The 57321-nt window shown below is 54.1% G+C and carries 58 protein-coding genes and 1 other RNA gene (2 of these 59 only partly in view); 22 read left to right on the forward strand and 37 right to left on the reverse strand.

Annotated elements, in window-relative coordinates:
* From dnaJ to grpE, 3 genes are all read right to left on the reverse strand, one after another.
* A protein-coding gene (dnaJ, locus tag HCU74_RS16965; RefSeq protein ID WP_168451598.1) for a molecular chaperone DnaJ crosses the window boundary here: on the reverse strand, nt 1-734 show its 5' portion. The gene continues 391 nt to the left of window position 1, outside the view; only the first 734 of its 1125 coding nucleotides appear in the window; it begins with the start codon at nt 732-734; the stop codon falls past the left edge of the window.
* Nucleotides 735-906: 172 nt separating this feature from the next.
* Nucleotides 907-2835 carry a molecular chaperone DnaK gene (gene dnaK, locus HCU74_RS16970; RefSeq protein ID WP_168451599.1) on the reverse strand — a complete coding sequence of 643 codons (1929 nt, stop codon included), beginning with the start codon at nt 2833-2835 and terminating at the stop codon, nt 907-909.
* 133 nt (nt 2836-2968) lie between these two features.
* Nucleotides 2969-3571, reverse strand: coding sequence for a nucleotide exchange factor GrpE (gene grpE, locus HCU74_RS16975; RefSeq protein ID WP_168451600.1), 603 nt, complete (start codon nt 3569-3571; stop codon nt 2969-2971).
* 208 nt (nt 3572-3779) lie between these two features.
* Here grpE and recN point away from each other — a divergent pair, with 208 nt between their 5' ends.
* Nucleotides 3780-5447, forward strand: coding sequence for a DNA repair protein RecN (gene recN / locus HCU74_RS16980; protein WP_168451601.1), 1668 nt, complete (start codon nt 3780-3782; stop codon nt 5445-5447).
* A gap of 105 nt (nt 5448-5552) precedes the next feature.
* Here recN and fur read toward each other — a convergent pair whose 3' ends face one another.
* Nucleotides 5553-5969 carry a ferric iron uptake transcriptional regulator gene (gene fur / locus HCU74_RS16985; protein WP_168451602.1) on the reverse strand — a complete coding sequence of 139 codons (417 nt, stop codon included), beginning with the start codon at nt 5967-5969 and terminating at the stop codon, nt 5553-5555.
* A gap of 75 nt (nt 5970-6044) precedes the next feature.
* Here fur and HCU74_RS16990 point away from each other — a divergent pair, with 75 nt between their 5' ends.
* Nucleotides 6045-6422, forward strand: a complete 378-nt coding sequence (locus tag HCU74_RS16990) for an outer membrane protein assembly factor BamE (RefSeq protein ID WP_168451603.1) — start codon at nt 6045-6047, stop codon at nt 6420-6422.
* An 88-nt stretch (nt 6423-6510) separates the two neighbouring features.
* Here HCU74_RS16990 and HCU74_RS16995 read toward each other — a convergent pair whose 3' ends face one another.
* The 3 genes from HCU74_RS16995 to HCU74_RS17005 are packed head-to-tail and all read right to left on the reverse strand — an operon-like array spanning nt 6511 to nt 8708.
* Complete coding sequence (locus HCU74_RS16995) at nt 6511-6822, reverse strand: RnfH family protein (RefSeq protein WP_246864672.1); 312 nt, start codon at nt 6820-6822, stop codon at nt 6511-6513.
* Nucleotides 6823-6864: 42 nt separating this feature from the next.
* The gene (locus HCU74_RS17000; RefSeq protein WP_168451605.1) at nt 6865-7302 is read right to left on the reverse strand and encodes a type II toxin-antitoxin system RatA family toxin; all 438 of its coding nucleotides are present in this window, start codon (nt 7300-7302) and stop codon (nt 6865-6867) included.
* A gap of 35 nt (nt 7303-7337) precedes the next feature.
* Nucleotides 7338-8708: an SLC5/6 family protein gene (locus HCU74_RS17005; RefSeq protein WP_168451606.1), complete on the reverse strand. Its 1371-nt coding sequence runs from the start codon at nt 8706-8708 to the stop codon at nt 7338-7340.
* Nucleotides 8709-8793: 85 nt separating this feature from the next.
* Between HCU74_RS17005 and smpB the strand changes: the two genes are divergently transcribed.
* Genes smpB through HCU74_RS17020 form a run of 3 tightly spaced genes read left to right on the forward strand, consistent with a single transcriptional unit; the run spans nt 8794 to nt 10441 of the window.
* A complete protein-coding gene (gene smpB / locus HCU74_RS17010; protein ID WP_168451607.1) occupies nt 8794-9273 on the forward strand; it encodes an SsrA-binding protein SmpB in 480 nt (159 codons plus the stop codon).
* 19 nt (nt 9274-9292) lie between these two features.
* On the forward strand, nt 9293-9790 hold the full coding sequence (locus tag HCU74_RS17015) for a SixA phosphatase family protein (protein WP_168451608.1): 498 nt from the start codon (nt 9293-9295) through the stop codon (nt 9788-9790).
* Between the two features lie 24 nt (nt 9791-9814).
* Nucleotides 9815-10441 carry a class I SAM-dependent methyltransferase gene (locus HCU74_RS17020; protein WP_168451609.1) on the forward strand — a complete coding sequence of 209 codons (627 nt, stop codon included), beginning with the start codon at nt 9815-9817 and terminating at the stop codon, nt 10439-10441.
* Here HCU74_RS17020 and ppk1 read toward each other — a convergent pair.
* The gene (gene ppk1, locus HCU74_RS17025; RefSeq protein WP_168451610.1) at nt 10438-12573 is read right to left on the reverse strand and encodes a polyphosphate kinase 1; all 2136 of its coding nucleotides are present in this window, start codon (nt 12571-12573) and stop codon (nt 10438-10440) included. The two genes, HCU74_RS17020 and ppk1, sit on opposite strands and share 4 nt — an antisense overlap.
* A gap of 151 nt (nt 12574-12724) precedes the next feature.
* Here ppk1 and HCU74_RS17030 point away from each other — a divergent pair, with 151 nt between their 5' ends.
* From HCU74_RS17030 to HCU74_RS17050, 5 genes are all read left to right on the forward strand, one after another.
* On the forward strand, nt 12725-14218 hold the full coding sequence (locus HCU74_RS17030) for a Ppx/GppA phosphatase family protein (protein ID WP_168451611.1): 1494 nt from the start codon (nt 12725-12727) through the stop codon (nt 14216-14218).
* Nucleotides 14219-14289: 71 nt separating this feature from the next.
* Nucleotides 14290-14648, forward strand: a transfer-messenger RNA (tmRNA) gene (ssrA, locus tag HCU74_RS17035).
* 92 nt (nt 14649-14740) lie between these two features.
* The gene (locus HCU74_RS17040) at nt 14741-16336 is read left to right on the forward strand and encodes a replication endonuclease (RefSeq protein ID WP_168451612.1); all 1596 of its coding nucleotides are present in this window, start codon (nt 14741-14743) and stop codon (nt 16334-16336) included.
* Nucleotides 16337-16395: 59 nt separating this feature from the next.
* Nucleotides 16396-16650: a hypothetical protein gene (locus HCU74_RS17045; RefSeq protein ID WP_168451613.1), complete on the forward strand. Its 255-nt coding sequence runs from the start codon at nt 16396-16398 to the stop codon at nt 16648-16650.
* Nucleotides 16640-16942: a hypothetical protein gene (locus HCU74_RS17050; protein WP_168451614.1), complete on the forward strand. Its 303-nt coding sequence runs from the start codon at nt 16640-16642 to the stop codon at nt 16940-16942. Before HCU74_RS17045 ends, HCU74_RS17050 begins: the two co-directional genes overlap by 11 nt.
* Nucleotides 16943-16952: 10 nt before the next feature.
* Here HCU74_RS17050 and brnA read toward each other — a convergent pair whose 3' ends face one another.
* Nucleotides 16953-17192 (reverse strand): type II toxin-antitoxin system BrnA family antitoxin, encoded by a 240-nt coding sequence (gene brnA, locus HCU74_RS17055; RefSeq protein ID WP_168451615.1) that lies wholly within the window; start codon nt 17190-17192, stop codon nt 16953-16955.
* Entirely contained in the window at nt 17189-18196 is a 1008-nt protein-coding gene (locus tag HCU74_RS17060) for a hypothetical protein (RefSeq protein WP_168451616.1), read from the reverse strand. Before HCU74_RS17060 ends, brnA begins: the two co-directional genes overlap by 4 nt.
* 136 nt (nt 18197-18332) lie before the next feature.
* Between HCU74_RS17060 and HCU74_RS17065 the strand changes: the two genes are divergently transcribed.
* From HCU74_RS17065 to HCU74_RS17090, 6 genes are all read left to right on the forward strand, one after another.
* Entirely contained in the window at nt 18333-18515 is a 183-nt protein-coding gene (locus HCU74_RS17065; protein WP_168451617.1) for an excisionase, read from the forward strand.
* Entirely contained in the window at nt 18491-19573 is a 1083-nt protein-coding gene (locus HCU74_RS17070) for a site-specific integrase (protein WP_168451618.1), read from the forward strand. The genes HCU74_RS17065 and HCU74_RS17070 overlap by 25 nt, the downstream gene beginning before the upstream one ends.
* Nucleotides 19563-21074 carry a GapS1 family protein gene (gapS1, locus tag HCU74_RS17075; protein ID WP_428480346.1) on the forward strand — a complete coding sequence of 504 codons (1512 nt, stop codon included), beginning with the start codon at nt 19563-19565 and terminating at the stop codon, nt 21072-21074. The genes HCU74_RS17070 and gapS1 overlap by 11 nt, the downstream gene beginning before the upstream one ends.
* A gap of 278 nt (nt 21075-21352) precedes the next feature.
* Complete coding sequence (locus tag HCU74_RS17080; protein ID WP_168451620.1) at nt 21353-22306, forward strand: ABC-three component system protein; 954 nt, start codon at nt 21353-21355, stop codon at nt 22304-22306.
* A gap of 34 nt (nt 22307-22340) precedes the next feature.
* Nucleotides 22341-22535: an ABC-three component system middle component 8 gene (locus tag HCU74_RS20340; protein ID WP_345889708.1), complete on the forward strand. Its 195-nt coding sequence runs from the start codon at nt 22341-22343 to the stop codon at nt 22533-22535.
* Complete coding sequence (locus HCU74_RS17090) at nt 22532-24328, forward strand: DUF2326 domain-containing protein (protein ID WP_168451622.1); 1797 nt, start codon at nt 22532-22534, stop codon at nt 24326-24328. The genes HCU74_RS20340 and HCU74_RS17090 overlap by 4 nt, the downstream gene beginning before the upstream one ends.
* A 12-nt stretch (nt 24329-24340) precedes the next feature.
* Here the strand turns inward: HCU74_RS17090 and HCU74_RS20065 are convergent, their stop codons facing one another.
* Nucleotides 24341-24946, reverse strand: a complete 606-nt coding sequence (locus HCU74_RS20065; RefSeq protein WP_345889705.1) for a tyrosine-type recombinase/integrase — start codon at nt 24944-24946, stop codon at nt 24341-24343.
* Entirely contained in the window at nt 24906-25280 is a 375-nt protein-coding gene (locus HCU74_RS20070; RefSeq protein WP_246864674.1) for a phage integrase, read from the reverse strand. Before HCU74_RS20070 ends, HCU74_RS20065 begins: the two co-directional genes overlap by 41 nt.
* Before the next feature lie 17 nt (nt 25281-25297).
* Between HCU74_RS20070 and hsdR the strand changes: the two genes are divergently transcribed.
* Both hsdR and HCU74_RS17105 read left to right on the forward strand, forming a co-directional pair.
* Complete coding sequence (hsdR, locus tag HCU74_RS17100) at nt 25298-26917, forward strand: type I restriction-modification system endonuclease (RefSeq protein ID WP_345889709.1); 1620 nt, start codon at nt 25298-25300, stop codon at nt 26915-26917.
* Nucleotides 26918-27073: 156 nt separating this feature from the next.
* The gene (locus HCU74_RS17105; protein ID WP_168451623.1) at nt 27074-28135 is read left to right on the forward strand and encodes a Fic family protein; all 1062 of its coding nucleotides are present in this window, start codon (nt 27074-27076) and stop codon (nt 28133-28135) included.
* Between the two features lie 220 nt (nt 28136-28355).
* Here the strand turns inward: HCU74_RS17105 and HCU74_RS17110 are convergent, their stop codons facing one another.
* The 15 genes from HCU74_RS17110 to rfbB all read right to left on the reverse strand — a co-directional run bounded on the left by HCU74_RS17110 (nt 28356) and on the right by rfbB (nt 44812).
* Entirely contained in the window at nt 28356-30485 is a 2130-nt protein-coding gene (locus HCU74_RS17110; RefSeq protein WP_168451624.1) for a PQQ-dependent dehydrogenase, methanol/ethanol family, read from the reverse strand.
* 56 nt (nt 30486-30541) lie between these two features.
* The gene (locus HCU74_RS17115) at nt 30542-31978 is read right to left on the reverse strand and encodes a coniferyl aldehyde dehydrogenase (protein WP_168451625.1); all 1437 of its coding nucleotides are present in this window, start codon (nt 31976-31978) and stop codon (nt 30542-30544) included.
* Nucleotides 31979-32118: 140 nt separating this feature from the next.
* Complete coding sequence (locus HCU74_RS17120; protein ID WP_168451626.1) at nt 32119-32967, reverse strand: universal stress protein; 849 nt, start codon at nt 32965-32967, stop codon at nt 32119-32121.
* A 132-nt stretch (nt 32968-33099) separates the two neighbouring features.
* Nucleotides 33100-33582 carry an acyltransferase gene (locus HCU74_RS20210; protein WP_168451627.1) on the reverse strand — a complete coding sequence of 161 codons (483 nt, stop codon included), beginning with the start codon at nt 33580-33582 and terminating at the stop codon, nt 33100-33102.
* Nucleotides 33583-33637: 55 nt separating this feature from the next.
* Nucleotides 33638-35128, reverse strand: coding sequence for a SulP family inorganic anion transporter (locus tag HCU74_RS17130; protein WP_168451628.1), 1491 nt, complete (start codon nt 35126-35128; stop codon nt 33638-33640).
* Between the two features lie 240 nt (nt 35129-35368).
* Complete coding sequence (locus HCU74_RS17135) at nt 35369-36472, reverse strand: aminotransferase class I/II-fold pyridoxal phosphate-dependent enzyme (RefSeq protein WP_168451629.1); 1104 nt, start codon at nt 36470-36472, stop codon at nt 35369-35371.
* A 78-nt stretch (nt 36473-36550) separates the two neighbouring features.
* Entirely contained in the window at nt 36551-36985 is a 435-nt protein-coding gene (locus HCU74_RS17140; protein ID WP_168451630.1) for a sugar 3,4-ketoisomerase, read from the reverse strand.
* Nucleotides 36986-36987: 2 nt separating this feature from the next.
* Complete coding sequence (locus HCU74_RS17145) at nt 36988-37965, reverse strand: glycosyltransferase (protein WP_168451631.1); 978 nt, start codon at nt 37963-37965, stop codon at nt 36988-36990.
* Between the two features lie 41 nt (nt 37966-38006).
* On the reverse strand, nt 38007-38945 hold the full coding sequence (locus HCU74_RS17150; protein WP_168451632.1) for a glycosyltransferase family 2 protein: 939 nt from the start codon (nt 38943-38945) through the stop codon (nt 38007-38009).
* 406 nt (nt 38946-39351) lie between these two features.
* Nucleotides 39352-40389 carry a hypothetical protein gene (locus tag HCU74_RS17155; protein WP_168451633.1) on the reverse strand — a complete coding sequence of 346 codons (1038 nt, stop codon included), beginning with the start codon at nt 40387-40389 and terminating at the stop codon, nt 39352-39354.
* Nucleotides 40390-40455: 66 nt separating this feature from the next.
* Complete coding sequence (locus HCU74_RS17160) at nt 40456-41247, reverse strand: glycosyltransferase family 2 protein (protein WP_168451634.1); 792 nt, start codon at nt 41245-41247, stop codon at nt 40456-40458.
* Between the two features lie 15 nt (nt 41248-41262).
* Nucleotides 41263-42135 (reverse strand): dTDP-4-dehydrorhamnose reductase, encoded by an 873-nt coding sequence (gene rfbD, locus HCU74_RS17165; RefSeq protein WP_168451635.1) that lies wholly within the window; start codon nt 42133-42135, stop codon nt 41263-41265.
* Nucleotides 42132-42701, reverse strand: coding sequence for a dTDP-4-dehydrorhamnose 3,5-epimerase (gene rfbC / locus HCU74_RS17170; protein ID WP_168451636.1), 570 nt, complete (start codon nt 42699-42701; stop codon nt 42132-42134). Before rfbC ends, rfbD begins: the two co-directional genes overlap by 4 nt.
* 100 nt (nt 42702-42801) lie before the next feature.
* A complete protein-coding gene (gene rfbA, locus HCU74_RS17175; RefSeq protein ID WP_168451637.1) occupies nt 42802-43683 on the reverse strand; it encodes a glucose-1-phosphate thymidylyltransferase RfbA in 882 nt (293 codons plus the stop codon).
* Between the two features lie 49 nt (nt 43684-43732).
* Nucleotides 43733-44812: a dTDP-glucose 4,6-dehydratase gene (gene rfbB / locus HCU74_RS17180; protein ID WP_168451638.1), complete on the reverse strand. Its 1080-nt coding sequence runs from the start codon at nt 44810-44812 to the stop codon at nt 43733-43735.
* Between the two features lie 395 nt (nt 44813-45207).
* Between rfbB and HCU74_RS17185 the strand changes: the two genes are divergently transcribed.
* Nucleotides 45208-46347: a glycosyltransferase family 4 protein gene (locus HCU74_RS17185; RefSeq protein ID WP_168451639.1), complete on the forward strand. Its 1140-nt coding sequence runs from the start codon at nt 45208-45210 to the stop codon at nt 46345-46347.
* Between the two features lie 16 nt (nt 46348-46363).
* On the opposite strand, the gene HCU74_RS17190 is transcribed toward HCU74_RS17185, so the two are convergent.
* From HCU74_RS17190 to HCU74_RS17215, 6 genes are all read right to left on the reverse strand, one after another.
* On the reverse strand, nt 46364-47185 hold the full coding sequence (locus HCU74_RS17190; RefSeq protein WP_168451640.1) for a glycosyltransferase family 25 protein: 822 nt from the start codon (nt 47183-47185) through the stop codon (nt 46364-46366).
* An 81-nt stretch (nt 47186-47266) separates the two neighbouring features.
* A complete protein-coding gene (locus HCU74_RS17195) occupies nt 47267-47965 on the reverse strand; it encodes a YrbL family protein (protein WP_168451641.1) in 699 nt (232 codons plus the stop codon).
* Nucleotides 47962-49005, reverse strand: a complete 1044-nt coding sequence (locus tag HCU74_RS17200) for a glycosyltransferase family protein (protein WP_168451642.1) — start codon at nt 49003-49005, stop codon at nt 47962-47964. The genes HCU74_RS17195 and HCU74_RS17200 overlap by 4 nt, the downstream gene beginning before the upstream one ends.
* A gap of 49 nt (nt 49006-49054) precedes the next feature.
* A complete protein-coding gene (locus tag HCU74_RS17205; RefSeq protein ID WP_168451643.1) occupies nt 49055-50197 on the reverse strand; it encodes a glycosyltransferase family 4 protein in 1143 nt (380 codons plus the stop codon).
* Nucleotides 50190-51146 carry a mitochondrial fission ELM1 family protein gene (locus HCU74_RS17210; protein ID WP_168451644.1) on the reverse strand — a complete coding sequence of 319 codons (957 nt, stop codon included), beginning with the start codon at nt 51144-51146 and terminating at the stop codon, nt 50190-50192. Before HCU74_RS17210 ends, HCU74_RS17205 begins: the two co-directional genes overlap by 8 nt.
* Nucleotides 51147-51154: 8 nt before the next feature.
* On the reverse strand, nt 51155-52042 hold the full coding sequence (locus HCU74_RS17215) for an LpxL/LpxP family acyltransferase (protein WP_168451645.1): 888 nt from the start codon (nt 52040-52042) through the stop codon (nt 51155-51157).
* 185 nt (nt 52043-52227) lie between these two features.
* Here HCU74_RS17215 and HCU74_RS17220 point away from each other — a divergent pair, with 185 nt between their 5' ends.
* Both HCU74_RS17220 and rpsT read left to right on the forward strand, forming a co-directional pair.
* The gene (locus tag HCU74_RS17220; protein ID WP_210425347.1) at nt 52228-52602 is read left to right on the forward strand and encodes a diacylglycerol kinase; all 375 of its coding nucleotides are present in this window, start codon (nt 52228-52230) and stop codon (nt 52600-52602) included.
* Nucleotides 52603-52716: 114 nt separating this feature from the next.
* Nucleotides 52717-52989, forward strand: a complete 273-nt coding sequence (gene rpsT / locus HCU74_RS17225; protein ID WP_168451646.1) for a 30S ribosomal protein S20 — start codon at nt 52717-52719, stop codon at nt 52987-52989.
* Between the two features lie 103 nt (nt 52990-53092).
* Here the strand turns inward: rpsT and proB are convergent, their stop codons facing one another.
* From proB to rplU, 4 genes are all read right to left on the reverse strand, one after another.
* A complete protein-coding gene (gene proB, locus HCU74_RS17230; RefSeq protein ID WP_168451647.1) occupies nt 53093-54220 on the reverse strand; it encodes a glutamate 5-kinase in 1128 nt (375 codons plus the stop codon).
* A 57-nt stretch (nt 54221-54277) separates the two neighbouring features.
* Nucleotides 54278-55471 carry an Obg family GTPase CgtA gene (gene cgtA, locus HCU74_RS17235; protein ID WP_168451648.1) on the reverse strand — a complete coding sequence of 398 codons (1194 nt, stop codon included), beginning with the start codon at nt 55469-55471 and terminating at the stop codon, nt 54278-54280.
* 98 nt (nt 55472-55569) lie between these two features.
* A complete protein-coding gene (gene rpmA / locus HCU74_RS17240) occupies nt 55570-55827 on the reverse strand; it encodes a 50S ribosomal protein L27 (RefSeq protein ID WP_168451649.1) in 258 nt (85 codons plus the stop codon).
* An 18-nt stretch (nt 55828-55845) separates the two neighbouring features.
* Complete coding sequence (gene rplU, locus HCU74_RS17245) at nt 55846-56157, reverse strand: 50S ribosomal protein L21 (RefSeq protein ID WP_168451650.1); 312 nt, start codon at nt 56155-56157, stop codon at nt 55846-55848.
* Between the two features lie 247 nt (nt 56158-56404).
* On the opposite strand from rplU, the gene HCU74_RS17250 reads away from it, so the two are divergent.
* Nucleotides 56405-57321, forward strand: the 5' portion of a protein-coding gene (locus HCU74_RS17250; RefSeq protein WP_345889706.1) for a polyprenyl synthetase family protein. The gene runs 79 nt beyond the window's last position; 917 of the gene's 996 nt are visible here — the first part of the coding sequence; its start codon is at nt 56405-56407; its stop codon lies beyond the right edge, outside the window.

A 57321-nucleotide genomic window follows, 5' to 3' on the forward strand; every position in this document is an offset into this window, starting at 1 on the left:
TAGAGGTCGCCGGACGGGCCGCCATCGGGACTGGCCTCACCTTCGCCACTGAGGCGAATGCGGTCACCGGTATCGACACCGGGGGGCACCTTCACCGACAGGGTCTTCACTTCCTCAACACGCCCCTGGCCGTGACACTCACGACAGGGATCGGAAATCAACTGGCCGGAACCACGGCAATTCGGGCAGGTCTGCTGCACTGCAAAAAAGCCCTGCTGCATCCGCACCTGACCAACACCGTTACAGGTGCCACAGGTCAGCGGCGTCGAGCCCTTTTTAGCGCCGCTACCACCACAGGGCTTACACGCCACAAGGGTTGGAATGCGAATTTTAGAGGTCGTACCGCGAACCGCCTGCTCCAGGTCAATTTCCAGGTTATAACGCAGATCTGAGCCACGCTGCGGACCGCGACTACGGCCACCGCCACCGCCAAAGATGTCGCCAAAGACATCACCGAAGATATCGCTGAAGCCCTCACCGCCACCGCCACCGCGACCAAAGCCACCCCCGCCGACGGCGTCGTGACCAAAGCGGTCATAGGTCGCGCGCTTTTCGGAGTCCGACAGCACCTCGTAGGCCTCGGTCGCCTCCTTGAAGATGTCTTCGGCCTTGGGGTCATCCGGGTTTCTATCCGGATGGTTTTTCATGGCTATGCGACGGTAGGCTTTTTTAATTTCCTTCTCGTCGGCCCCTTTGGCAACTCCGAGGACTTCGTAATAATCTCGTTTGGACATGGGACTCGCTACCACGCTATACGGGCGATTAGAGGCACTCGCGCACCACTCGCCACCCTTAAAAATTCATCTGACTCTGTATGCCAAACGGGAGATCGCAAAAACGCAGTGTTGATTGCGTCTCCCGTCTCCCGCCTGGCGTCGTGCAATACGGGGGACCAGCCCCCGCGAATTACTTCTTGTCGTCGTCTTTCACTTCTTCGAACTCAGCATCGACCACATCGTCGCCACCGGCTTGCTCGGCACCGCCTTCAGCACCACCGGCCGCTTCGGCCTGGGCTGCCTGTTCGGCATACATCTTCTGTGCCAATCCGGCAGAAGCCTCACTCAGCTTCTTGCTGGCCGCCTCAATGGCGTCAACATCGTCACCTTTAACCGCCTCATCAACCTCGGTCAGTGCAGACTCGATCGCCGCTTTTTCCTCGTCACTGGCCTTGTCACCAGCCTCCTCGAGGGTTTTGCGGGTCGCGTTTGCCAGCCCTTCCGCGGTGTTGCGGGCAGTCACCAGCGCCTCGAACTTTTTGTCCGCTTCGGCGTTGGCTTCGGCGTCGCGCACCATTTTTTCGATTTCATCGTCATTCAGGCCGCTGGAAGCGGTGATGCGAATCGACTGCTCCTTGCCGGTAGCCTTGTCTTTGGCAGACACGTGCAGAATACCGTTGGCATCGATATCGAAGGTCACTTCGATTTGCGGCAGTCCCCGCGGCGCAGGCGGAATATCCGCCAGATCAAAACGACCCAGCGACTTGTTCGCCGCCGCCTGCTTGCGCTCACCCTGCACAACGTGAATGGTAACCGCAGTCTGGTTGTCCTCCGCCGTCGAGAAAACCTGCGACTTCTTCGAAGGAATGGTGGTGTTCTTCTCGATCAGCGGAGTCGCCACACCACCCATGGTTTCAATACCCAGAGTCAGCGGGGTCACGTCGAGCAGCAGTACGTCCTTGATGCCGCCGGACAACACCGCACCCTGAATCGCGGCACCCATGGCAACGGCTTCGTCGGGGTTTACATCGCGACGGGGCTCTTTGCCGAAGAACTCGGTTACCTTGCTCTGCACCAGTGGCATGCGGGTCTGACCGCCCACCAGAATTACCTCATCCACCTCAGAGGCCGACAGACCGGCATCGTCCAGAGCAATTTTCATTGGCTCGAGTGAACGCTTGACCAAATCCTCAACCAGAGATTCCAGCTTGGCGCGGCTCAACTTGACCACAAGGTGCTTAGGCCCAGTCGCATCAGCGGTGATGTAAGGCAGATTCACTTCAGTCTGCTGACTGGAAGACAACTCGATCTTGGCCTTCTCAGCGGCTTCTTTCAGACGCTGTACCGCCAGGGAATCGCCCTTCAGGTCAATACCGCTCTCTTTCTTGAACTCAGAGGCCAGATAGTCGATCAGGCGCATATCAAAGTCTTCACCACCGAGGAAGGTATCCCCGTTGGTCGACAGCACTTCAAACTGATGCTCGCCGTCTACTTCGGCAATCTCAATGATAGAGATATCGAAGGTACCGCCACCCAGGTCGTATACCGCTACAGTACGATCGCCCTTGGCCTTGTCCATGCCATAGGCCAGCGCCGCCGCAGTTGGCTCGTTGATGATCCGCTTGACGTCCAGACCGGCAATACGTCCGGCATCCTTGGTCGCCTGACGCTGGGAGTCATTAAAGTAAGCGGGAACCGTGATAACCGCCTCGGTAATGGTTTCGCCGAGGTAGTCCTCTGCGGTTTTCTTCATTTTCTTCAGCACTTCAGCAGAAATCTGCGGCGGTGCCAGCTTTTCGCCTTTCACTTCTACCCAGGCGTCGCCATTGTCAGCTTTACAGATGCCGTAGGGCACCATTTTGATGTCTTTCTGCACAACATCGTCTTCGAAACGACGACCAATCAGACGCTTCACCGCGTACAGGGTGTTAGCCGGGTTTGTTACCGCCTGACGCTTGGCGCTCTGACCAACAAGAATCTCCTTGTCGTCGGTGTAGGCAACAATCGACGGGGTAGTACGGGTACCCTCTGCATTTTCAATGACCTTTACCTTGTCGCCGTCCATTACCGCGACACAGGAGTTGGTTGTACCCAGGTCAATACCGATAATTTTTCCCATAATCCTTCTCCACGCTTTCTGCTCGCCGAACCGACTTGTTGTCGGCGATTTTGCTAATCTTGTTGTAGATATTGGCCCAAATCACAGAACTTCAAGGGCATACCCACATTCCGAAACGTAATTAATTGGCAAACTACTCTGCCGCCTTGGCCACCACAACCATGGCCGCACGCAACAGCCGGCCATTAAGGGTGTAGCCTTTCTGCATCACGTCAATCACCGTATTGGGCTCCACATCCGGGTTGGGCACCATGGCCATCGCCTCGTGAAACTCGGGATCAAAGGGCTGACCCGCGGGATCGATCTGCTCAACCTTGTGCCGCGCCAGCGCGTCCACAAAGGCCTTGCGGGTCAATTCGACCCCCTCGATCAAGGGCTTGAGCTCTTCGTTTTCAGTGTCGGCCGCCGCCAGCGCGCGATCCAGGTTGTCCGCCACTACCAGCACATCGGCGGCGAACTTCTCCAGTGCATATTTACGGGCGTTTTCCGCATCTTTCTCTGCCCGGCGGCGCACGTTCTGCGCCTCCGCTGCAGCGCGCAGCGCCTGCTCCTTGGCATCAGCGGCTTCCTGCCTGGCCGCCTCCAGCTGCGCCGCCAGATCCGGCTCGGCGCTATCGCCAGCATCGCCTTCGACAACACCCTCTACAACGCCTTCTGCAACGTTTTCGGCCTGCTCAGACTCTTGCTGGAGCTCAACTTGCTCTTCGGCTTGCGCCTTGTTCTGTTCCTCTGCCACTCTCCGCAGCCTCCTGTCTACCAACCAGCGGCAGCGCCGCCCAAGAAAATTAACCGAACTGAAATCCGGCGAGATGCTGGGGATATGGCGGACACACCAACGCTTTTCAAGGGCGGCAGATTAAATTTTCCGCGACACCCCGCCGAGGACTTGAGCCCGCCCAACAAACTACTGTATAAATAACCAGACCAACAACGGGGGCGACACTATGCTCAACCACCTCAGCATCAGCAACTTTGCCATTACCGCCAGCCTTGAAATCGAATTCAAGGAGGGCATGACGGTACTGACCGGGGAAACCGGCGCAGGCAAATCAATTATGCTGGACGCCCTCGGCCTGACCCTGGGCGACCGCGCTGACAATTCGGTGGTACGCCAGGGCGCCGAGCGCGCCGACATCCACGCCACCTTCGACATCGCCGACATCCCCCGCGCCCAGCAGTGGCTGCAAGAGCGCGAGCTGCTACTGGGCAACGACTGTCTGTTGCGCCGGGTGATTACCGCCGAGGGCCGCTCCCGCGCCTTTATTAACGGCCAGCCCGCTACCCTGCAGGATGTGCGCGAACTGGGCAGTTTTCTTATCGACATTCACAGCCAGCACGCCCACCAGTCACTCCTCAAAAAAACCTACCAGCGCGAGCTGCTGGACGCCTTCGCCGGCGCCACCGAACTCTGCGACGCCCTCGGCCAGCACTGTGCCGACTACCAGCACAGCAACCGGCGCCTGCGCGACCTCGAAACCAAACTGGATGAGCAGAGCGCCCAGGAACAGCTGCTGCGCTACCAACTCGACGAACTGGAGCGACTGGCGATACAGCCCGGTGAAATCGAAGAACTGGAAATTCAGCAAAAGCAGCTGGCCAATGCCGAACAGATTTTATCTGCCAATCACCACAGCCTGGCGCTGTGCCGGGAGGGGGAAGTCAACGCGCTGGGCATTCTGCATCAGGCGCTGTCGTCACTCAGCAGCTGCCAGCACGGCCACCCCGCACAGGAGTCTGCCATTCAGCTGATTGAAAGCTCGCGCATACAAATTGAAGAGGCTGCCAGCGAGCTGCAAAAAGTGATCGACGACACCGAACTGGACCCGACCCGCCTTCAAGAGGTCGAAGACCGCCTCGACGCGATTTACCAAACCGCTCGCAAGCACAAAATCCAGCCCGAAGCCCTGCCATCATTGCAAGCGCAACTTCAGGAGGAACTGGACAACCTGGACGCCACTGACGAGAAGCTCGACGAGCTGCGCAAAGCCCGTGACAAAGCACTGGCTGACTATCGCCAGAAGGCCGACAAGCTGACCAAACTGCGCCGCAGCGCGGCGAGCAAGATGAAAAAACTGGTTGAAGCCAAACTAACCGAACTGGCAATGAAACACTGCGAAGTCGAGTTTGCCATCAGCCCACTCGACGCCGAACAGCCGCACAGCCACGGACAGGAAGATATCGAGATCCTGATTCGCACCAACCCCAACAGCGCCATGGGGCCATTGAACAAAATTGCCTCCGGGGGCGAGCTGTCACGTATCAGCCTGGCCATTCAGGTAGCTGCCGCTCAGGTTACCGCCATCCCCACCATCGTCTTCGACGAAGTAGACGTTGGCATTGGTGGCGCGACCGCAGAGATTGTTGGACAGCTCCTCAAAGACCTGGGCAAACGTAGCCAGGTATTGTGCGTCACCCACCAGGCCCAGGTCGCCAGCCAAGGCAACAATCATATTCGCGTGAAGAAAGTCGGCAGCAAATCTGCGCTTCGCACAGACCTGCAACTATTGGACGAGAGCGAAAAAATCGAGGAGATCGCACGAATGCTCGGCGGCATTGCTATTACCGAAAACACACTGGCCCATGCCCGGGAAATGCTTGGAGTGAGGCACTAGACGCTGGACGCTGGACAAACAGGGCGTTGTGGCTGTCAAGCAGCCACTCGCGGGAATGCGATTGCAGCAGGAAGCCGCAAGAGGATTTAATGCCTGGCTTCGACTCTAGTCTTTCTTGGGCCTCACGTACAACACCAGACTGTGGTCAATCAATTCGTAGCCACGTTCTTCAACCAGCTGTCGCTGACGGGTTTCTATCACCTCATCAAAGAACTCTACGACTTCTCCCGTGGTTAAACAGACGATGTGATCGTGATGATCGCCCTTGGCCAGCTCGAACACAGAGTGGCCGGCTTCAAAGTTGTGGCGCACAACAAGACCCGCTGCTTCAAATTGGGTCAACACCCGGTACACCGTGGCCAGCCCGACATCTTCACCCGACTCCATCAGTGCCCGATAGACGTCTTCAGCGCTGAAGTGTTGGTTGTCATCTTCAGCCTGTTCAAGCAGTTGTAAAATCTTGACCCTGGGGAGTGTGACTTTAAGTCCCGCTTTGCGGAGCTCCTGGTTTTCGCTTGACATAGAAGGCTGACCTTAGCGTTGTGTTTAGGTTTGCGCTATTATCCCACGCCTCAGCGAGCGATTGGAACCCTGACTATGTATTTGCGTATTGCCACTGCCAGCCTGATTATCTTTCTCAGCGGGTGCAGCTCCCTTGAATTCCCCGGCGTGTACCGTCTTCCCATTGACCAGGGCAACATTATTACCCAGGAAATGGTGGACCAACTGGAAATCGGCATGACCCGCAGCCAGGTGGAATATGTGATGGGGAGCGCAGTGTTGCGCGACAGCTTCAGCCCCAACCGCTGGGACTATATTTACACCCTGAACAAGGAAGGCAAGCCTGCGGAGCGCCACCAGCTCACCGCCTTCTTTGAAAATGACCGCCTCGTGCGCATCGTGACCGATATCACTCCCTCAGAGAAGGGCAAACTGGCCCCCGGTGGCGATAGCAACCGCCCCGCAGAGGAGTAAGCTGGCGGTCTGTGATGGCGGCTTGATTGGCTACCCGGCACCGCCACGGCGGTAAAAGCAACCTCGATAAAAGTTACCCAATTGCCCGCTAGGACGCTTTACTCGCTTTGGCTTTGGCTTTGGCTTTCGCCGCTCTCTGCTTGCGCACTTCTTTCGGGTCGGCAATCAGCGGGCGGTAGATTTCCACCCGGTCACCGTCCTGCAAGATCTGCGCTTCGGGCTTGCTGACAACCTTACCAAACACTCCCAAATCCGCACTGTTCAAATCCAGCCCGGGGAATTGCTTATCGAGGCCGGAGCGCAGTGCCGCCTCCCTGACATTGGTTCCCGCCGGCAATTCCAGGGCCACGATCCGCTGCTTGTCGGGCAGGGCGTAGGCCACCTCTACATGAATTGTCATATTAGCCTCCATTTATTCACCGCTGGACCAGTCACCACCGGACTACCCACGACCATATTGCTCGTGAGCGCGCTTGACCAGCGCATCAACCAGGTTATTCGCCACTGAATTGAACAACTGTCGTGTCGCCGCCCCCACAAGCGCCCCCTGCAAGGAAAAACGCAGATGCAAACTGACCTTGCAGGCACTGTCGCCCAGAGCCAGCAAGGTCCACTCACCAGAGAATCGGTCGAAGGGGCCGTCCACCAGGCTAAGCTTGATGCTGGTGAAGGGCTTGAGTTCATTCCGAGTCGCGAAACTCATTTTAAGGCCGGCTCGGGCAAGATCCAAACGCGCCTCCATGTGAGTATCGTCGCTGGATAACACCTCAGCGCCAACACAGCCGTCCATATACTGGGGGTAGGCCTCAACATCGTTAATCAGTCGGTACAATGACTCAGCAGAATAGGGCAGCAGGGCGCTGCGTCGAATATCATTCATGGGCTGGGTTCCGGTAATTTATGCTCCGCAGGGGATTACATCAGCAAGCGTTGATACAGACCGGCAACAAGTACCACCAGCAACGCTGGCGGCGCAATATACCTTAACATGGTCTGCCAAAGCCAAAAAAACGCCTTTTCCAGCCAGTGATCGCGCACACCGTGCACCGGCCCCGGCACTCGCCAGGCGGCAAACAGGGTAAAGCACAGGGCGCAAAGGGGTAGCAGCACGCTGCCAACAATAATGTCAGACCACTCCAGCAGTGTTCGCGAATAAAATTGAAGTGGAGAATCGGCATTCAATGACACCATCGCCAGATCTCCCATCAACCACGCGACCATGCCGGTCAATACCGCAGACAGCCCGCGCGGCACCGCCCAGCGCTCTACCAGGTAGGCCACCGTCGGCTCCAACAGGGCAACAACACTGGTGATAACCAGAATACCCACCATGATAAAGAAAGCTGTACCGGCGATATCGCCAAACACCAGATTACCGAAGGTATAGGGCAGACTGATAAACATCAGGGCTAGCCCTCGCCCCGCTTGAATATGCTGGTCATTGACCAGGGCGACAATCACCAACCCTCCCAGCAGCATCACCGTGGTATCCAGCAGCGCAAGGAAAGCGAGCTGGCGCGACACCGACCGACCTGAGGGGAAGTACGCCCCGTAGGCCATCAGTGCACCGGTGCCGATAGCCAGGGTATAGAATGCGTGCTTCATGGCCGACAGAAGGGCCCACCAGGAAAATTCCGCCGGACGATAGCTGAACATCCCTGTCAGGGCAGCGTTGTAGTCGCCCAGTTCAGAGCTGTAGTAAAGCAAGCCCAACATGGCGAGAAAGAGTACCGGCAGCACAATACGCAGCACCAGCGCCATACCCTTCACCACACTGATGGCCGACAGCACGACCACCGCGCCCAGAAACAATCGATGCCAATATTGGCTGGATGCAGGGTTATCCAACAGCGCCTGAAACTCGTTGGCCGCCATATCGAGGCTCGCCGCCTCCAGCACTCCCGTTGCCATAATGGGCACATAGGCCAGCAGCCACGCGGCCACTACTCCGAGATTTGCGGCCAATAGCAGGCCCGCCACCGCCGCGACCTGGGTTACCAGCGACCAGTGACGACTTGCTCCGGCAAAATGGGCCAGCTGGTCCACAGCGTGAACCGGATTGGCCCGTGCACGCACCGCCACTCGCACCTCTGCCACCGCAACCGGCAACACCACGAACAGCAGGCACAGCAAATAGGCGAGCAAATAGGCCGCGCCGCCATTGGCTGAAATCGCCTGAGGCACCGCCCAGAAATCTCCCAGACTGACAACCAACCCCGTCGCGGCGGCGAGGAAGGTCCAGCGACTGGACCATATCCCCTGAACTTTACGTTTCTTTATTGCCATAAATCGACAGTGCATCCCCCTTAAGCAGCGGTCTTTTTACCTGAGCAGCATAGGTTTTGCCAGCAAGTCACTCTATAATCGCCCCATGAGTAAAAAGAATGCCAAAAACAGCAGCTCCACTATTGCCCAAAACAAGCGGGCGCGCCACGACTACCACCTGACTGAAAAGTTTGAGGCGGGCTTGGCCCTGCAAGGTTGGGAGGTCAAAAGTCTGCGCGAGAGCAAAGTGCAGATTACCGACACCTATGTTTTCCTGAAGGATGGCGAAGCCTTCCTGATCGGCGGTCACATCACGCCCCTACCCACCGCCTCGACCCATTTTGTCACCGACCCGACCCGCACTCGGAAACTGCTGTTGCACAAGCGGCAGCTCGACACCCTTACCGAAGCGGTGCAGCAAAAGGGCTACACCTGCGTGTGTACGGCCCTGTACTGGAAAAAGCACCTGATAAAAGCTGAAATAGCACTGGCCAAGGGCAAGAAAGAACACGACAAGCGGGAAACCGAGAAGAACCGCGACTGGGATAGGCAAAAGCAGCGTATTCTTCGTCAACACAATACCTGACCATGCCGATATCACGCCGATGAAAACCCTCTATTTGCTGCGCCATGCCAAATCCAGCTGGGACGACGACCAGGCTCGGGACGTTGACCGCCCACTGAACCGCCGCGGCAAACGCGACTGCGGCTTGGTCGCCAGAGAGTTACAGCGCAGCAAACGCGCCGTGCAGCATGTGTATTGCAGCACAGCCAAGCGCACCCGTGCGACGCTCAAACATATTGCCAGTGAGTGCGACTGCTTTGACGGTGCCGACATTCACTACGATGACCGGCTGTACACCTTCGACATGCAAGAACTGCTGAACTGGCTGAAGGACCTGGATAACAGCCTCGCCCATGTCATGATTATCGGCCACAGCCCCGCCCTCGGTGAACTCTGCAATTACCTGTATGAGGGACAGATCGACCACTTCGGCACCTGTACCTTTGCGGAACTGGAAATCAAGGTCGAGTTCTGGGATCAGCTACGTACCGACAGCGCCAAACTCGTCGACATTATTCGCCCCAAACAGCTACGCTAATTGGCACAAGGAAGCCCCACCGGCATGAGCAGCGATAACGACGTCCTTAAGAACATCCGCATCGTCCACGACATTTTTATCCTGAAAAAACAGCACAAACTGATACGGCGAATGCAGCGCGCCCTCGCCGAACCGGAAATCCACGGATATCAGGTGTGGGGCTCTTCATTCCTGATTATGGATTACCTGCTGCAACACCCGCCGAAGTCCCGAAGCAAGATCACCGAAATTGGTTGCGGCTGGGGTATTTTAAGCATTTTTTGTGCACAGCAGTTCGGAGCGCGCATGACCGCACTGGACGCCGACGAACACGTTTTTCCCTATCTTGACGCCCACGCCCTGCTCAACGATGTCGAGATCACCACTCGGGTCGCGAAGTATCAGGAGTTGACGACAAAGGATCTCAAGGGACACAAAATGGTACTGGGCGGCGACATTTGCTTCTGGCCGAAACTGGTCGCACCCTTGTTCACTGCGATTGAAACCGCACTGGAAGCCGGTGTTGAAAAAATTATTATCGCCGACCCCGGCCGGCCCACCTTCCACAAACTGGCTCGCAAGTGCCAGAAGCACTTCAACGCGGAACTGCTTGACTGGAAGGTCAGCACCCCAAAAACCATCAGCGGCGAGCTGCTGGTTGTGCAACGCTAAGCCTTTTTCTTGTGGCGTTTTTTCCCTGACTTGAGTTCAACGTTGGGCCTGTAGTCCAGCTTGGCGAGGCGCGGCATCTTTCCTGTGCTCAGGTACTTGTGAATAAGTATCTGGGAGCGGATTTTCACTTTGCTCTTTTTGCGGGGCCGAAAACTATTGGTGTGGCTGGCGTCGATAATCCTCGCCTTCACATTGTCGGCCCACTGAATATCCAGAATATCCTGCAAGGTCTCCTGCAGTTTCGGGTCGTAAATCGGGCAGGTCACCTCAACCCTGAAGTCGATATTGCGGGTCATCAGATCCGCCGACGAAATAAAGTACTCCGGCTTACCCCCGTTACGGAACACATAGACCCGCGGGTGCTCGAGAAAGCCATCTACAATACTGATCGCCTCAATATTTTCACTCAGCCCCTTCACCCCTGGCACCAGCGAGCACATACCGCGCACAATAAGGCGCACCGGCACACCGCTCTGACTGGCCTCATACAACTTATCGACGAGCTCGCGATCCACCAAATTATTGCACTTGAGGGTGATACCGCACTCCTCCCCCGCTCTGGCATTGGCAATTTCCCGCTCTACCCGGCCAATAATTCTCTCGCGACTGTTCAGCGGCGACACCGCCAAGTGATTGAAATCATGGCGCTTGTAGGTAAAGGCGATAAAATCAAAGACCTTGGCCACCTCGTCACCGATGCGCTGGTCATAGGTGAGCAGACTGAAATCGGTGTACACCGAGGCGGTTTTCTCGTTGAAATTACCGGTGCCGACATGGCTGTAGTATCGCTGCACACTGCCTTCCTGTCGGCTGATGGAAATCAGTTTGCTGTGCACCTTCAGCCCCGGCACGCCGAGGATGACATTCACCCCACCGTCGGTGAGGCGCTGCGACAGGGCGATGTTAGCCTCCTCGTCGAAGCGTGCCTGCAGCTCCACCACCACCGTGACTTCTTTATGGTTGGCCACCGCGTTCAACAGAGCATCTACTACATGGGAGTTCGAGGCCACTCGATACAGACTGATGCGAATGCTTTTCACCGCGGGATCGATTGCCGCGGTTTTCAGCAGATCCGTCAGGTAATCGAAATTGTGGTAGGGGTAGAACAACAGAATATCCTGCTCGCGCATACAACTGAGAATATTTTCGGCGCGATCGATAACCGGAATCGGAATTTTCGGCAGCGGCTTCATATCCAGGTAGGCGGGCCCAAGATTGGGGAAGCGCATGAAGTCCTTGGAGTTGTGGTAGCGGCCTCCGGGAATCATCGAGTCGAGCCGGCCCAGCCCCAGGCGCTTGACCAAATACTCCAGCAGGTCATTGGGCATCTGCGCGTCATACACGAAACGCACCGGGTCTCCCTTGCGGCGCCGCTTAAGACTTTGCATCATTTTTTCAACGAAGGTCTGGGTGACCTCCTCGCCCAATTCCAGCTCGGCGTCGCGGGTGAGCTTGATGGTGTAGGCCTCGGCGCTATCCAGCGGAAAAATCCCGCGAAACACCAAGGGCAGGCACACCCGGATAATATTCTCCAGGGCGATAAGCACCTTGCCCTGCTTGCCCTTGCGGCCGGGAATGCGCACAAAACGGTCGATGCGGTTGGTGGGAATCTCCAGCAGAGCAAACCGCACCTGTTCCTGGTAACTGAGCTTGATCGCCAGATAAATCGAAGCGTCGTTCAACTCGGGAATCGGGTTGCTGTCGTCGAGGATAATCGGCACCAGCTCCTGCTGGATGTGGCTGTGAAAATAACGCCGCGCATAGTCCAGCTGGGATTCATCCAGCTGCTTTTCGTTAATCACATAGATTTTTCGCCGCCCCAGCTCCTTGAGATTGGCCCGGTACACCGCATCAAAGCGCTGCTGTAACTTCAGCACCTTGGCGCGAATCTGCTCGAGAAGTAACTTGTACTCCTCCTGTTTCGAGGGCGCCGAAAACGCCGCCAGCCGTCGCACATCGGCAACACGAACCCGGAAAAACTCGTCCAGATTGTTGGAGAATATCCCCAGATAGCGGATGCGCTGAATAATGGGCACGTTCGGGTCCTCCGCCTCCTGAAGTACCCGCTCGTTGAAGGACAGCCAGCTCAACTCCTTGGCTATCCACGTCTGTTCAACGACCTCTTCGCCCATCCTCTCATTCCTTCGTTAGCTGCGACCGCAAGACTGCGGAGAATCGTATACATATAGTATGTCACTTTCGTGACATCAATAAGCCCGCCAGCAGGTGTCGCTTTTGCCATATTCAGCAATTACACTCCAAGCAACGGAGGATTTTTACCCTATGGCACAAAACAGCGAGTCCTACGCCGCGCTCGATCTCGGCTCCAACAGCTTCCATCTGCTGATCGCCAGTTTTCAAGACGACAAACTACGTATTATCGACCGACATAAAGACATGGTGCGCCTCGCCGCCGGTCTCAACGACGACGGCTACCTGAGCGAGGCCGCCCAACAGCGCGGTCTCGACAGCCTGGCCAAAATCGCCAACCGCCTTCGCGGCGTGCCTCGCGAACAAATTCGAATAGTGGGCACAAACACCCTGCGCGCCGCCAGAAACGCCCGGGAATTTATGGCCAAGGCCGAGGCCCTGCTCGGCGCTCCCATCAACATTATTTCCGGCACAGAAGAAGCGCGCCTGGTCTACCTCGGTGTCGCCAACGACCTGGCCATCGACGATAAAAAGCGCCTGGTGATCGACATTGGCGGCGGCTCCACCGAACTGGTCGCGGGCCTGCACAGCCCACGGCTGCTGGAAAGCCTCGGCATGGGCTGCGTGAGCTTCAGTATGCGCTACTTTCCCGACGGTAGCCTCAGCGAAAAAGCCTTCAAGCGTGCGGTAAACGCCGCCCGGCAGCTGGTCGCCCCCCATGTTGAGCAATTCAAAGGGCACTGGCAGGAGGTTGTCGGCTCCTCAGGCACCAATCGCAGCATCAGCAAAATTCTGGGGGAGCTCAATCTCTGTGATAGCGGCCACATCACCCGCGACGGCATGGAAGCCCTGAAACAGGCCCTGCTCAGCGCCGACAACATCAAAGCCGCCAATATCAAGGGCCTCAGCGACGACCGCCGCGACGTGTTTGCCGGGGGCTTTGCCGTGCTCTACGCACTGTTTCTCGAAATGGAGTTCACCGAACTACACACCTCTACCTACGCTACCCGCGAAGGCATTGTCTACGACCTTGCCGGGCGGCTTCACCACCGCGACAAGCGCGAAGAAACCATCCGCCAACTCAGCGAACAGTACCGCATCGACACCGCCCAGGGCGAACGCGTCGCCGCGCTGTGTGTAAACTGGCTTCCCAGTATTGCCGACAGCATCAACAGCAGCTACCAGGAAGCGGAAAAACTCCTGCGCTGGGCGGCGCAACTCCATGAACTCGGCCTGGCCATCGCCCACGGCGGCTTTCACAAACACGGCGCCTACATCCTCAGCAACGCCGACATGCCCGGGTTTTCCCGCCAGGAACAGGCCCGCCTCAGCGCCCTGGTACTCAACCACCGCCGCAAACCCAAGCCCGGCGAAAGCACCGGCGCCCACCCTGACTGGCTGCTGATCTGCCTGCTACGCCTCGCCTGCATCTTTTACCGACGACGACAAAACATCAAACTCGACAAACATATCAAACTGACCAGTCCCAACCCCCAGCTACTGGAGCTGCACATTCCCGACAGCTGGCTCGACAACAACCCCCTCAGCGCCGCTGACCTGCAAGACGAAGCCGACATACTCAAGAAAACCCTGGATATCGAACTTCGCATCACCGCCACCGTCTAAGCTTTCACCAAAGCGTCATCATTACTAGTTAGCCACACCGCAAAGTGGTAGGATGACGCCTTAGAGAACTTGGGGCCGTTTTGGATTCGACGCCGGTTACAAGACTCTGTGGTGCATGCCGTGAGGACAGCGAATCACGTTAATCCAAAGCTGTATTTGATATAGTTGCCAACGACGACAACTACGCTCTAGCGGCCTAAACCCCGTTAGCGGTTGCTACCGGATGCTTGTAAACGGGACGCAACCGTCAGATAGAACAAGCTAGCGGTGACGTTTGTCTGAGACCGATCCGCGAAACCTTTAATCAGAATCGCCAATTACGTCCTGCCCGTCGGGCTGTATGCGGCTAAATCAATTGACGGATTCTAAGCATGTAGAGCCCTGAGTGGCGGACTGGCGGACGGGGGTTCAATTCCCCCCGGCTCCACCAAACACGGGTCTCACCGAGACCCACTCTTACCCAGAAATACCCACGCAAAACAGACACTTACCGGAAACCCACAAGGTTCCCGGTTCGTCTCTGTGGGTGCTCGTGGGCGTGGAAAATGCCACCAATTTGACACAACTACGGCACAAGGGCCGTTTGCCCTTACCCACACGTCGGTCACCCGTATTCGTCAATTGCTCGAAGAGAGCGACTACCAAGGCGCCCTAAGCCGACTCCACTACGGCGTAAATACCGCCTACCTCCACGATTTTGACCTTTCACTATCTGATAGCGGCGTTCGGCATTTCGCCGAAGACCTTGCCACCAAAACACGGGTCATCCGCGCCCGGCTAGCACTGCGCCCTTGGCTAACACCCATCGTATTAAGCCAGCTCGCCGCACGCTATCAGATCGAAATTCCCAGTGACGAGCGCCACTACAAGATAGAACACAACAAAATGGGCACCGCAGCATGGTGGATCACCCGTCTGCGCCACCTGCAGCGCACCCATCTGGACACCGTTCACCGCGACCTCAATTTGGTAAGTAAGCGCCGAGCTATCTACACCAGCAATACTGCCGTCATGCTATTTGCTGACGCCCAACAGCGCGCTGAACACTATCTGGACAACACCGAATTAGAGAACGGCGCTGGCAAGCGCCTCTCACTTCGGGAAATCGCGGAACACAGCCTTAGCAATCCCGCCGTACGGAATGCCGAGTTCATGGTACGCATAAAGGGCTTTGAGCAAGTAAGCCAGCTCTACAGCCATGTTGCCCAGTTCTTTACCCTGACCTGCCCATCGCGATTCCACCCCACCCTACACACTGGGGAGCCGAACCAAAACTTTGACGGCAGCACGGTTCGCGATGCACAGCGCTGGCTCCAAGAGTGCTGGGAGCTGATCCGGGCCAAACTCCACCGCTGCGGCATTCGCCCCTACGGCTTCCGCATTGTCGAACCGCACCACGACGGCACCCCTCACTGGCACCTACTGCTGTTTACCCCTGCGGATGACGCCAAACAACTAGATCAACATATTCGCCGCTACATGCTCAGAGAAGGCGGCAAAGGTGCAGACAAACACCGAGTTAAAACGGAAGTCATCGACCCTAGGAAAGGCTCTGCGGTGGGCTATATCGCAAAATACGTGTCAAAAAATATCGACGGCAAGCACTTGGACACCGATCTAGAGGGCAAACCCGCCAGCGAGGCATCAAAGCGAATCACCGCTTGGGCGCGTACTTGGAAGATTCGGCAGTTCCAACAAATCGGTGGGCCTAGTGTGCAGGTGTGGCGTGAACTCCGCCGAATTAGACCGGGCAATCCAGGTGCTTCAGCGGTCGAGCAAGCGCGTTGCGCTGCCGACGCTGGCGACTGGGCAGCATTCGTCATTGCTATGGGCGGCGTCAATTTACCTCGCCGCGAGCGGCCGATTTCACCCTACCGCGAACACCGCGAAATTATCGACTTTTCCACCGGCGAGGTACTGCCGGACGACACCGCGTGGCACGGCGGCAAGAAAGCTCCCCGGACATTGGGCTTGCAAACACCAAAGCAGGTGATCGTTACACGGACCGAGCAGTGGACCGCGATCAAAACTGGCGGCTCGCGACGCAAGGTGGCCCCGCAGGGGCCGCCTGAGGAGGGAGCATTCAGGCGCGCAGCGCCGTCACTTGGACCTGTGTAAATAACTGTACGAACGTCAAACCCACAACCCGAAAACAACGAAGAATAGGAAACCAACCCATGATCGACCTGATCGGATTTGAGGATGGCTACACCCTTGAAGAGGCCACCGCGCTAATCAATTTACATGTACTGCGCAAGAAACAGCTCGTCCCGACTGAAAACGCCAACCTGCAAGACCTCGGCTATATCTGCGGCGTTATTCATATCAACGACGAAATCGAGATCATTGCCAAATTCCCCGACGTGCTAATTCAACTGCCGAAACACAAAGTTGAAGAGCTACTACACATCCTGCCAGACGATGATATCTGAACATGAGCTATACACCGTCTACGACCTGTTCTTTCTGAACAATGGAAAGTTCGGTTTCTACATGATCAATGCCCTGCCCCGAAGCTATGTCCAGGTCATGGACTACGGGCGTAGCTCGTCATGGGGCTGGGTCAGTTGTCCACCACTACCGCCAACAGACATAAAGGCTCGCTTTCGCGGATTGGCCTTTCTGGTAGACCGCTATGCCTTTGGCACTCACGAGTTGATCGCCAAAGGCCTGCTGGTCTACGACACCACCCGAGGCTGGGCACGCTACCAGCCTGATTTTTAACAATTGAGACTCAGTGCTGGCTTGATGCGCTTTTATCCAATCGCTCGGCCAGCCAGACCTTGATAACGGACTGACGGGTAACGCCCAATCGAGCAGCTTCCTTGTCGAGGGAATCAAGCATCCACTCGGGGAAGTCCACATTAACGCGGCGTGTGGCTTGGTTTCGACGACGAGCCGTCGACAAATCGATGTCATCGATAACATCAGCGTCGTTGTCATCAAATTTCTTGTCAAATTCCTTAGCTTTCATACGTCGCGACCTCGATAGTAGCCGTTCGTGCGAAGCGGCACACCACGTTTTGATATGTGATCAAAGGAATAAAGATGTTCGCTCCGCGAGCGGGAACACTGCCCCACCATGCGGCCACGAAACTCCCGCTTCCCGGACACAACCGCCATATTGCCACCGCAAACAGGACATTCTGCCTCATACTTCACCAAACGGATTTGGCGCAGAGGCAACCCATTGTCCTGCGCGCCGACTTCCCTCAGCTCCAACTGCACATCAACATCGTTCAATCTCAGCATCCAGTCCGGTGCCCTGACAATCGACCTCTCGACCACATCGATCAGCGGCTTAAACAACCAAAGCAGTATAGCCGCCGCCGACCCCACCAATACATGCCATAGCAAAAGCTGCCCACCGATAATTGCAAGCAGAAACACCGCCAACGGGGCACAAAACAGCGTGACCATACCGCCAACAAATAGGCTTCGTCGCCAACCCGACAGCGTAAGCTCTGCAAAAGGCTTGGCCCACGGCAGAAATTTGGGTAACTGCCGGACCGAGTAAACTGCTATGCCAGGATCACTTTTTGGCTCAGACGACGATTCAGCATCATCCGATTCGGGGATACGGACCAGCTTTAGCTGATAGTACTTGCGAGGATCACCGGGCTTTGAAATGACCTCAACATCCAGTTCTTCCCGGTATCCTTTCTTCCGTAGCCGCTTCCTTAACGATGGTTTGTGTTCCGCCAGAATTTCCGACATCCGGGCATAGTTGGTGCGCACGTATTTACCCGCCGTATCTGAACTGTCTTCACCCAGCGGTATACCTTTGAGATCCGCATTCAAGTCGGTTGCGGGAAAGTAGGCCTCCTCGACAGGAATCCCGTTGGTCAAATATTCAGACGTTCGGCGGTAGATCGCGGAAAACAACTCCACCGGCTTCAAGTTAATCAGGTCGGATTCCGTGACCCATGACTGCATTTCCTGGCCCACAGCCAGTAATTGATCGGCATCCTGCAACACCCCAGCCACCTCGATAACTCCTTGTATTTAATAAATATCTCACCCACACATCCGTCGACTGTGGGGTTTGTGTCGTTCTCACCGGCGGTTTTTCCGGCAACCATCAGCACCAATCTACACCAACGGAGAACCCGAAATGAACAAGTACGTCACGATCAAAAAATTTGCCGAAGCCAGCGGCTATTCGGAAGACGCAATCCGTGCAAAGACCAAGAACGGCACATGGCAATTCCGCAAGCAGTTCACCAAAGGCCCCGATGGCCGAATCATGATCAACGTAGAGGAGGTCAACAAATGGCTCGAAAATACCGCGGCGTAACCGTCAGAGGCGCTGAGAGCATCCAAATCACATTCACCTATCAAGGGAAGCGCTGCCGGGAAGTGCTGCGCATCCTCCCAACAGAGTCCAATTTACGCTATGCGAATAACCGCCGCTTTGAAGTGCTGTCCAAAATTGAGCGTGGCACCTTCGACTATGCCACCGAGTTTCCGGAAAGCCGAAGCGCCATCGCCAAGGCCTCCAAAACCGGGTGCCATATTACGGTTGGCGAAGCCATGAACCGATGGTTGATCTCCTGCCAGAAGCGCTGTGCCTACAGCACCGTGCGCGGCTATACCTCAGCAGTGCGTCACTACCTCGAACCCCGCTGGGGCCACTACACCCTGGACGACATGAACCGGCAGGACATCGAAGACTGGATCAATACCCTGTCGGTATCGGCCAAGCGCATCAACAACACCCTAATTCCTCTGCGGCAAGTCATGGAGCAAGCCTATATGGATGGCACTATCAACCAGAACCCTATGGCACGAATAAAAAACCTGAAGGTCAGAGCCCGTGAACCCGAACCGTTTACGCTGGACGAGATTGATCGTATCCTGTCGGTACTCGACGGCCCAGCCAAAAACGCCGTGCAATTCGGCTTTTGGACAGGGCTTCGCACCTCGGAGCTGCTGGCCCTGAAGTGGGAAAACGTCTCAATCGACGATGGATACGCCATCATCAAGGAAGCACTGGTTCATGGACGACTTAAAGAACCCAAAACAACGGCAGGGAAGCGGAAAATCCAGCTTCACGAAAAGGCTATTCAAGCCCTTATCGCTCAGCACAATATCAAAGGCAGCTGTGAATTCGTCTTTACCGACCCGAAATCTGGGGAGCGGTGGGATTCTGACCAGCCTTTTCGCAAGCGAGTGTGGATACCAGCTATCGGGGCAGCCGGAGTGAAGTACCGGGAGTGTTACCAGATGCGACACACGTTTGCGTCGCAGATGTTGAGTGACAATAGGAACCCACTTTGGCTGGCTTCACAAATGGGGCACTCTGATTGGGGCATGATTCGAAAAGTTTATGGTCGATGGATAGATGCGAACTGATTCGGAAATACAAAATACGTACTATAGGAATTTCAAAACAATAAGAAACAAGTTCCGCAAGTTCGAACCGACAGACCTAATTGTTAGAATTCTTGACTACGCGAACCGGGAGCAGACAAATTTTGACAACTGCAGAAAGCGCAGACCTTGGGTATGCTTGCTATTAGTAAAATGGATAATAATGGATGAGCAGTTCCACCACAGCTCTCGACCAAACGCAACCGACAAGCAGCTAACGGAAATCCTAAGACTCACTGGCAACCTTGAGTCCAATAACCGAATGCCTGATGAATATGACGTTAGCCATCATTTTTTTCGGAAGTATATTCACCAGCAGTTTATTTATCAGAAACCACTATCATTCCAAGAAATTGGAAGGCAATTTATTCTCTTTGGCGATATAGAAGAAAACCACAAGATAAGAATTAAGTTTCAAAAAAAACACAACATTGATATAAACCATTTTTTAATGTTATCGCTAGCAACAGCCGTAAACTTTCACAACTCCACATCACTAAATGTAAACAATCACTGGTACTCCAGTTTATCGCCAGCGCTCACCAAAAACCTTCCGGACTTTTTTAACTCCACCTCAAAAACAATAACCAAATTAAGAGACAGTTTGACTGAGACACAACCCGCACAGAGAAGGGCTTCCGAATTCTATGAACATACGCCTCTAATTAATACTCCGTTTTTGCTATTGAACAATTCATACTGGATTCCGCATCGTCAAATATTTTTCCGTGGAATAGAGAACTTCATATACAACACCCTATCTGAAGACTCACTCGAGGAATTCAATTCCTTGTTTACCAAAAAGTTTGAGCAGCATGTCGAAAGTATAATTTCTTCACTAAATCTACCATACGCAACAGAAAAGCAGCTTCTACAAAGAAAGAGATCAGGAAAAGTTGTGGACTTTCTAATTAGCGACGAATCGAACAACGCAAGAATTTCCGTTGAAGCAAAGTGTGTCTCTGCCTCAAACAACTTAATGCTAAATGACGGCAGCATGGAAATACTGAGAGCAACTAAAGCCAACATAGCCAAAGCAACCAAGCAATGCATTGAATTCAACAATTGGCTCAACAAAAACCATGATACAAAACCTAAGAATCCACACAGAGATTTCGCAATAATTATCACCTACGGAGAACTTCAAGTAATAAATGCAGAGCACTTTTCCTATTTAACAAATGAAATGCTTTCTAAATCTCTTAGAGAAAAATACGGCGATGACATTGAACTAGAACGCATTTTTTTCGCGTCCATAGGTGAATTCGAGGCCCTAGTCAAATGTCACATTGAAGGAATATCACCAATTAGCGAAACACTGGCCAGAATATTAGAGAGTCAGAAAAACGCAAATGCTGGCAATAAGAGAATGGCTATAGGCCAATATCTATTCGAATGGGAAATGGATCAAGGCAGCCACCCAATTATCGTTGACCGCTTCTCAAAAGAAGTAGAGAATCTGAGGGCACACATGAAATGTTGAATAAGCTTATCAATGACACTGATTGGCCACAATTTATCATAACAGATTGATTCCACTATGATTTACGAAGGTTCAATTCCCCCCGGCTCCACCAACACCAAAACCCCAACAAATTGATTTTGTTGGGGTTTTTTAATTTTTAGGCTCAACAAATATACCGCGTGACTACAAAAAGACCACACAGGGCATTCGAAGCCCCAACGGTCATCTCGCAATTTAATACTACCTATGTTCAAATCGACACCAAGAATAAAATGACGCTCAAGGAATGAGACCTGATGAAAAAGTACGCGTATGAAGACATGGGGGAAGACCAATTTGAATCTCTTGTGGTCAATATTTGTACTGACCTTTTCGGGCTCGGTGTCCAGGCGTTTGCTAAAGGCCCCGATGGCGGTCGTGATGCAAAATTTGTTGGTACTAGCGCGCAATTTCCAAGCACAGCGTCACCTTGGAAAGGAACTACTATAATTCAAGCCAAACATACCAACGGTATAAACAAGAGTTTTGGTGATAACGACTTTTTTAGCCCAACTTCGACTGGGTCTGTTATCCATAAAGAGATTCCACGAATCCAAAACCTTAAGAAGAGTAAAAAGCTAGACAATTACATTATTTTTTCTAATAGGCGATACCCAGCGGGCGCGGGCGAGAAAATTTGTGACTTCATCTCTAGCCAGTGCGGAATTTCTAAGGCTTCGATATTTCTTGTCGGTCTTGAACAACTTGATAGCTGGTTAAAGAAGTTCCCCTCTGCTGCAGAAAATGCGAACCTCAATCCAATCGATGCGCCATTAATTGTTAGTCCTGATGATCTATCAGATGTCGTCGCAGCACTTGCCAACCATGATTTTAAGTCCATAGCAGGGTCACAACCGCCAACAGAACGAATCCCCTATGCGACAAAAAACAAAATTAACATGATGTCAGAACCATTTGCGAAGGTCTTGCGCAATAGGTACCTAAAAGACACACCGATTATCGATTCATTTTTGAATGCACCAGAAAACGATATTCTACGGAGGCAGTACGAAGAAGTAGTCGAGGAGTTTGAGCTAAAAATCATCGCAAAAAGAACTGAGTTCCAGAAATTTGATGATGTTTACAATTACATTATTGACCTACTTTTTAGTCGCGACCCCGTATTAAGCAAAAATCGACCACTGACAAGATCTATGCTTTTCTATATGTACTGGTGTTGTGACATAGGATCAGAAGATGCTACAGCCTAGCAAGCATTCACATCCTGACAAAACTATTATAAGTATGGCATTCATATTGCTCACTCGACTTAAAAGCAAGAGAACCGAGCAATTTGATGAACTACTTAAGCATGCCAAATCACGCATAAAAAGCGCTGATTCATTGTTTCTACCTGCACTAAATTTCTTATATTTAATGGGCACCATTGAATATCATCGAAAAACAGACTCTTTTGAATATATAGAACCTGTCAAATGAAACTTTCACGGCTATATACAAATAAGCCAGAAAAATTTACTCCAATTGAGTTTAATGACGGCCTAAATGTTATTTATGGCGAAATTCGATTACCTGAAAATCGTGCCAAAGACACACACAATCTTGGAAAAAGTACTCTCGGTCGCGTGCTGGACTTTTCTCTTCTGGCAAAAAGAAATCCAAAGAGCTTCTTATTTAAGCACTTTGACAAATTCAAAGAATTTACGTTCTACCTCGAAATAAAGCTTGAAAAATCACAATATTTAACCATCAAAAGATCAGTTAAAAATAGCTCAAAAGTAAGCTTTTTGAAGCACTCGGAGAAGTGGCAAAATTATAGCGATCTGGATGATCCTAACTGGGATCATCTTAATGTTACCTTTGACAAAGCAAAGAAACTTTTAGACGGAATTCTAGATTTAGAGGGAATAAAACCTTGGACATTTCGTAACGGAATCAATTATTTTCTGCGCTCACAAGATGACTATGGCGATGTCTTTAGACTAAGAAAATTTGCAGGAAAAGATGCACAATGGAAGCCATATCTAGCGCATTCGCTTGGATTTAACGCCGAGCTAATAGCAAGCCAATATGAAATCGAAGTAGAGCTGGAAAAAAAGGAAAATGCAGCAGCTCTTATAAAGAAAGATCTCGGAGCTCAATTCGACGATCTAAATAAGCTCGACGGCATACTATTAATTAAACGACGCGACCTTAACAAGAAGCAAACTCTAGTTGATGATTTTGATTTCAGTGATCACGACAAAGAAATAACTACAAAAATCATCGAAAATATAGACACTCAAATTTCCGAACTAAATTCGGAAAGATATTCCAAACTATTCAATTTACGGCGAGTAAAGCAAGCGATAGAAGAAGACAATATCATCTTCAATCCAGATGAAGCTGAATCCATATTTAAAGAAGCTGGAATACTATTTAACGGTCAGATTAAAAAAGATTTTACCCAGCTGATAGACTTCAATAGAGCCATAACAAAAGAGCGCAGCACCTATCTCAAAGAAGAAAAACTAGCACTTGAAAACGACTTAGGCTTAATCAACAAGGCCATCACCAGCCTTAACAATGAAAGATCTAAATCACTATCATTTCTGAGCAACACCGAAATTTTCTCCAAGTACAAACAGGCATCAAACGAATTAGTATCCTTAAAAGCAGACATTGAATTCTTAGAGCGACAGAAAGAACTTTTTGATTCGCTCAAAGCACTAAATAAAGAGATCAGGAAACTTAATGATCAACACGATTCGATTAAAATACAGATCGATGAGGACATAGCAAGCAAAAGCAGCGACGATTCTAGCCTTTACTCAAATATAAGGGTGTTTTTTAGCGAGATCGTTCATGATGTTATTAATCGAAATGCACTAATTAATGCAGGATTAAATAACGTAGACCACATTGACTTCAAAGCTGAAATCCTTAACGATTCCGGCGTTGCAACTAGCGAGGACTCAGGATTTACTTACAAAAAATTGCTATGTATCGCATTTGACTTAGCTATTCTCCGCTCACATTTAACATGTAAATTCCCAAGATTTGTATTTCATGACGGCATATTTGAGTCACTTGACAACCGAAAAAAGGAAAACTTACTTTCCGTAATTCGCCAATACTCCGAACTTGGCGTTCAATCAATTATAACGGTAATTAGCTCAGATCTACCCGAAACCGCAGAAGGGGAGAGCCCCATATTCTCACCCACTGAAATAGTCTGCCAGTTACACGACGAGGGCCCTAATGGACGATTATTCAAAATGTCGGCGTGGTAGTAATTTCTAGTGCTAATTTCCGCGAGTATTTAGCGGATTCAGCTGAACGGCATCCAACAGATGATCCTTCGCTAAGTGAGCATACCTCATCGTCATAACAATAGTTGAGTGACCTAGGATCTTCTGTAAAGTGATGATATTTCGGCCATTCATCACAAAATGACTTGCAAACGTATGGCGTAGCACATGCGCTGCCTGCCCCTTTGGCAACTCTATTTCTGAGGCCTTCAGCGCTCTCCGGCAAGCACTTAACGATGAAGCAAAAGCACCACGCCTCTCGAGGTGAGAACGAATTTCCTCGAACAACCCTTCTGATACCGGAACACTTCTACTCTTACCACTTTTTGTGCGAACGAAATGTAGCTTCCCGTCAGCGACTTGTTTTTTTGTCAGTGACTCAGCCTCACCCCATCGCGCACCGGTAGCAAGACAGATTTTCGTTAGCAGCAGTACGTGCGGATTACTGGTAAACGTCTCTATTGTAGCAAGGAGATGCTGAATCTCTTCGGTAGAAAGCCACGAGAGCTCCCGCTCGTCTATTTTGATCATTTTCGCTTTAGAGATTGGATTTTCGTACTCAATCTCCCCCGATATCGCGCAAGTAGTTATAGACCGCATTCAGATAGCCGAGGTGATTGTTCAGCGTCTTATCGGCAATACCCTGCTCCTTTCTAACCGCAGCATACTCATGAAAATCGCCAGGCTTCAGCTTTGCGCCTTGCGGATCCCCAAGTCGCTCAACTGTTTGTAGTAAATAGCGCCTACGCTTAGGGCCATCTTTGAGATACATACCTTTTACTTGATACCAGCGCTCGACTAGTTCGGACAATCTCCGCTTATCAGTAGAAGGGTTATTCCAAGGCTTGGCCTCATGTGCTCGGCTAAGTACTAACTTTTCGAATCGGCTGGCCTCAGCCGTGGTCTCAAACAGCTTCCTGACTCGCTTGCCCATTCTGACCTGCCAGCGAGATCTTCGGCAAACCCGTCTACACGTACTCCTATCGTGAGGCCGTGGCGGACGACTGGCTGATCGACCACGAACCGCCTATTCGCTATGAAACCTTGCTGAGCCAGCAAGGCATCCATTTTGACAGCGGCACCACAATCTCGGCGATCAACACTGCTACTGGCGAAATCGAAACGTCAGAGCTGGACGACGAACTGGACTTTGAGGTCGACGCCTTTAACCGCAGCGTGATCAGCGAGAGCTTTAACCGAGTTATTTGCGAGCAGCTTGCCCATGAGCTCGACCCTTTCGGCGACGAAAAAACAATGATTTTCTGCGCCACTGACCTGCACGCAGACATGGTCAAGCGTCTGCTCGACGCAGCTTTCGTTGACGTGCATAACGGCGACTACAATCAAACCGCCGTTGCCAAGATTACCGGCACCAGCGACAAGGTTGACCAACTGATCAGCCGCTACAAAAACGAACGCTACCCCAATATCGCCATCACAGTGGACCTGCTTACCACCGGGATCGATGTACCCAAAATCGCTCATCTCGTGTTCCTGCGCCGCGTGCGCTCACGCATCCTTTATGAACAGATGATTGGCAGGGCGACTCGGCGATGCGATGAAATTGGGAAAACCTGCTTCCGCATCTACGACCCCGTAGGCATCTATGCTGCGCTGGAAGCCGTCTCCACCATGAAACCTCTGGTACGGAACCCCAACATTACCCTGGAGCAACTGTGCGATGAGCTCACTGACCCGGATAAACTGGAAGCGAGCCTCAATAGCCCTGGGGAAGACGCGGATACCAGCCACGCCGACACAGTACTGAGCCAGCTTGGCCAAAAAGTCATGCAGGTCATGCGCAAGGCGAGCAAACGCGCAGAAACCAATCCGGCACTGCAGAAAAAGCTCGACGAACTGCAGTACAGCTGGGGCGTCGAGCCGGGGCAAGTTCACCATCATCTGCACACTCTCGGCCCCAAACAGGCAGCCGAATTCCTCACCCAACACACGGGCTTTCTGAATCAACTGGCGCAGGTGAAAGCCCTGATCGGCAGCGAGCGAATGCCCGTTATCTCCGACCATGAAGACGAGTTTCGAGTGCGTGAACAAAACTACGGTGAATACGCTCGACCGGAAGACTATCTCGACAGCTTCGCCCAATTTATTCGCGAACAGATTAACGAGTCAGCGGCTATTAAAGCCGTGGTCAACCGCCCCCGCGACCTGACCCGCTCCCAGCTCAAGGAAATTCGCCTGATGCTGGACAACAAAGGCTACACCGAAGCCACACTGCGCAGTGCATGGCGGCATCAAACCAATCAGGATATTGCCGCCAGCATCATTGGTCATATCCGCCGGGCCGCTCTGGGCGAGGCCATGATTCCCTTTGAGCAGCGGGTACAGGCAGGGCTACAGAAAATACTCAGCCAGCAAAGCTGGACGCCCCTTCAACAGAAGTGGCTGGAACGACTCGGCAAGCAGCTCACCCACGAGGTCATCATCGACCGCGAGACCATAAACCAGCTACCGGCGTTCAGCGGTGGCGCCAGACAGTTCGACAAAATCCTTAACAATCAATTGGATAGTGTAATCTCAACCATCAATGAGAGCCTCTGGGAAGCCTCATAACCGTGATTAGCATGTATAAAAATGGCGTGTTTTTATACCGAACAGCGACACATGTATAAATTTTCTAATTTTTTATACATATTCGCATTCACATATATAAAATATCGTAATAACTATACATATTCCGCGAAACCTATCCAGAGGACGAAGCCTTAAATGACGCCACTTCCGTTACCGGACATCCAGCAATGGGAATCTCGGGCAGTGCTGAAAAGATGCGCCGAGGCCCATCGCTATCTCGCGGAATTAAAAGGCGTCGCAGCCTCAATACCCAACGAGGCGATTCTGATTAACACACTGTCGTTACAGGAGGCCAAAGACAGCTCTGAGATTGAGAATATCGTCACCACGCAGGACGAACTTTTCAAAGCCACCCTGTTTTACGACAACCTCGTGAACCCGGCGGCCAAAGAAGTACAGGACTACGCCATCGCCCTGAAGACCGGCTTTGACCGCATACGACAGCGCCGAATCATACGGCTGGCGGACATTCTGGAAATTCAGCAAATTATCGAAAAAAATCGCGCCGGGCTACGTCGGCTGCCGGGTACAGCACTTAAAAACCTGCAAACAGGTGACATCATTTATACCCCTCCCCAGGAACCCGAGGAGGTCGAGTCACTGGTGAGCAATCTCGTCGATTACATCAACGACGATGCCCTCTGCGATGCCGACCCACTGGTAAAAATGGCGATCATCCACCACCAGTTCGAGAGCATCCATCCCTTCTATGATGGCAACGGTCGTACCGGTCGCATCATCAATATCCTGTACCTCGTCGCCAAAGGCCTGCTGGACTTGCCCGTGCTCTACCTGAGCCGGTTTATCATCCAGAACAAAGGTGACTACTACCGCGAACTGCAAGCCGTGCGTGATACCGGCAACTGGGAGCCGTGGTTGCTGTATATGCTGGAGGGAATCTCCCAAACCGCCCGCAACACAATCCACCTGGTAAAGAGCATCAAGGCACTGATGTCAGACTACAAAACCACTCTTCGGAACGAACTGCCCAAGATCTACCGACAGGAACTGCTTAACAATCTTTTCAACCACCCCTACACCAAGATTGAATTCGTGATGGACGACCTGCAGGTCACTCGACTCACGGCCACCAAATATCTGGAACAACTGGTCGAACACGGGCTAGTCACCAAAGAGAAAGTGGGCCGCAGCAACTACTACATTAACCAGCCACTCGTTTCTCTCTTCTTAAATTAAGGCGATCACATGACCCACAACGACATCGTCCAGGGGCACAAACAAAAACCGAAAAACTTAAACCCTTTATTATCAATTAGTTAATAGACATATTAAAGTGACGCCGGCCCACCAACACCAACACCCCAGCTGGTAGCAGCTGGGGTTTTTTATTGCCTGCGTTTTTGCTTTAGCACGTAACCGAAACTGCCCCACTCAAAACGGGGACAGACCCCGGCCGTCACTCCCTAACTAGGCGCTTTTCACCGCGCTGGTGACCCAGCTGCGCCTCGTGTACCACGTAGTGTTTAATCGCCTCGGCTTCGGCTTCGGTGATAAATTCGCCCCGTGCGGGCATACCCAATGAGGCCATGGCACCATCGCGCACGATGGCCTGCCAGGCTGGTGCGATGTCGTTGATGCGATAACGCAGATCGGAGATTAACCCGGCGCTGATGGCGTTGCCGCCATGACATACGGCGCAGTATTGGTTGTACAGTACACGCCCCGCTTCGATGGTTTCTGTATCCGCACTGGCCAGAGTCGGTTCGGGCAGTGTCTGTTCTTTTACCGCCACCCTTGGCAGGGCGGTGTCGCCGTCAAGTTTGTAGACCAGCAGACGGCTGATGTTGATCATGTTTCGCGGCCCGGCCACTGCGCCATAGGGTAGGCCGCTGATCCCTCCCCAGCCCTGGGCAACCGCAATGTATTGTTCGTCGTCCAGCTGATAGCTGATTGGCGAGCCCATAATGCCGCCCTGTACGTCCTGGGACCACAGCTCTTCTCCGGTGTCGGCGGCCCGTGCACGGAAAGTGCCTTCGAGGTCACCCTGAAACAGCAGATTACCCGCGGTAGACAGGAGCCCACCGCCGGAGAAAAAGCCCCCCTCCTTCTGCCAGACCACGGCATTGGTTTTGGGGTCGCGGGCTTGCAACACAGCTTTGAGTACCATTTCGCCCATGCCCGCGCGCTGTTCATTGGTAAGTTCATCGGGCACGGCAACCATAGGTGCCACGGCGTAGTTGGTATTCCACACGCCTTTGCGGTCCTGGGCAGAGAAGTCGTCGATGTATATGGCACCGGACATCAGTGCGGGAATATAGACCAATTCGGTTTGCGGACTATAGCTCATTGGCTGCCAGTTATGCGCGCCGCTGGGGCCGGGGGTGACCAGTGGAATTTTGCCCTCGCGCAGGCCCTCGGCTTCAACTGGCCGACCGGTTTCCATATCGACATGGCTCGCCCAGTTCACCGGCATATATTTTTCCGCCGACAGCAGTTTTCCATTGCGCCGATCCAGCACGTAGAAAAAGCCGTTTTTCGGCGCCTGCATAATGACCTTACGCTTTTTGCCCTTAACGACCAGGTCGGCGAGGATCATGTGCTGGGTGGCGGTGTAGTCAAAGCTGTCTGCGGGGGTCGTCTGGTAATGCCAAACGTATTTACCGGTGTCGGCGTTCACCGCAACAATAGAAGACACAAACAGGTTGTCGCCCTCGCCGTTGCTGCGCACTTTGTGGTTCCAGCTGGAGCCATTGCCTACACCGATGTAGAGAAGGTTCAAGCTGGGGTCGAAGGCGAATGAGTCCCAGGCGGTGCCACCGCCCTTGCCATTTTTCCACCATTCACCATTCCAGGTACTGGCGATCCATTCTTGGGTGTCGTCTTCAAACCCTTTTGCGGGATCACCCGGCACCGTGAAGAAGCGCCAGACCAGCTTGCCATTGGTGGCATCGTAGGCGCTGACATAGCCGCGCACACCCAGTTCAGCCCCACCATTGCCGATAATGACTTTGCCGTTAACGACTCGCGGAGCGCCGGTAATGGTGTAGGGGTCGTCGGTATTAATGCGGGTATCCACTTCCCAGAGCGGATCCCCGGTTTTGCGGTCGATGGCGCGCAACTTGCCATCGTAGCTCGCCGCCAGCACTTTGTCCTGCCACAACGCGACGCCGCGGTTGACGCCGTCGCAGCAGCCCCGCACCGCGTAATCCTTCGGCACTTTCGGGTCAAAATGCCACAATTTCCCGCCGGTGCGCGCATCGTAGGCCAGCACATGCCCCCAGGAGGCGGTGACATAAAGTACGCCGTCTGCCATTAACGGCGTGGTTTCGATCCCCCGACGGGTGGGCAGGTCAGCATACCAAGCCAACCCCAACCGACTGACATTGCGCTGATTGATGCTAGTCAACGGGCTAAAGCGCTGCTCGCCGTAGTCGCGGCCGTGGCTAAGCCATTCTTCGGCCTCGGCGCGGACGATACGCGCCCCGTCCACATCGGCAAAGCCCTGTGGGCCGCCGCCTTCGTTCGTGCGCCCACAGGCCGATACCGCCACAACCAGTGACAGCGCCAGAATTTTATACAGTGACATGCTTTCCCCCCGGGGAGCTGAATGCGTTCCGCTTAGTGTAGAACCCAGACCGGCTATCAGCCCTTGAACTTGACTAAAAAATTGTAGAACCGCGTAGCAAATTTGCCATAGGGCGGGCGCAGCAGCGTCATCGGTGAAAACGCGGGCTGATAGTAAATCGGCCGCAGTTTACTGAAGGTCAAAAAGCCTTCATAGCCGTGGTAATGGCCCATGCCACTGGCACCGACGCCACCAAAGGGCATATCGTGCTGGGCGATATGGAACAGGGCATCATTGACGGTCACTCCCCCTGACATAATGCGCTCGATATACATGTCAGACAGTGCCCGTTTATGGGTAAAGGGATACAGGGCCAGGGGGCGATCGCCGGCATTCACATAGTCCACAACCTCTGCCGGGCTCTCGTATTCCAGCACCATCAGCAGCGGGCCAAAGGTTTCCCGCTGGCGAATCGTCATATCCGCACTGGTATCCAGTACGAGGTGAAGTGGGAACTTGCGCGCCTCACGGTCGATCTCCTGTTCACACAGGTTAATAATGGTCGCCCCTTTGCTGCGCGCATCTTCCAGGGTGTTCTCCAATCGCTGCACCGAGCGGTCGTCGATTATGGCGGTATAGTCAACACTGCCAATGTCCGGGCAGTGTCTGGCCACATAGGCCTTCGCCGCCGCGATAAATTCTTCTCGGCGGGTTTTATGAACGAATACGTAGTCGACATTGGTACAAATCTGCCCGGCGTTGAACTGCTTGATAAACAGAATGCGTTCAGCGGCCTTGGCCGTGGGGTAGTCCGGGTCGATCACCGCAGGCGCCTTGCCACCCAGCTCCAATACCACGGGGGTAAGGTTTTTCGCCGCTGAGGCCATCACCGCCCGACCGGTTTGTCCCGAGCCAGTGAACACCAGAAGGTCAAAGGGGAATTGGGAAAATTCAATCCCCACCCCGCCAGTCTCCTCAAAGAATTGCAGCTTGTCAGCGGGGAAGTATTTTGGGCACAGCTCGATCAACAGTCGGCTCAGGTGAATGGAGTTTTCCGACATTTTCACCATCGCGCGATTGCCCGCCGCAAAGGCCTGAGCCAGTGGAATAAAGCTCAGATTGATCGGAAAGTTCCACGGCACGATTATGCCGACAACACCCAGGGGCTGAGGAATAACCCGGTTTTTGCCGCCGGGGAACATGGTCAGATCCACGTGGCGCTTTTGCACTTTCATCCATCGACGCAGTTTTCCGATCACGTCGTTAATGGTGTCGGTGACGGTGATGATTTCGCCAAACAGGGTTTCATGGCGGGAACGGTTGCCGTAATCGGCGCAAATTGCCTCGATCACCGCTTCGCGGTTATCACTGAGCATTTTTTTCAGCGTCAACAGGTCCTGTTTACGCTGGGCGTAGCTGGGTACCGGCTCCGCGAAATAGGCCTGTTTCTGCCGATCGAAGCACTCTTGCAGTGGTGCCCGAATCGCGGTTTGGCTGCGCTCAACTGTTTCCATAGTCATCCCCTGTTTGACAACGGGCAGAATGCCCTGCGTCAAGGGATGTTACTACTGAACACTTGTAAAACAAGTGTCGAGGCGACAATTAGTGAAGCGGGCGCCACAAGCCACTGACGCCGCGCTGTCTCTGGAAAAAATTAACGCAGCAATAACAATGGCTTGCGAGTTCCGGCGAGCATTTTATGGGTGAAGCTGCCAAGCAGCACATCACGGATGCGCAAATGACTGAAAGCCCCCATCACGGTGAGATCGACATCGTTTTCACCCTGAAACCTGATCAGCGCTTCGTCGATTTTCCCATGCAGGTGAACCGCATCGTGGGGAATACCGGCAGCCCCCAGATGTTGGGCCGCCTCGCCCAGAACGGCATCTCCTTTGGCGTCATCCCCCACATAAACCAGCGAGCAGGGGATATTGTCAAACACCGGGCTCGCGGAAACCATGTCCAGCGCCTTGCGCGAAGCCTCGGTGCCATCGTAGGCAAGCATCACCTTTCTGGGCACAGAGAAGGCGGTATTGACGACCAAAACTGGCCGGTGCAGGGCACGAATGACGGTTTCAAGATGGGCGCCGAGCTGCCCTTCACTATGTTCTTCGCCGCGTATGCCCATGACCAGCACACGGATATCGGCTTCCAGCTCTACCAGAGATTCCTGCAAACTGCCGTGGCGCTGCCAGCACTCCACCTCGGTCACCCCCGATTCACGGGCACGCGCCTCGGCGGCCTTCAGCATGAGCTTGCCCTTTTCCCGCAATAGCCGACTGCGCTCTTGCTCGACCCGGGTAAGCTCCTCAAGCAATTCTTCCTGACTACCCAGCCCGATACTGCCGCTCAGGTCGGCCACCGCCGCCTGGGGTCTATGCTCTATATTATGGAGGAGTTTAAGCGGCACACCGGCCTGTCGGGCCACCCACGCGGCATAATCCACTACCGCTGTGGTCAAGCTCGCCCCGTCAATACAGGCCAGCACGTAATTATTATTCATTCCTGGGCTCCTGGTCGTAAGGCGACGCAGTGGGTCGCGCCCCTTCTTCGAGTGTCAGTCTAGACTAGCATGGCCAGCCCACCACGCAGAAGGCTTCTACAAAATCCGACACAGGCTATAGCGCCTGCACCCTCATTTTGGGGCAGATCCTCTGGATTTCGCGGGGTTGCCATACCAGAGCTCACCGGGCGGAACATCCCGGGTCACCACACTACCGGCTCCAATCAAGGCTCCCTCCCCAATGGTGACCCCACCCAGAATAGTGGCATTCGCCCCTATGGAAGCGCCGGCCTTCAGCGTCGTTTTCTGAAAAGCAGACGGGTATACCTTCGAGCGGGGAAATTTGTCATTCGTAAACGTAACATTGGGACCAATGAAAACATTGTCTTCAACAACGATGCCGTCCCACAGTTGAACTCCCGACTTGACAGTGACATTGTTGCCAATCACAACGTCATTTTCGACAAACACCTGCGCATTAATATTGCAATTTTCTCCGATACGGGCCCCGGCGAGCACTACGGAAAACTGCCAAATTCTGGTTCCCGATCCTATAGATTCGGTCTGCACATCTGCTAGCCGATGAACTCCTGTGTGTTGTGCATTTTTCACCATTAACGGCACCCTCTACACCACGATTACAGTAGGCCAAGGCCTCAACACTCAGATTTTAGTGAGCAAGAATTTTTTCGATTTCTTCCGGCTTGTCATGCACACCGAAGCGATCAACAATGGTTTCGCTGGCTTTGTTCAGGCCAATCAATTCGACATCGGCCCCCTCACGGCGGAATTTGATAACAACTTTATCCAAGGCGGCCACCGCGGAAATATCCCAAAAATGGGCGCGGCTGAGGTCGATAATCACTTTGTCCAATGCTTCTTTGAAGTCGAAATTTGACGCAAAACGGTCAGCAGAGTTAAAGAACACCTGCCCGACCACCCGATAGCGCCGGGTCTCACCGCCATCTTCCAGCTCGCTTTCAATGTACATTAAACGACTGACTTTATTCGCAAAGAACAGCGCCGCCAACAACACACCCACAAACACACCATAAGCAAGATTGTGGGTCCACACGACGACAGCGACAGTGGCTAACATGATCACATTCGCCGACAAAGGGTTTGTGCGCAGGCCGGTAACGGAGCCCCAGTTAAAGGTACCGATAGATACCATAATCATCACAGCCACCAGCGCGGCCATGGGGATCATCGACACCCAATCACTCAGGAAAACCACCATGGTCAGCAGCATTGCACCGGCAAAGAAGGTCGACAAGCGGCCTCGCCCGCCGGATTTAACGTTGATCACCGACTGACCAATCATGGCGCAACCGGCCATACCACCCAGCATCCCCGAGGCGATATTGGCGATACCCTGGCCCTTGCACTCGCGGTTTTTGTCACTGCCGGTATCGGTCAAATCATCCACAATCGTCGCCGTCATCAGCGACTCCAACAGGCCGACTACCGCCATCGCCGCCGCATAAGGGAAGATGATCTGCAAGGTTTCAAAGTTCAACGGCACATCCGGCCACAGGAAAATGGGCAGAGTATCTGGCAGTTCACCCATGTCACCAACGGTGCGAATGTCCAGGCCGACAATCAAACTGAATGCGGTAAGGCTGAGAATACATACCAGAGGAGAGGGAATAATCTTCCCCACTTTGGGCAGAAGGGGAAACAGGTAGATAATCCCCAGTCCCGCTGCGGTCATTGCATACACATGCCAGGTAACATTCGTCAGCTCGGGCAGCTGGGCCATAAAAATGAGTATGGCCAGCGCATTGACGAAGCCGATCACCACCGACTTGGACACGAAACTCATCAACTGCCCCAGCTTCAGGTAGCCGGCCAGAATCTGCAGCACCCCCGTCAACAGGGTTGCCGCCAGCAGGTACTGCAAGCCGTGCTCCTTGACCAGCGTCACCATCAACAGTGCCATAGCACCGGTAGCGGCTGAAATCATTCCGGGGCGGCCGCCCACTATCGCGATCACCACCGCAATACAAAAAGAGGCGTACAGCCCCACCTTGGGATCAACACCAGCGATAATTGAGAAGGCAATAGCCTCGGGAATCAGCGCAAGCGCCACCACCAGGCCGGCGAGGAGGTCGGCACGGACATTACCGAGCCAATCTTCTTTTTTGGAGAGCAATAACATAGGGAACTCAAAGGACTATACGATTATCGTGCCCGATGTTTAACAGGACAAAGTCAGGGAAAGTACCCTACCCCTGTCCTGAAAAGAATTTTCGGACACCTTGAAACGATCAAAAGCAGCTGCCTAGCATACCTGATTCATTCACGACCGTAGACCCGCTTTGTCGGGATTAATCACACCAGCCTATATAAGAGGGGAGCGGGGTTAACGGCAAATCCCTGCACAATGAGACCAATCAACTCAGATCGACCAACTATTACAAGCGTCTATGACCTTCTGCACGTCGTCATCTGACATGCATGGACTTATGGGCAGGCTGAGCAGCTCATGCTGGAGTCGCTCGGTTAGCGACAAATCGAGAAAACGCAGGTCCGGCAACGCCTTCTGCCGGTGAGGCGCAATCGGATAATGCACCATTGTGGAAACACCACACTCCTGCAGATGGCGCATCAGCGATTCTCTGTATTGGGTACGAACTACGTACAAGTGATAGACATGCCCGCCAGCTTCGCCTGGATCGGGTAATAGTATTGCGTTATGGCGCAAGCCCTCAGCGTATTTCGCGGCAATTTCGCCGCGACGCCTGTTCTCGCTGGAAAGCCCGGCAAGCTTGACCCGCAAAATAGCGGCTTGCATTTCATCGAGACGGCTATTCACACCAACATAATCGTTTTGGTACTTTTTCTGGCTACCATAGTTAGAAAGTATTCGGACAACTTCGGCTAACTGCTGACTTTGTGTCGTAACAGCTCCACCATCCCCCAGCGCCCCGAGATTTTTGCCGGGATAAAAACTAAATGCCGCCGCATCCCCCCAACTGCCCGCACTTTTTCCATTCAAAGACGCACCATGAGCCTGTGCAGCATCTTCCAGTACAAGTAATTTGTGTTTCTCGGCTAGCGCGCAAAGCGCGGGCATATCTGCAAGCCGGCCATAAAGATGAACCGGGAGCAACACTTTCGTTCTTGCCGATATCGCCGCCTCTGCTTTTTCCGGGCACAAGTTAAAACTGCGCTCATCTGGATCCACCAATACAGGAACCAATCCGCTATTTTTAACCGCAAGCACCGTTGCGATATACGTGTTACCGGGTACGATTACCTCATCCCCGTCATCAACCAGGCCAAGCTCTTTCCACGCATTCAACGTAAGCGTCAAGGCATCCAGGCCATTCCCGACACCGACCGAACAGGCAACATTACAAAACCTGGAAAATTCGTCCTCAAACGCCTCAACTTCACAACCACGTATATACCAGCCCGAGTCAATCACACGGGTCACCGCCTCGATCAAGCTGCTACGATACTGCGCATTTATCGATTTCAGATCCAAGAAGGGAATCACAAACTTCTCCGTCGCAAAAATACAGAATCAGGGCTGATCCATACCACCCGCTGAAAATACCAATACATACTGAAAGAATTAGCCAACCAACCGTAAAAATTCACTATAGCTACGAACATAGTCGTTTTCGTTGTAATAGTCGCTCGCAAGGACGAGTAGCACACAGTCACTACTAAAGTCGTGCATTTCCCGCCAAACAACCCCTTCAATCAGCAAACCCTTATCCGGAGAATTCAGAATAGTGTCTTCGCGGCATTGGCCATCATCCAGCAGCACACGACAGCTCCCCGACACACAAACAAGCACCTGCTTTAGCGAGTGATGAGCGTGAAATCCGCGCGACACACCCGCCTGGGTGCCAAAAATGTAATACACACGCTTCAGAGGGAACGGCAGCGATTTTTCTGACTCCAACGCAACCAGCGATCCACGGTCGTCACCACGGACAACCAGATCGAGGATATTGATTAAGCCCTGCCTACCCTCATTTTTATCAGACGGCGAGTTCTTCATCCCTACAATCCTTCCAACTTGATCGCGCGTAAAAACTTCCACTCCGCACTGACCCCTGACACCAATGCCATTGGCCGCCTGAAAAAATCAAGAACCAACAACCCCGGTTTACGATAAAAATTCACTCGCACGTTCAGCCGCGCACAACGCTTCTCTATTTTTGCTATCAATTTCGCTACGCCAAAACCCACTCGATCGCGATGCTTGCGCAGATCATCTCTTCGCTGTGAAAAGGTGTCACGCTCAAACTCTAACCTTGCAATTCTTTGCGCAATTTTATCTGCGCCATTCAACATTGAGGCCTGAGAGGATATTCCTACATTTACTCGGTAATATAACAACGCCTCATCGACATACACTGCGCTACGACACAAAGCAGCCCTGAACCCCATAACCAGATCTTCATAAGTCCCACGGTAGTTTATCGAGCCAAATGTAGAAATTAGCTCACGGGACCATGCGCCGCTGGCCCCCAAATAGATACTTGTCGAAAACAGCGCTTTTTCCACACTGGGAACACTTTGAATTTCCACATCCGGAGCTTCACCACCAAGCACATTGCCGTTCTGATCAATAGTCTTCGCTTTAGAACACAGCAACATTGGGCGGTCGTTCGCCAGATACGCCTCAACCAAACGGGAAACGCGCGAGCTAAATGAAATATCGTCCCCCGCGGCCAGCACCACCAATTCACCGGAACCAAGTCTCATCGCCACATTCACATGCTCGATCAAGCCCAGATTCTTGTCGTTACAACGCAGTGTTATTTCAAAGGGGCCCTGATAAGCCTCAACCATACTTTTCGCTCGAAGATATGTGCCATCTGTTGAGCAATCGTCTGAAATAATAACCTCAACGCTAGGATAATCCTGGCAAAGCACTGCAGAAATCGCCTCTTCTATATAGTCTTCCTGATTATACGTCACCATCAGCAGCGTTACTTTTACATTATCGCTCGACGCTTTTTCCATATTTTCCATTTTTCTCGCCACGCTAGAATACTTTTAATTAACAACCTTGATCAGGCAAAAGGAAGCAGAATGTAGTACCACCTTCCCCGACTTAATCTTTTCGCAATTTTTTCCTCATTCTTATATATCGGCAGGAATTTTTGCTTGTGATGCAACAAAAAGCTCCTCAGCTTCCAATTAATAAACGTTGACGTATTGCGCTGATACAGCTCTTTCAACTCTGTGACGAGCTTTTGATCACTTTCACGAAGCAAGCCGGAATTGATAACAACTGAAATTGTCTGCAAGTGCTCCAACTGCCTGTCCATATACCGATCATGGCGCGATTTCTTTTTCCCTGACGATCTTCCGTATACAACGTTATTTCCATGAGACCTATACAAAGAAAGTACCGCGTCGCAGGCCTTTAGCCTCCCCTTCGAAGCCGCAGCAATTGCTAACCACTGATCGTGATACTTCATCTTTGCCAGCGAATGGTGCGCCAGATCAAAAAGCTCTCGCCTTATAACACTCGCGTGCCCAGTGACACAGTTGGTAAAGAGCAAAGCAAGCGCACAGTCACCCTCAAGCCTACGCACCTTTCGACCAGGAAACTCAACATCCAAAGGACGGCCTCCGGCGTCGACCACCGAGACATTCGAGTAAACCATCAGGTTACTACCTATCTCCCCCAGCAAATGCTCTATTTTATTCTCAAACCAGATGTCATCCTGATCTGCAAGAGAAATAAACTCTCCTCGGCAAGCTGAAATTGCCTTTTCAAAATTCCTTACAAAGCCAACATTGCACTCATTACGATGAACCCGAACTCTATCGTCCCGACGGGAATAGCGATTCAGTATAGCCATGGTTCCATCACTGGAGCAGTCATCGAAAACAACCACTTCAATGTCGCGATACGTCTGAGCGAGTATAGAATCCAGCTGCTCCTCAAGGTACGCCTCACCGTTGTACGTACACATGGCAACTGACACCAATCGCTTAGTCATCCCTTTTCCAACTCCCATTCATGCTTGTGCACATAATTCAATTCATTCTTAGCAAACGAGTCAGCGAAAGCAGCTTTCATTACTGCACACCCAAATACACCAAAGCTTTAAAAAGCTTCGATGTGTTTCGCATCAAACAACAAGCAGGTATTTTTATAAGCAGAAACATAACGCTCAAATACTACTATTGAGCAATGTCGACATATTCACCGGCTACTCCGACACACTACAGCGTCTCTGCGCAGTGGAAATATGCGAAAAGCGCCCGATATACAACGCTTTTACACCTACACAACAGAATCCCTTCCAGCTTGCCCTGACATCCCTCAGATCACATTCGAAATTTACTTTTTCAACCCATCACGGTCTGAAGAACACGAATGTTAATTACGCTCGAATTAAGCGGCTATCCTCCCTCTATCATCGAAATCAGATAGCTTCTCTTGAGAAAACTGGAGGACTTAAGTTTTTTTTCATGGATCTGGCGACCGATTAGTAGAAACGCCAACCTGTCCAACGCAGCGCCCCGCTCCAACGTAAAATCCCACAGCGAGGCAGGAGGCTGATTAACATCTATTTTTTCCACGCAGCCACCAAACGACGCAATGCCGTCACCAACGGCTATCACACTTTTATTGTGCATAGCTGACTGTAGTAAAACGGTAGAATTAATCCCTAATACCAGCCCAATTTCATCAAAACGAGAAAATAAAGTTTCATTCGCGGGCTGGTACGTAACGTTGCTCAGATCAGGCAAACCCTCCACCGGCGCGCGCGGGTGCGGGCGGACCAGGAACTTAGCCTCAGGGTATGAACTACTTAACCACCGAACGAATTCTTCCATTTTGGCAAATGGCGATGATTCTGTGATATTTGTATCACTCTCATCCTGAAGCGGAACAAATACGTATTTATTTCGATCGGGCGGCTCCATATCGAAATCAGGTACTCGCTTATAAAATGGCAACGAAAGATCAGCCCTCAAAATTTTCTTTCGTAATTTGAGGAAAGCTGCACGCTGGGAGTTTTCTAGCTTGCTGTCACTCCAACGACTTATCCTTGCCTCAGCATTAGTTCCCAGGTCATCAAAATACACATTATCCCTTTGCGGAAACCAGCCTAGCTCGGAGAAAATCAAACGTACGGATGGGTTGCAATCACGCAATACTTTCTTCGTTAGCTGATCCTCCTGCCGGCGTCCTCCCCATATGAACGCCACGTCCGGGCGAATTTTCTCAACAAACTCCGGAAATGCAATATCTTTATGTGTTGTATATGTGAGTCCTTTTAGCCTTCTATGCCTCGCACTTTCATGGATATAAAAGTATACGTCATACCCCAAGCCCCGAAGGCCTTGGTAAAGATAAGAATATGTCTTGGTGACATGCCCATATCTCAATTCCAAATCTTCGAAACTCGCCGCGACAGTCAATAGAATTTTCATATACTTCAAGTAACCTGGTTAGTTCTTGATGAGAAGTTACCGCCCCTTACTCAAGCGATATAACGGCTAGCTCGGCGCCACCGACTTCACTCCCTCCAGCTTGGCCTTCGCCCGGCGATAACGCCGAACACCAAAGGTCGCCAAAGCGACCAGGCAGCGCCGACGATTGGCCGCGACGAAACGATCAATGGCCGCTTGTCCGAGGCCATGTTTCTGCGCATACAACACATATGAACGTCCGCGATGAAAGTGAATAAATTCGTTAACCGCCTTGCTTCTTTCCGTTGAGCCACCACCCACATGGGGTATGCTCACATTGCGACAATGAATGACCTTCAAGCCCGCATCCTTGGCGCATTTGCAAATATCTTTGTCTTCTTCATACAGGAAGAAGCGCTCGTCAAAGTAGCCCACGTCGTTCATCAGCGTGGTATCCATCAACAACACTGCACCAATCAGCCAGTTAACCTCTTCAACGTCGCTGTTCGCTTCAGGCTGTAGAGCAGGCCCGGCAATTGCAGCCTCTCGCTGCTGTAACTCCGCGAGCAAGTCTCGCACCCCGGCCTCGCTGAGTTCAGTATCGGGATTGAGCACCAACACATAGCGCGTATCCGCCGCTGCGATTCCCCGGTTACAGGCAGCGCCAAAACCGAGGTTTTTATCGTTTTGGAGTAATTCCACTTCCGGGTAATTTTGAAGTAGCTTGGCGGTGCCGTCGGTACTGGCGTTGTCCACCACCAGCCAACGCGGCACCGCCTCTGTCGCACTGCGGCAATAAAATTCGATATGCGACGACAACACCGTCGCGCTGTTATACCCCACCGTGACGAAGGTGAGCTGTTCCCGAAGATCCTGCATAACCTGGGCTTTACCTCAAATTGTTCTACACAGCGCAGGAAGAATCCCCCGCCAATCACTGGCCGCCACGCCATAGTCCCGCTCGAATTTGTCACTCGACAGCACCGAATACGCCGGCCGCTGTGCCGGGGTCGGGTACTCCGCCGTGGTAATCGCCTTGACCTGTGGCGACTGGCTCAGCACGCCCTGCTCTACCCCCTGGGTAAAAATGGCTCGGGCGAAGTCGCACCAACTTAGCGCTATGTCACCTCCGTAATGATATATGTCATAGTGAGCCGTGTCTGCGTCGTAGCGCTCAACCACTCTCCGACAGGCCTTGGCAATATCCCCGGCGTAGGTTGGGCAGCCCATCTGATCTGCCACCACGCCCAGACTGTCCCGCTCCTTGGCCAGGCGCAGCATGGTTTTGACAAAGTTGTTGCCGTATTCGCTGAACACCCAGGCGGTACGCAGAATCACGTGCTTCGGGTTGTGTTGGGTCACCTGTTGTTCGCCGTCCAGTTTGGTTTGGCCGTAGACCCCTTGAGGGTTGGTGGGGTCGGTTTCCACATAGGGGGTGGTCTTGCGGCCATCGAAGACGTAATCGGTAGAGATGTGAATGATCAGCGCGTTCTGGCGGGCAGCGGCTTTGGCCAGATTCGCCGGACCATCGACGTTGATCTGTCTGGCCTGCTCCTGCTCGGATTCGGCTTTGTCGACCGCGGTGTAGGCCGCGGCATTGAGGATGACATGCGGGCGGTGTTCATCGACGAGGGTATTCACGGCCTGCTCATCGGCGATGTTCAGGCTTTGGCGATCGAGGGCGATCAGGGTGTGGTCGCTATCGGCGAACACGTCCTGAACGCAGCGCCCCAGCTGGCCGTTGGCCCCGGTGAGGAGGATTTTCATCGGCGTTGCTCCACACCCAGTTGCTCACACAGCTGCTTGAAGGTCGGCGCGGCGGCGTCTTTCTCGGAGAGTTTGAATTCCAGCCCGTCCGCCTCGGGCCAGGTAATGGCCAGGTCCGGGTCGTTGTAGACCAGCGCCCCTTCGTCGGAGGGGTCGTAGTAGTCGGTGCATTTGTATTCGAAGTCCGCCACGTCGCTGAGCACCACAAAGCCGTGGGCAAAGCCCGGCGGCACCCAGAACTGGCGGTGGTTGTCTTCAGAGAGGATCACGCCTTCCCACTGGCCAAAGCTGGGGGAGTCCTTGCGGATGTCTACCGCCACATCGAACACTTCGCCACGTACCACCCGCACCAGCTTGCCCTGGGGTTTGGCCTTCTGGAAGTGCAGGCCGCGCAGCACGCCCTTGCCGGAGCGGGAGTGGTTGTCCTGCACAAAGGGCAGTGTGATGCCCGCCTGTTCCCGGTAGCGGTCAGCCTGGAAGGTTTCCAGGAAGAAGCCCCGGTGGTCGCCAAAGACCTTGGGTTCGATAATGACGCAGTCTTTGAGTTTGGTTTGAATCACATTCATGGCGGTGCTCTTTGTCCCGTTGCGGGCGGTGCCCGCGTTGTTTCTGTGCAATGTGCCTGCAGGGTTTGTCAGGGCTAGTGGTCTGCACTACCTGTCAAAGTTACTTATAGCCCTCAGCCACCCGCTGCAGGTATTGGCCATAGCCGGTTTTCCTGAGGCTGTCGGCCTGCTCCAGCAGGGCTTGCTGGCTGATCCAGCCCTGGCGGTAGGCGATTTCTTCCAGGCAGGCGACCTTGAGGCCCTGACGGTGTTCGACGGTTTGCACGAAGTGGCCCGCCTCCAGCAGGGAGTCGTGGGTGCCAGTATCCAGCCAGGCAAAGCCTCGGCCCAGCACTTCCACGTTGAGCTTGCCCTGCTTCAGGTAGGCCATGTTCACATCGGTGATTTCCAGCTCGCCGCGGGGCGAGGGCTGGATGTTGCGGGCAATTTCCACCACGTCGTTGTCGTAGAAGTAGAGGCCGGTCACCGCATAGGGGGATTTGGGCTTGGCGGGCTTTTCTTCAATACTCAGGGCGCGGCCGTTGTCGTCGAACTCGACCACACCGAAGCGCTCGGGATCGGTGACGTGGTAGCCAAACACCGTGGCACCGCTCTCTCTGGCCACCGAGGCCTTGAGTTTGTCGCTGAAGTGCTGGCCGTAGAAGATGTTGTCCCCCAGTACCAGGCTGACGTTGTCCTGACCGATAAAGTCGGCACCGATGGTGAAGGCCTGGGCGAGGCCGTCGGGGCTGGGCTGTTCTTCGTAGCAGATATTGATGCCGAATTGGCTGCCATCACCGAGCAGGCGCTGGAAGCCGGGCAGGTCGGTGGGGGTGGAGATCACCAGGATGTCGCGGATACCGGCGAGCATCAATACCGACAGGGGGTAGTAGATCATCGGTTTGTCGTAGAGCGGTAGCAGTTGTTTGGAGCAGCCCATGGTGATGGGGTGAAGCCGGGTGCCGGAGCCACCGGCGAGGATAATGCCTTTGTAGGGTTTCATAGACGTCCTGTGCTGACGGTCATTGTCATAGTAAAGTCGGGGGCAATGCTTAGGCGGTTTCGCCGAGTCTGGCCAGCTGGTAGTCGCCGGAGAGCACCCGCTGCCACCAGGCCTCGTTGTCGAGGTACCACTGCACGGTTTTGCGAATGCCGCTGTCGAAGCTTTCCTCGGGCACCCAGCCCAGTTCCCGCTGGATTTTGCCAGCGTCGATGGCGTAGCGGGCGTCGTGGCCGGGGCGGTCGGTGACGAAGGTAATCAGGCTGGCAAAGCCACCCTCTTTGCCCGAGGCCAGGGAGTTGGGGTTGTTCGGCGCCAGTTCTTCGAGCAGGGCGCAGATGCTTTGCACCACGTCGAGGTTTTTCTTCTCGTTGTGGCCACCGATGTTGTAGGTCTCGCCTACCTCACCCTCGCACACCACCTTGAACAGGGCACGGGCGTGGTCTTCCACATAGAGCCAGTCGCGAATTTGGCTGCCGTCGCCGTAGACCGGCAGGGCCTTGCCCGCCAGGGCGTTAAGGATCATGTGGGGAATGAGTTTTTCCGGGAAGTGGTAGGGCCCGTAGTTGTTGGAGCAGTTGGTAATCAGCACCGGCAGGCCATAGGTGCGGTGCCAGGCGCGGACCAGGTGGTCGGAACCCGCCTTGCTGGCAGAATAGGGAGAGCTGGGAGCGTAGGGGGTGGTTTCCAGAAACAGGTCGTCGGTGCCTTCAAGATCGCCGTAGACTTCGTCGGTGGAGATGTGGTGAAAGCGAAACGCGGCTTTGCCCTCGGCATCAAGGCCGCTCCAGTAATCCCGAGCGGCTTCCAGCAGGGTGTAGGTGCCGACGATATTGGTCTGGATAAAGGCGCCGGGGCCGGTGATCGAGCGATCCACATGGCTCTCTGCGGCCAGATGCATCACCGCATCGGGCCGGTGCTCGGCAAACAGAGCGGCCATCGCTACGCCATCGCAGATATCGGCCTGCACAAAGGTGTAGCGGTTGTTCTGCAGGTCAGCAGGAATAGACTCCAGATTACCCGCATAGGTCAGGGCATCGACATTTACCACCGAGGCGTCACTGTCGGCAAGGATGTGACGCACCACGGCACTGCCGATAAAACCGGCACCGCCGGTGACGAGGATTTTCATTGATCTACCTTTTCCAATTCCAGCATTTCAACCGGGCATCGCCCAATATCCCGACAGAGTAATGCCCCTTTATTTGGACCACTATTGCACAGTATTTTAATGTTGCGCAAAAACAAGCTCGGGGCCGCGATTGTACAGAATCCCCCTCGACTAATCACCGCAGACCGCCTGAGACCGAGCCAACAGACATCAAAAGACCAAGAATTACCGCGACGCCAGCAAAGAATTGCCTCCCGCAGATATTCAAAGTCAGCTCTGCGTCTGAGACACTAGCTCGCAACCCCAAGTAAAACAGCTCCAGACAAGGGCAGCTTAGCAAATTTGTTAGACCATTAACTACCGCATATCTGGACTCCAGACGGCCACCGCCAGTCAACATCACTAACAGGACCCCCATGCCAGCCACCGAGATCATCATCAGCACCCAAAACTTTCCCCCCGCGGCGGGCGGCATCCAGAACTATATGTATGAGTTGGCACTGGCATTACACGAGCTGGGGAATCGCGTCACCGTATTTTGCGACGCCCCCAAAATGCCCCAGCAGGAAGAATTTGATGCTAACCAGCCCTTTGACATTGTTCGAGTAGGTGGCCCCAAAGTCATTCGCCGCTTGAGCAAAGCGCGCCGGGTGATGCGGCAACTCAGGCAGGCGTCGCCCGCTTTGCTGATTTGCGACAGTTGGAAAAGCCTCGAGCATCTGCAGCCGGCAAAGCTCAAACAGGTACGCAGTCTCTGTATCGGTCACGGCATGGAGTTCCCCCAACTTACCAACGGCAAAAAACAGGGCAAAAAGCAGCAACGCATCCAGGGCGTGCTGGCGCGGGCACAGGCTGTGTTGGCGAACTCCCACTTCACCGCGGGGCGCATCAAGCCCTACGCACCGGACCCCTCGCGGATTCACATTCTCCACCCCGGCGTGCGCCGCCCCCTTCCACCCTCGCCACAGGACGTGGCAAAAATCGCCCAGTGGGTCGACGGCCACCAACCGATCATCACCACTGTGGGCCGCCTTGAGGCGCGCAAGGGCCAGGACAAGGTGATCGAATTGATTCCAAGGTTGGTGCAGCAGTACCCGACTCTTCGCTATTTGATTGCCGGCAGCGGCCCTCTGGAAGACACCCTCAAGCAGCGGGTAGACCAGTTGGGCATTGCTGAGCAGGTCAGGTTCTGCGGCAGGATCAGCGACTCTGAGCGCGCGGCGCTGCTACAGCGGGCGGATATTTTTGCGATGCCCTGCCGGGCAGTGGGGGATTCAGTGGAAGGCTTTGGTATTGTCTATATCGAAGCTGCCATGTTTGGCGTACCCAGCCTTGCCGGGAGGCTTGGCGGCGCGGGAGACGCTGTCCTCGACGGTCAGACCGGGCTGCTTTGTGACGGCGACAACGACGACGACATTTTCGACAAGATAACAGCCCTTATCGCCGCCCCTGCGCGCACTGCCGCGATGGGCCAACAAGCGCGACAACGGGCCGAGTCGGAGCTGCAATGGCAAACCATCGCCAGCAAGCTGCTGGCGATCAGCGAAACAGTTTAAGGCCAGCTAGCAGCCCCTAGCGGATTCGACGGGTTTTGCCCTGAACCCCTTCCGGCATTGACGCGGGCTGGAAGTCCCGGCGATGCGTGAACATATAGCTATGCCGACGAATACTGAACCACAGTTTAACCGGGTGAAAGAGCAGGCGCTGCCACCAACTGGGCCCCTGCGCTTTTGTATCCGGTACTTTTTGCACACTGGTTTCATGTTCCAGCTCGTACACGGTATGGGGCTCGACACCGCACACCTGCAAATCAAACAACCAGAAATGGTCAAACAATTTGTCTACCGGCTCGTAAATTTCCAGCGCACAGTCGATAAACTTTTTCATACCCCGGCGATTCATCAGGTAGGCCTGCGCGCCGACAGCCCCCCGCTCAGGACGCACCAACTTATAAGCCACCCCCGACGAAGCAACAAACTCCCGCAGCGTTTTGCGGCGGCGCAGACGCAAGGCCATATAACGTACCAGTTCGACATCATCCTTGGCAGATTCGAACAGCACCTCGGCAAAATCGTCTTCAATCACCACGTCGTCCTCGAACAGACAGACATGGGAGTAGCCCTCGTCGTAGGCCTTGCGCACCGCACGCAGGTGAGACAGGTAACAGCCCATTTCACTATTGGTCAGCAATTTACGGTGCCGAATCAACGACAGCGTCTTGTTTAATCGCTCATCGCGCTCCAGCGGGGGCATGGCGTCTCGGCCATCGACTGCCGGGAAAATTTCCGCAGACAATCCCTGCTTTTGCAGCGACATCAGCAGTTTCACGGTATTTTCCGCTTCAGGGTTAAGACTGATTACCCAGCAGGCCAGCTTCATCCAATTGTGCTCCATAGTGTCATTCAGGCCTTTACCCAAAAAGCTGATAAAGCTTTAGTGCAAACACCTACGGATCTGTTATTTATAATCGGCGGCCTACGCCGACGTTCCGTTGTGGAACAAAAAGCCATGCATCCCCGGCCCGCGCCCCTGCGCCTTATCGTCAAGCAGCTCGGCGATACGCTGATGCAGGTTATCTATCTTGCGTTGGACTTTGCGCCGCTGCATAAACGCCGGAGTACGGTGCCCTGGTAGCAAACCGGCGTTACCCACGCCATCGATCAACACCAGGCGCCGAATCCGCTCGCGACCCTCGCCATCGGTGTCGCACTGCACCACCAGGTTGTGGAGGATCAAGTCCCGCGACGGCACCAGATATTCCAGCCAGTGCTGGCAAAGGGTGGCCACAGCGGCCTGGCACTGGCTATCGTAGTCCTTTTCCCAAAGATACTGTTTCAGTGACAGGGAAACCGCCCCGTTATTATCGCGAATCAGCTCAGAACTGAGACCCTTGCCCATATCAGTGTCAACGTAACCGTAGCAACGGCTGATATGGGCAAAAATTCCGTCGTCGTAGTAGCGTTCAAGTGCCGTCATCACTCGAAACTCGTCGAGGTTATCATCGAAACTCGACAGAGGTTTAAGGTTCTTGGGGAAGCCTTTACTGCGCCGGCGCTCCTCAATGCTGAAATCCGGCCGGCGCACCTTGATACAGCGCGCTGCATCAGCCGGATCAATATAACACCAACGATTTCCCCCCGCCGCGAAGGGCTCCAGCGCCTTCAGCTCAATCATGCCTTGTCACTGCCGTCAGGATTGATATTCCGCGCCCACACATAGTCGTAACTGAAAGGCTGGGCCAGTGTCGCCTCGATAATGTAGCGGGAATACAGCGAGGAGTTCAGCTCGTCGTGGAAAAACTTGCGCGCCCGTGCTGCCCAGTCGCGGCGCTTGCCATCGTCATGGTGAAAGTCGCGGATTTTGCCGATCAGGTCCTGCTCGTCATCGAAATACACCAGTGTTTCCGCCGGCACATATTCGTCAAAGCCGCCACTGCTGTGGGCAAATTGCAGCACGCCATTGCCACCGAGTTGCGACATGCGATCAGAGGTATACCAGTGATCCCCCTCCTGCCGATTAAGATTGAGCGCCATTCGGGTCTGTGCCAGCACCTTGTCGTAATCAGGCCCCCACACCGGCGGCTCGCCAAAGCTGCCGTAGGTTTTAAAGTTCATCTCGCCGCCGACGGCGTCCTTGATGTTTTTCACCATTTCCAGGCGTTTGGTGAATTTGGTGGCATTGCTGCAAAACAGTAGGTCGATGGGCAGATCGGTGCGCTGGGAGTTATCAAGGACTTCAACCGTGGGCTCCACCGGGTTGGGAATATAGTACAGGCGTGCCCCGAGCCCGGAGTAGCGACGCAAATCCCGCAGCCCGGTGGTCACAAACACCGCATCAACCACCGAAGCAAAGGCCGCAATGCGATCGCTGTTCGACGGCACGAAAAGCGGGTCGCAATTACAATGAATCAACAGGCAATCAGGTCGGCGCTGGCGAATCAGCTTAAGGGTGTCCACGGTAATAATATCGGTGTGGCCGATAACTATTAGGTCGGGTTCATTGCCTTCAACCATCTCCAACAACCGGCGGTTGGCAGCTTTATAGCCCAGCGCCCGAACACCCAGCGGCGCCTCAAAGGCTGCTACGTCGCGGTCGGAAAAGCTGCGCACATAATGATTGTTACGGATAAAACCGAAGCGCATTTTCTCCGCCCAACTAGAACGTATCGGGCCGAAGGTGCGCAGGCGGTCGTAGTCTACGTGCAGGATTTTCATGGTGTGTCGATATCCCGATCAAATGCCCTATTAGCGCAAGTCACTGCCATCATCCCCTGTCGCCCTTGGCCAACAGCTGTCGATATACGCCAATGGTGCTGCTTGCCTGACTGTCGAGGTAATAACTCCTGGGGAGTGTGATCTCGACGTCAGCGTCGATAATTTGATCCACCCTCGCCGCAAAATCGACAATATCGTCGGGTGCCACCAGCCCTTGGGGAAAGCCCGCGTTGAGGGATTCGCTCGCCCCGCCGCGGTCGTAGGCCACGACCGGCGTACCCGACGCCAGAGATTCCGGCACGGTGCGACCAAAGGGCTCTTCTTTGTTGGACATGTGGCAAGTGACTGCGGCCAAACGGTAAAACTCTGCAATGTCGCTGCGATGACCGACAAATGTCACCTGCTCGGCGAGACCAAGTCTATCGCGCATGGCCAGCAGTTCTTCGAGATAATGTTGCTTGCCCGGCTCGGCATCGCCAACCACTACACCGTGACAATCTGGCCGCAGGCGCACCAACCGCGCCATCATATCGAGAAAGGCCTCCTGGCCCTTCCAACGGGTCAAGCGGCCCGGCATAAGAATAATTTTCTTGCCCTGCAGCCGGGGAAACACGCTGTACAAATTTTTCTGCCACGCCGCTATATCCAGCGTCGGACTGAAAGCCTCGGCATCCAGCCCCCTGGGGATCAGCGTGATTCGAGCGGGATCAACCCGATAATTATCCAGAATATAGCGTTGCACACAGTCGGAAATAGCAATGATATGCTCTGCGCGGGCCATTACCGCGCTGTAGAAATTGACCGAATACATACCGTGAAAAGTGCTGACCAGGCGAGGCCGCGTTAGCGGATTCATACCTCGCCAGGCCAGCCACGCGATCCACGCAGGCACCCGCGATCGCACATGGATGATGTCGGCATCAAGGGACTCCAGCAGACGGCGCATGGGCCGTACCTGCCACAGCGAAGCCAGCGATTTGCGGTGCACTGGCAGGGAAATATGTTCCGTTCCCTCCAGCTTGAGGCGTTCAACCATGCGACCGCCATTGGAAATCACCACCGAATGGTGACCCCGGCGTACCAGCTCCCGGGCAAATTCCACGGTGCCACGCTCCACCCCACCGGAGTTCAGCGCCGGCAGTAACTGCACCACTTTCAGTGGACGTACAGAGGGTTCTTGCAACTCAGTCATTGGGCTGTCGTCTCAATAAGTTTGCCAGCAACCAATCGGCGGCGCGGTCGGCCTCCCACAGCGGCTGCGACATATTCGGCAGCGGCTGAGCGGCGTCGTGCGACTCCCAGGCAACGGCCAGGCCGGCTTCTACCACTTGCTGCATACTGCGGGTCACCCGCGAGTCCCGAGCCGCTTGCAGATGCAGCAAGCCGGTTGGCGCTGCAGAACTGATACTCTCATACACCATGGACACACTGTCGCGACTCACCCACACCTGGCCCGCTTCGGCAAGCTGCCCCTGCAACCAACCGCCGCCGCTGTGCCCAAAGGGCATCACCTGCACATTTTCCAGGTTCCGCCTGGCCAGATCCGGCAACAGTGTTTGCGGGCTGCGTGGCGAGTCCGATACCTGCCAGTGTACTTCGGGCCGGGCCTGAGCCAGGCTGACGATCTGTTCAATAATGTCATCACTGTGCCAATGAAAATGCTTGTTCAATCCACCAAGCAAAATCAGCCCTCGGTGCGCATCCCGCCCTTCGCGATGGGGCACAATCGCATTCAACACCCCCTGGGTTGGCAGCACATTGTCACGGGAAGGCGGCGCATCGTGAGTGGGTACAATTGCCGCACTGAACCAGCTCAACGGCCAGCTCGGCTTCATCAACACCACAGTTTTGGCGCGACAAATCCAGCCCGCCCACAACAAGGGAATGTGGCAGCGGCTGCCCGCGGCGAAAACGGCATCGGGCAGGTCATTGCTACCAAACTGGCGCAGCAAACCGTCTCTACCGGTTTTTTTGAAGCCTTTCAGCGTGATATTTAACCAGCGCACGTCGCATTCGCGCTTGGCAGACAGTCGCTCAGCCAGCCCCTTCAACTGATTGAGGTGGCCCAGTCGACCATCGGTGATAAACCACAGGCGCAGGGGCTCGAGGGAAGCGGTGCGCAATGCCTCGGTATCTGCCATCGATCCTCTCAGTACAGTTTTTCGGCGCCCGGGGGGCGGGTTTTAAAGCGGCGGTGAACCCACATATATTGCTCGGGCACCAGGCGAATATTTTCCTCCAGAGTGGCATTGATCAGCCGCGCATCTGCTGCGGGGTCATCGCTGGGAATCGCCAGTGGTATCGCTACCAAACGAAACCGACGCCCTTGATTCAAACGCTGTTGCTGAATATATACCACCCGCGCTCGCCCGCCTTTGGCCAGGGTAGAGGTCGCGATGGTAGTGGCCGCCGGCACCCCGAAAAAGGGCACAAACTCCGCCGACTTGATACCGTAGTCCTGATCAGGCAGATAGAACAGTCGGTTACCCTGGCGCAGGCGTTTCAATGCACGCTTCACATCCCGGCGATGGATCGGCTCACCGTAACGGGCACGAGCCCGACTGAATACGTGCTCCAGCACCGGATTTTTGTGTTTGCGATAGAACGAGTCGGCAGGAAAGCGCGACGCAACCAGAGCCCCACTCACATCCAGCGACGTAAAATGGGTGCCCAGCACAATGATCCCCTGACCATCGTCTTGCAAATGCTCTTCACCCACCAATTCCAGCTCGATACCAAGGCGGTCTATCGGCGTAAACCAGCACCGCAGCGTTTCCATGAGGCCAATACCTTGATCCTGCATGGTCTTGCGCAACAAAGCCTTCTGCGCCTTGTGATCCAGCTCCGGCATACAGTGGCGCAGATTGGTGGCAGCAATATGACGCCGCCGTGGGGCAAAGCGATAAAACAGCTCGCCTAGCGCTTTACCCAGGCGATAGTTGACCCGCTGGGGCAGCTTGGCCAGTAGATACATCAAGCCCACGGCCAACCAGGTTGGCCAGTGCGCTGGCGCGAATAATTGTCTCTGAATTGTCATTGTCCCGGTATTACACTATTACTACATCTACATACAAAAGTTTCTGCCTGTGACAGGCATCACGCCAAGCAAAAGCATTGTAGAATAAGGCCGGACTCAGCGAGCGGCATTGTACACTGATTAACAGCGGACTCCGAATGTCTGCATACCAATGAACCCCTGTATACAGAGAGCATCGACGCCCCATGATGAACAAACCCGGCCGCTCTGGTCTGTCGCGCATCCTCGACGCCACCAATTATTCACGCAAAGGCCTGCGCGCGGCATGGCGCCACGAAGAAGCCTTTCGCCAGGAAGCCATTCTGGCGATGATTCTGTTTCCCACCGCTTTTTGGCTGGGACAGACCACGATTGAACAGCTTTTGCTTATCATTCCGGTCGCGCTGGTGATTATTGTGGAGCTGTTCAATTCAGCCATTGAAGCCGCCATCGACCGCATCGGCCCCGAGCGCCACCCCCTGTCGGGTCAGGCCAAGGACATCGGCTCCGCGGCGGTGATGATTAGCCTCGCGCTGTGCCTGTTAAGCTGGGGCATGATTATCGTCGATCGCTTCTTTTAGGCGAGCCACAGAGAAATTACCCCGGAAAGATCAAACAGCACTTGACATGGGGACGCTCAGAATGAATAATCCACCGCCTAAATTTTCAGCGCAAGTTTTCGAGGAGTAACAAGGGTGGCAAATTCCCCGCAAGCAAAGAAACGCGCACGTCAGGCGGAGAAACGTCGCACGCACAACGCCAGTCTGCGCTCCATGGTTCGTACTTACTTGAAAAAAGTAATTACGGCAATTGAATCCGGTGACCAGGAAGCTGCGAAAGCCGCTTACGCTGCTGCCGTACCTGTTCTTGATCGCACAGCCGATAAAGGCATTTTCCATAAGAACAAGGCATCTCGTCATAAGAGCCGCCTTAATGCCCGCATCAAAGCAATGGGCGAAGCTGCGTAAGCTTCTTCACCCCTGCGCCTCGAGCTGACCGACTACGTCGAACAGCTCGCATAAAAAAAGCCCCGCACTCAGGTACGGGGCTTTTTTTATGTCTCGCGAAAGATTACACCAGCACCATATTATCCCGATGAATCATCTCTGGCTCAGACAGGTAGCCCAACACATCGGCAATGGCGGCCGTAGACACACCGACCAGCTTGCGCGCATCCTCCGCACTGTAATTCACCAGCCCTCGCGCCACTTCGCGCCCAGCGGGATCTACACAGGACACCAAATCGCCGCGCTCAAAAGCCCCCTGCACACCCGTCATACCCACGGGCAACAAACTGCGTCCCTGCTGACGCAACACCTGGGCAGCACCGGCATCGACCACCACACTACCACGCACCCGCAACTGTCCGGCCAACCACTTCTTGCGCGCTGCCAGCGGCGGCTCCTTGGCCAGCAGCAGCGTACCCAAAGACTCCCCCGCGACCGCGCGACACAACACTTCATGCTCCCGACCACCGGCGATCAGGGTATCGGCACCGGAACGAGCCGCCAGACGGGCCGCGCGCAGCTTGGTTAACATGCCACCACGCCCCAGACTACCCGCACTGCCACCCACCATTGCATCGAGACTGGCATCCGCGGCATCGGCCTCGGCAATCAAAGTCGCCCCGGGGTTACTGCGGGGATCACTGTCAAACAAGCCCTGTTGGTCGGTAAGAATCACCAGACTGTCGGCATCAATCAGATTGGCCACCAAGGCCGCCAGAGTGTCGTTGTCACCAAAGCGAATCTCGTCGGTGACCACGCTGTCGTTTTCATTCACCACTGGCACTACACCCAACTCCAGCAATGTGAGCAGCGTATTGCGAGCATTCAGATAGCGATCCCGAGCGGAAATATCATCATGCCCCAGCAGTATTTGCGCAGTCTGCAAGCCATGCTGGCGAAAGCGGGCCTCATAGGCCTGCACCAGCCCCATCTGCCCCACCGCAGCCGCCGCCTGCAGGCGATGCAAGTCCGCAGGGCGCTCACGCCACCCCAGGCGAGTCATCCCCTCTGCAACAGCGCCAGAGGACACCAGCACGACCTCTCGCCCCTCTGCACGCAGCGATGCAATTTGCGCCACCCAGGCGTCCAGCCCCTCAACGCACAAACCCTTGCCGTCGTTGGTCAGCAATGCCGAGCCAATCTTCACCACAATACGCCGCGCCTCACGCAACTGCTGACGACTATTTACCACTCTGTCTTCCTTCGCACCGACTGACCATTCTTCCCCGGTAATTCTCTGCACGAGCGCCTACGGCCGATAGATGACCTCAACCTCGTCATCATCATCGTCCTCATCATCATACTCTCCCTCGGCCAGCTGGCGCGCCCGACGGGCCGCTGCCTGCGCTGCAATACGCTCCCGCGCCTCCAGCTGCATGGCCTCCTGAATACGACGCTCCTCCTCCGCCGCCTCGGGATCCTCGGCAAAACGCGCCTTCTCCGACTCCACGAACTCCAGAATATCCTGACACAGGCGCTCGGTATTGGTGGCCGAAATTGCCGAAATGCGATACACCGGCCCATCCCAGCTCAGATTTTCCAGCAGCTCCTGACAGCGCGCCTCGCGCTCGTCTTCCGGCAACAAATCTATCTTGTTCAACACCAGCCAACGGTCCCGCTGTGCCAGCAATGGACTGAAGTTCTCCAGCTCCTCGGCGATGATTTCCACCGACTCCTCTGGCACACTGCCGTCGTAGGGCGCCATATCCACGATATGAAGCAGCAAGCGGGTGCGAGTCAAATGCTTGAGGAAGCGCACTCCCAAGCCGGCACCGTCCGCCGCCCCTTCGACAAGACCGGGAATATCGGCGACAACAAAGCTGCGGTGGGGCTGCACGCTTACCACCCCCAGATTTGGCACCAAAGTCGTAAAGGGATAATCCGCCACTTTCGGCTTCGCCGATGACACCGCACGGATAAAGGTCGACTTACCAGCATTGGGCATACCGAGCAAACCGACATCGGCCAATACCTTCAGCTCGAGGCGCAGCACCCGCTCCTCTCCATCACTACCCCGGGTAAACTGACGGGGAGCGCGATTGGTACTGGACTTGAAACGGGTATTGCCAAGGCCGTGAAAACCGCCCTGGGCAACCTTGAGGGTATCGCCGGCATTGGTTAAATCCCCCAACACCTCCCGGGTATCCTCATCGATCACGGTGGTCCCCACCGGCACATCCAGCACCAGATCTTCGCCACTCTTGCCACGGCAATTGCCGCCCCGACCAGGCTCCCCTACGGGGGCCTGATAGTGCTTGACGAAACGGTAGTCCACCAGGGTATTCATGCCGCCATCGGCACGTAAAATAATGCTGCCGCCATCCCCGCCATCACCGCCGTCGGGGCCACCCCGGGGAATGTATTTCTCGCGGCGAAAGCTCAGGCAGCCATTGCCACCACGCCCCGCTGCGACACGGATTACTGCCTCATCGACAAATTTCATTGCTCACAGACCTCGGTGGTGGGGTTCTTAATGCTATCTACAGAAACAAAAAAGCCCCGTCAACCGACGGGGCTTTCACAGTACTAAAGAGTCGGACTTCAGGCAGCAACGATGCTGACGAATTTACGATTCTTGGGACCTTTAACTTCAAACTTAACTACGCCATCTGCCTTGGCAAACAGAGTGTGATCTGTACCCAGACCAACGTTCTCACCCGCATGGAAACGAGTGCCACGCTGACGAACAATAATGCTGCCCGCGCTAACGACCTGGCCGCCGTAGCGCTTTACACCAAGGCGTTTACTTTCGGAATCGCGTCCGTTACGGGTACTACCACCAGCTTTCTTGTGAGCCATGAGTTTCTCCTCGAGTTCTTAAGCGCTGATACCAGTGATTTTCACTTCGGTGAACCACTGACGGTGACCAGCCTGTTTCATGCTGTGCTTACGGCGGCGAAACTTGACGATTTTCACCTTGGCGTGACGACCCTGAGAAATAATCTCTGCAGTCACTTTGCCACCCTCAACGTAGGGCGCACCGATTTTCAATTCTTCGCCGGTTTTAACCATCAACACCTTGTCAAAGGTAACAGTTTCGCCAGTGGCGATTTCCAGCTTTTCCAGCTTGAGGGTTTCACCCTCTACAACGCGGTGCTGCTTACCACCGCTTTCAATTACTGCGTACATGGGCAAATATCTCCAAGAGCCTGCTTGCAATGCATTTGAGTGTTTGGCCGTTATGGACGAGGACGACTACCGCCCCAATCACGCAACGGGACAAGTCCAGGCACCGACCTCAATTAGCGAGCCAATTGGGCGGTTTAGCGTCAGGGGCGCGAATTTTACTCACTACCAAAAAAAATAACAAGTGCTTTATGGCCAAAGCCGTGGTTTCCCACCCCGCGGCTTGACAGCCAATGCCAGCCCCCCTACGATGCCAGCCGATTCCGCCTTGCAAACCAGCGAACCCATGCATCACATCCGTCAGGTTGTTGACCAGGATTTTACCGCCGTCAACGACTTCATCATCGAGCAACTTCAGTCTCGCGTCGAGATGGTCGAAAATATCGGCCACTACATTATTGACGCGGGCGGCAAACGCTTGCGCCCTATGCTGACCCTGCTCAGCGCTGGTGCCATTGGTGCACAGCAGCGCGACCAAGTGCGACTGGCGGCGGTGATCGAGTTTATCCATACCGCCACACTGCTTCACGACGACGTGGTGGACCTGTCGGAATTGCGCCGTGGACGCCCCACCGCAAACGCGGAGTTTGGCAACGCCCCCAGCGTGCTGGTCGGCGACTTCCTCTACTCGCGGGCGTTTCAGGTGCTCGTGGACATAGGCAGCCTGCCATTGATGGGACTGCTGGCCGGCACCACCAACACCGTCGCCGAAGGTGAAGTACTGCAACTGGCCCGCGCCGGCAATGCCGACACCGATGAAGCCACGTACTACGATGTTATTCGCAGCAAGACCGCTGTACTCTTTGCCGCCGCCTGCAGTGGTGCCGCCATTGTCGGCGAGGCCAGCACTTACCGCGACACCCTGTACGACTACGGCATGAACCTGGGCATCGCTTTTCAGCTGGTCGATGACATTCTCGACTATGAAGGCGACCCCAAGGAAACCGGCAAAAACATCGGCGACGATCTCGCCGAGGGCAAGCCCACGCTGCCGCTGATTTATTTGCTACGCGAAGGCAGCGACGCCGAAAAAGTCATGGTGCGTCACGCCATTGAACACAAGTCCGCGGACAACCTCGAGCAGATTCTCGCCGCCGTACAGAGCAGTGGCGCCCTGCAATATTGCCGGGATGCGGCAGCTCGCTACAGCGAGAATGCCATTGCCGC

This window comes from Spongiibacter thalassae (genome assembly GCF_012272835.1).
GTDB classification, from domain to species: domain Bacteria; phylum Pseudomonadota; class Gammaproteobacteria; order Pseudomonadales; family Spongiibacteraceae; genus Spongiibacter; species Spongiibacter thalassae.

Coding starts and splice junctions, on each gene's coding strand:
- dnaK (WP_168451599.1), bottom strand. CDS start 2,835: ATGGGAAAAATTATCGGTATTGACCTGGGTACAACCAACTCCTGTGTC.
- recN (WP_168451601.1), top strand. CDS start 3,780: ATGCTCAACCACCTCAGCATCAGCAACTTTGCCATTACCGCCAGCCTT.
- fur (WP_168451602.1), bottom strand. CDS start 5,969: ATGTCAAGCGAAAACCAGGAGCTCCGCAAAGCGGGACTTAAAGTCACA.
- HCU74_RS16990 (WP_168451603.1), top strand. CDS start 6,045: ATGTATTTGCGTATTGCCACTGCCAGCCTGATTATCTTTCTCAGCGGG.
- HCU74_RS16995 (WP_246864672.1), bottom strand. CDS start 6,822: ATGACAATTCATGTAGAGGTGGCCTACGCCCTGCCCGACAAGCAGCGG.
- HCU74_RS17000 (WP_168451605.1), bottom strand. CDS start 7,302: ATGAATGATATTCGACGCAGCGCCCTGCTGCCCTATTCTGCTGAGTCA.
- HCU74_RS17005 (WP_168451606.1), bottom strand. CDS start 8,708: ATGGCAATAAAGAAACGTAAAGTTCAGGGGATATGGTCCAGTCGCTGG.
- smpB (WP_168451607.1), top strand. CDS start 8,794: ATGAGTAAAAAGAATGCCAAAAACAGCAGCTCCACTATTGCCCAAAAC.
- HCU74_RS17015 (WP_168451608.1), top strand. CDS start 9,293: ATGAAAACCCTCTATTTGCTGCGCCATGCCAAATCCAGCTGGGACGAC.
- HCU74_RS17020 (WP_168451609.1), top strand. CDS start 9,815: ATGAGCAGCGATAACGACGTCCTTAAGAACATCCGCATCGTCCACGAC.
- ppk1 (WP_168451610.1), bottom strand. CDS start 12,573: ATGGGCGAAGAGGTCGTTGAACAGACGTGGATAGCCAAGGAGTTGAGC.
- HCU74_RS17030 (WP_168451611.1), top strand. CDS start 12,725: ATGGCACAAAACAGCGAGTCCTACGCCGCGCTCGATCTCGGCTCCAAC.
- HCU74_RS17045 (WP_168451613.1), top strand. CDS start 16,396: ATGATCGACCTGATCGGATTTGAGGATGGCTACACCCTTGAAGAGGCC.
- HCU74_RS17050 (WP_168451614.1), top strand. CDS start 16,640: ATGATATCTGAACATGAGCTATACACCGTCTACGACCTGTTCTTTCTG.
- brnA (WP_168451615.1), bottom strand. CDS start 17,192: ATGAAAGCTAAGGAATTTGACAAGAAATTTGATGACAACGACGCTGAT.
- HCU74_RS17065 (WP_168451617.1), top strand. CDS start 18,333: ATGAACAAGTACGTCACGATCAAAAAATTTGCCGAAGCCAGCGGCTAT.
- HCU74_RS17070 (WP_168451618.1), top strand. CDS start 18,491: ATGGCTCGAAAATACCGCGGCGTAACCGTCAGAGGCGCTGAGAGCATC.
- gapS1 (WP_428480346.1), top strand. CDS start 19,563: ATGCGAACTGATTCGGAAATACAAAATACGTACTATAGGAATTTCAAA.
- HCU74_RS17080 (WP_168451620.1), top strand. CDS start 21,353: ATGAAAAAGTACGCGTATGAAGACATGGGGGAAGACCAATTTGAATCT.
- HCU74_RS20340 (WP_345889708.1), top strand. CDS start 22,341: ATGGCATTCATATTGCTCACTCGACTTAAAAGCAAGAGAACCGAGCAA.
- HCU74_RS17090 (WP_168451622.1), top strand. CDS start 22,532: ATGAAACTTTCACGGCTATATACAAATAAGCCAGAAAAATTTACTCCA.
- HCU74_RS20065 (WP_345889705.1), bottom strand. CDS start 24,946: ATGCGGTCTATAACTACTTGCGCGATATCGGGGGAGATTGAGTACGAA.
- HCU74_RS20070 (WP_246864674.1), bottom strand. CDS start 25,280: ATGGGCAAGCGAGTCAGGAAGCTGTTTGAGACCACGGCTGAGGCCAGC.
- HCU74_RS17105 (WP_168451623.1), top strand. CDS start 27,074: ATGACGCCACTTCCGTTACCGGACATCCAGCAATGGGAATCTCGGGCA.
- HCU74_RS17110 (WP_168451624.1), bottom strand. CDS start 30,485: ATGTCACTGTATAAAATTCTGGCGCTGTCACTGGTTGTGGCGGTATCG.
- HCU74_RS17115 (WP_168451625.1), bottom strand. CDS start 31,978: ATGGAAACAGTTGAGCGCAGCCAAACCGCGATTCGGGCACCACTGCAA.
- HCU74_RS17120 (WP_168451626.1), bottom strand. CDS start 32,967: ATGAATAATAATTACGTGCTGGCCTGTATTGACGGGGCGAGCTTGACC.
- HCU74_RS20210 (WP_168451627.1), bottom strand. CDS start 33,582: ATGGTGAAAAATGCACAACACACAGGAGTTCATCGGCTAGCAGATGTG.
- HCU74_RS17130 (WP_168451628.1), bottom strand. CDS start 35,128: ATGTTATTGCTCTCCAAAAAAGAAGATTGGCTCGGTAATGTCCGTGCC.
- HCU74_RS17140 (WP_168451630.1), bottom strand. CDS start 36,985: ATGAAGAACTCGCCGTCTGATAAAAATGAGGGTAGGCAGGGCTTAATC.
- HCU74_RS17145 (WP_168451631.1), bottom strand. CDS start 37,965: ATGGAAAATATGGAAAAAGCGTCGAGCGATAATGTAAAAGTAACGCTG.
- HCU74_RS17150 (WP_168451632.1), bottom strand. CDS start 38,945: ATGACTAAGCGATTGGTGTCAGTTGCCATGTGTACGTACAACGGTGAG.
- HCU74_RS17155 (WP_168451633.1), bottom strand. CDS start 40,389: ATGAAAATTCTATTGACTGTCGCGGCGAGTTTCGAAGATTTGGAATTG.
- HCU74_RS17160 (WP_168451634.1), bottom strand. CDS start 41,247: ATGCAGGATCTTCGGGAACAGCTCACCTTCGTCACGGTGGGGTATAAC.
- rfbD (WP_168451635.1), bottom strand. CDS start 42,135: ATGAAAATCCTCCTCACCGGGGCCAACGGCCAGCTGGGGCGCTGCGTT.
- rfbC (WP_168451636.1), bottom strand. CDS start 42,701: ATGAATGTGATTCAAACCAAACTCAAAGACTGCGTCATTATCGAACCC.
- rfbA (WP_168451637.1), bottom strand. CDS start 43,683: ATGAAACCCTACAAAGGCATTATCCTCGCCGGTGGCTCCGGCACCCGG.
- rfbB (WP_168451638.1), bottom strand. CDS start 44,812: ATGAAAATCCTCGTCACCGGCGGTGCCGGTTTTATCGGCAGTGCCGTG.
- HCU74_RS17185 (WP_168451639.1), top strand. CDS start 45,208: ATGCCAGCCACCGAGATCATCATCAGCACCCAAAACTTTCCCCCCGCG.
- HCU74_RS17190 (WP_168451640.1), bottom strand. CDS start 47,185: ATGGAGCACAATTGGATGAAGCTGGCCTGCTGGGTAATCAGTCTTAAC.
- HCU74_RS17195 (WP_168451641.1), bottom strand. CDS start 47,965: ATGATTGAGCTGAAGGCGCTGGAGCCCTTCGCGGCGGGGGGAAATCGT.
- HCU74_RS17200 (WP_168451642.1), bottom strand. CDS start 49,005: ATGAAAATCCTGCACGTAGACTACGACCGCCTGCGCACCTTCGGCCCG.
- HCU74_RS17205 (WP_168451643.1), bottom strand. CDS start 50,197: ATGACTGAGTTGCAAGAACCCTCTGTACGTCCACTGAAAGTGGTGCAG.
- HCU74_RS17210 (WP_168451644.1), bottom strand. CDS start 51,146: ATGGCAGATACCGAGGCATTGCGCACCGCTTCCCTCGAGCCCCTGCGC.
- HCU74_RS17215 (WP_168451645.1), bottom strand. CDS start 52,042: ATGACAATTCAGAGACAATTATTCGCGCCAGCGCACTGGCCAACCTGG.
- HCU74_RS17220 (WP_210425347.1), top strand. CDS start 52,228: ATGATGAACAAACCCGGCCGCTCTGGTCTGTCGCGCATCCTCGACGCC.
- cgtA (WP_168451648.1), bottom strand. CDS start 55,471: ATGAAATTTGTCGATGAGGCAGTAATCCGTGTCGCAGCGGGGCGTGGT.
- rpmA (WP_168451649.1), bottom strand. CDS start 55,827: ATGGCTCACAAGAAAGCTGGTGGTAGTACCCGTAACGGACGCGATTCC.
- rplU (WP_168451650.1), bottom strand. CDS start 56,157: ATGTACGCAGTAATTGAAAGCGGTGGTAAGCAGCACCGCGTTGTAGAG.